At 52.9% G+C, this 56,171-nt stretch carries 58 protein-coding genes, 1 pseudogene and 1 riboswitch (1 of these 60 only partly in view); of the genes and pseudogenes, 18 read left to right on the top strand and 41 right to left on the bottom strand.

The annotated features are described in order from the left end of the window. On the bottom strand, nt 1-35 hold the 5' portion of the coding sequence (locus tag ACF8PK_RS00570; RefSeq protein ID WP_392439513.1) for an ATPase. The gene continues 640 nt to the left of window position 1, outside the view; only the first 35 of its 675 coding nucleotides appear in the window; the start codon lies at nt 33-35; its stop codon lies off the left edge, out of view. A 43-nt stretch (nt 36-78) separates the two neighbouring features. Beyond that, on the bottom strand, nt 79-1,905 hold the full coding sequence (locus tag ACF8PK_RS00565) for a TonB-dependent receptor domain-containing protein (RefSeq protein ID WP_004724478.1): 1,827 nt from the start codon (nt 1,903-1,905) through the stop codon (nt 79-81). A gap of 48 nt (nt 1,906-1,953) precedes the next feature. Then, a riboswitch (cobalamin riboswitch) is annotated at nt 1,954-2,150 on the bottom strand. Nucleotides 2,151-2,300: 150 nt separating this feature from the next. On the opposite strand from ACF8PK_RS00565, the gene trmA reads away from it, so the two are divergent. Further along, a complete protein-coding gene (gene trmA / locus ACF8PK_RS00560; protein ID WP_172561730.1) occupies nt 2,301-3,410 on the top strand; it encodes a tRNA (uridine(54)-C5)-methyltransferase TrmA in 1,110 nt (369 codons plus the stop codon). A gap of 49 nt (nt 3,411-3,459) precedes the next feature. On the opposite strand, the gene ACF8PK_RS00555 is transcribed toward trmA, so the two are convergent. Together ACF8PK_RS00555 and fabR are read right to left on the bottom strand one after the other, a co-directional pair. Continuing rightward, the gene (locus ACF8PK_RS00555; protein WP_014204266.1) at nt 3,460-3,831 is read right to left on the bottom strand and encodes a YijD family membrane protein; all 372 of its coding nucleotides are present in this window, start codon (nt 3,829-3,831) and stop codon (nt 3,460-3,462) included. After that, the gene (gene fabR / locus ACF8PK_RS00550; RefSeq protein WP_004724434.1) at nt 3,831-4,472 is read right to left on the bottom strand and encodes an HTH-type transcriptional repressor FabR; all 642 of its coding nucleotides are present in this window, start codon (nt 4,470-4,472) and stop codon (nt 3,831-3,833) included. The genes ACF8PK_RS00555 and fabR overlap by 1 nt, the downstream gene beginning before the upstream one ends. Before the next feature lie 287 nt (nt 4,473-4,759). Between fabR and sthA the strand changes: the two genes are divergently transcribed. Next, complete coding sequence (sthA, locus tag ACF8PK_RS00545) at nt 4,760-6,160, top strand: Si-specific NAD(P)(+) transhydrogenase (RefSeq protein WP_014204265.1); 1,401 nt, start codon at nt 4,760-4,762, stop codon at nt 6,158-6,160. 56 nt (nt 6,161-6,216) lie between these two features. Here sthA and dinF read toward each other — a convergent pair whose 3' ends face one another. From dinF to ACF8PK_RS00525, 4 genes are all read right to left on the bottom strand, one after another. After that, nucleotides 6,217-7,521 (bottom strand): MATE family efflux transporter DinF, encoded by a 1,305-nt coding sequence (dinF, locus tag ACF8PK_RS00540; RefSeq protein WP_392439520.1) that lies wholly within the window; start codon nt 7,519-7,521, stop codon nt 6,217-6,219. 110 nt (nt 7,522-7,631) lie between these two features. Continuing rightward, on the bottom strand, nt 7,632-8,444 hold the full coding sequence (locus tag ACF8PK_RS00535) for a class I SAM-dependent methyltransferase (RefSeq protein ID WP_392439510.1): 813 nt from the start codon (nt 8,442-8,444) through the stop codon (nt 7,632-7,634). A gap of 86 nt (nt 8,445-8,530) precedes the next feature. Continuing rightward, on the bottom strand, nt 8,531-9,157 hold the full coding sequence (gene lexA, locus ACF8PK_RS00530) for a transcriptional repressor LexA (protein WP_004724427.1): 627 nt from the start codon (nt 9,155-9,157) through the stop codon (nt 8,531-8,533). Between the two features lie 89 nt (nt 9,158-9,246). Continuing rightward, complete coding sequence (locus ACF8PK_RS00525) at nt 9,247-9,609, bottom strand: diacylglycerol kinase (protein ID WP_014204262.1); 363 nt, start codon at nt 9,607-9,609, stop codon at nt 9,247-9,249. Nucleotides 9,610-9,811: 202 nt separating this feature from the next. On the opposite strand from ACF8PK_RS00525, the gene plsB reads away from it, so the two are divergent. After that, nucleotides 9,812-12,235: a glycerol-3-phosphate 1-O-acyltransferase PlsB gene (gene plsB / locus ACF8PK_RS00520; RefSeq protein WP_392439507.1), complete on the top strand. Its 2,424-nt coding sequence runs from the start codon at nt 9,812-9,814 to the stop codon at nt 12,233-12,235. 90 nt (nt 12,236-12,325) lie between these two features. On the opposite strand, the gene ubiA is transcribed toward plsB, so the two are convergent. Both ubiA and ACF8PK_RS00510 read right to left on the bottom strand, forming a co-directional pair. Beyond that, nucleotides 12,326-13,180: a 4-hydroxybenzoate octaprenyltransferase gene (ubiA, locus tag ACF8PK_RS00515; RefSeq protein WP_004724423.1), complete on the bottom strand. Its 855-nt coding sequence runs from the start codon at nt 13,178-13,180 to the stop codon at nt 12,326-12,328. Continuing rightward, a complete protein-coding gene (locus tag ACF8PK_RS00510; protein WP_055466655.1) occupies nt 13,181-13,720 on the bottom strand; it encodes a chorismate lyase in 540 nt (179 codons plus the stop codon). It abuts the gene before it with no gap. 166 nt (nt 13,721-13,886) lie between these two features. Between ACF8PK_RS00510 and ACF8PK_RS00505 the strand changes: the two genes are divergently transcribed. Then, nucleotides 13,887-14,294, top strand: coding sequence for a flagellar basal body-associated protein FliL (locus tag ACF8PK_RS00505; RefSeq protein ID WP_014204260.1), 408 nt, complete (start codon nt 13,887-13,889; stop codon nt 14,292-14,294). A 66-nt stretch (nt 14,295-14,360) separates the two neighbouring features. On the opposite strand, the gene glpG is transcribed toward ACF8PK_RS00505, so the two are convergent. The 6 genes from glpG to ftsY form a co-directional block, all read right to left on the bottom strand. Further along, nucleotides 14,361-15,206 carry a rhomboid family intramembrane serine protease GlpG gene (gene glpG / locus ACF8PK_RS00500; RefSeq protein WP_392439503.1) on the bottom strand — a complete coding sequence of 282 codons (846 nt, stop codon included), beginning with the start codon at nt 15,204-15,206 and terminating at the stop codon, nt 14,361-14,363. Nucleotides 15,207-15,209: 3 nt separating this feature from the next. Next, nucleotides 15,210-15,530: a thiosulfate sulfurtransferase GlpE gene (gene glpE / locus ACF8PK_RS00495; RefSeq protein ID WP_055466653.1), complete on the bottom strand. Its 321-nt coding sequence runs from the start codon at nt 15,528-15,530 to the stop codon at nt 15,210-15,212. A gap of 399 nt (nt 15,531-15,929) precedes the next feature. Next, a complete protein-coding gene (rpoH, locus tag ACF8PK_RS00490; RefSeq protein WP_038150731.1) occupies nt 15,930-16,787 on the bottom strand; it encodes an RNA polymerase sigma factor RpoH in 858 nt (285 codons plus the stop codon). Between the two features lie 164 nt (nt 16,788-16,951). Beyond that, nucleotides 16,952-17,920 (bottom strand): permease-like cell division protein FtsX, encoded by a 969-nt coding sequence (ftsX, locus tag ACF8PK_RS00485; RefSeq protein ID WP_154180506.1) that lies wholly within the window; start codon nt 17,918-17,920, stop codon nt 16,952-16,954. Further along, the gene (gene ftsE, locus ACF8PK_RS00480) at nt 17,910-18,584 is read right to left on the bottom strand and encodes a cell division ATP-binding protein FtsE (protein WP_004724409.1); all 675 of its coding nucleotides are present in this window, start codon (nt 18,582-18,584) and stop codon (nt 17,910-17,912) included. The genes ftsX and ftsE overlap by 11 nt, the downstream gene beginning before the upstream one ends. A 72-nt stretch (nt 18,585-18,656) precedes the next feature. After that, nucleotides 18,657-19,868 carry a signal recognition particle-docking protein FtsY gene (gene ftsY, locus ACF8PK_RS00475; protein WP_392439499.1) on the bottom strand — a complete coding sequence of 404 codons (1,212 nt, stop codon included), beginning with the start codon at nt 19,866-19,868 and terminating at the stop codon, nt 18,657-18,659. Between the two features lie 286 nt (nt 19,869-20,154). Here ftsY and rsmD point away from each other — a divergent pair, with 286 nt between their 5' ends. Continuing rightward, nucleotides 20,155-20,754, top strand: a complete 600-nt coding sequence (rsmD, locus tag ACF8PK_RS00470) for a 16S rRNA (guanine(966)-N(2))-methyltransferase RsmD (RefSeq protein WP_004724406.1) — start codon at nt 20,155-20,157, stop codon at nt 20,752-20,754. Beyond that, nucleotides 20,751-21,017, top strand: a complete 267-nt coding sequence (locus ACF8PK_RS00465; RefSeq protein ID WP_004724405.1) for a DUF1145 domain-containing protein — start codon at nt 20,751-20,753, stop codon at nt 21,015-21,017. The genes rsmD and ACF8PK_RS00465 overlap by 4 nt, the downstream gene beginning before the upstream one ends. 24 nt (nt 21,018-21,041) lie before the next feature. On the opposite strand, the gene ACF8PK_RS00460 is transcribed toward ACF8PK_RS00465, so the two are convergent. The 4 genes from ACF8PK_RS00460 to ACF8PK_RS00445 all read right to left on the bottom strand — a co-directional run bounded on the left by ACF8PK_RS00460 (nt 21,042) and on the right by ACF8PK_RS00445 (nt 23,924). After that, nucleotides 21,042-21,629 (bottom strand): YhgN family NAAT transporter, encoded by a 588-nt coding sequence (locus ACF8PK_RS00460; RefSeq protein ID WP_004724403.1) that lies wholly within the window; start codon nt 21,627-21,629, stop codon nt 21,042-21,044. A gap of 97 nt (nt 21,630-21,726) precedes the next feature. Next, a complete protein-coding gene (locus tag ACF8PK_RS00455) occupies nt 21,727-21,963 on the bottom strand; it encodes a YecH family metal-binding protein (protein WP_004724402.1) in 237 nt (78 codons plus the stop codon). A gap of 67 nt (nt 21,964-22,030) precedes the next feature. Continuing rightward, a complete protein-coding gene (locus tag ACF8PK_RS00450; RefSeq protein WP_004724399.1) occupies nt 22,031-22,660 on the bottom strand; it encodes a lysoplasmalogenase in 630 nt (209 codons plus the stop codon). An 895-nt stretch (nt 22,661-23,555) separates the two neighbouring features. After that, nucleotides 23,556-23,924 carry a hypothetical protein gene (locus ACF8PK_RS00445; RefSeq protein WP_004724398.1) on the bottom strand — a complete coding sequence of 123 codons (369 nt, stop codon included), beginning with the start codon at nt 23,922-23,924 and terminating at the stop codon, nt 23,556-23,558. Nucleotides 23,925-24,156: 232 nt separating this feature from the next. On the opposite strand from ACF8PK_RS00445, the gene ACF8PK_RS00440 reads away from it, so the two are divergent. Next, nucleotides 24,157-24,486 (top strand): DUF2500 domain-containing protein, encoded by a 330-nt coding sequence (locus ACF8PK_RS00440; RefSeq protein WP_004724395.1) that lies wholly within the window; start codon nt 24,157-24,159, stop codon nt 24,484-24,486. Here ACF8PK_RS00440 and ACF8PK_RS00435 read toward each other — a convergent pair. Then, nucleotides 24,483-25,496 carry an acyltransferase gene (locus ACF8PK_RS00435; protein ID WP_038150728.1) on the bottom strand — a complete coding sequence of 338 codons (1,014 nt, stop codon included), beginning with the start codon at nt 25,494-25,496 and terminating at the stop codon, nt 24,483-24,485. The two genes, ACF8PK_RS00440 and ACF8PK_RS00435, sit on opposite strands and share 4 nt — an antisense overlap. Nucleotides 25,497-25,726: 230 nt before the next feature. Between ACF8PK_RS00435 and ACF8PK_RS00430 the strand changes: the two genes are divergently transcribed. Then, nucleotides 25,727-26,197 carry a Dps family protein gene (locus tag ACF8PK_RS00430; protein WP_004724392.1) on the top strand — a complete coding sequence of 157 codons (471 nt, stop codon included), beginning with the start codon at nt 25,727-25,729 and terminating at the stop codon, nt 26,195-26,197. Nucleotides 26,198-26,240: 43 nt separating this feature from the next. Here the strand turns inward: ACF8PK_RS00430 and arsJ are convergent, their stop codons facing one another. The 6 genes from arsJ to rhtB all read right to left on the bottom strand — a co-directional run bounded on the left by arsJ (nt 26,241) and on the right by rhtB (nt 31,329). Next, nucleotides 26,241-27,467 carry an organoarsenical effux MFS transporter ArsJ gene (arsJ, locus tag ACF8PK_RS00425; RefSeq protein WP_014204253.1) on the bottom strand — a complete coding sequence of 409 codons (1,227 nt, stop codon included), beginning with the start codon at nt 27,465-27,467 and terminating at the stop codon, nt 26,241-26,243. A 48-nt stretch (nt 27,468-27,515) separates the two neighbouring features. Continuing rightward, a complete protein-coding gene (locus ACF8PK_RS00420; protein WP_158141319.1) occupies nt 27,516-28,013 on the bottom strand; it encodes a cyclin-dependent kinase inhibitor 3 family protein in 498 nt (165 codons plus the stop codon). Continuing rightward, a complete protein-coding gene (locus ACF8PK_RS00415) occupies nt 28,010-29,014 on the bottom strand; it encodes an ArsJ-associated glyceraldehyde-3-phosphate dehydrogenase (protein WP_154180511.1) in 1,005 nt (334 codons plus the stop codon). Before ACF8PK_RS00415 ends, ACF8PK_RS00420 begins: the two co-directional genes overlap by 4 nt. A 10-nt stretch (nt 29,015-29,024) precedes the next feature. Continuing rightward, a complete protein-coding gene (locus ACF8PK_RS00410) occupies nt 29,025-29,360 on the bottom strand; it encodes a metalloregulator ArsR/SmtB family transcription factor (protein WP_004724386.1) in 336 nt (111 codons plus the stop codon). A gap of 91 nt (nt 29,361-29,451) precedes the next feature. Further along, complete coding sequence (locus ACF8PK_RS00405; RefSeq protein ID WP_004724383.1) at nt 29,452-30,678, bottom strand: EAL and HDOD domain-containing protein; 1,227 nt, start codon at nt 30,676-30,678, stop codon at nt 29,452-29,454. A 33-nt stretch (nt 30,679-30,711) separates the two neighbouring features. Continuing rightward, nucleotides 30,712-31,329, bottom strand: coding sequence for a homoserine/homoserine lactone efflux protein (gene rhtB, locus ACF8PK_RS00400; protein ID WP_014204250.1), 618 nt, complete (start codon nt 31,327-31,329; stop codon nt 30,712-30,714). A gap of 84 nt (nt 31,330-31,413) precedes the next feature. Here rhtB and ACF8PK_RS00395 point away from each other — a divergent pair, with 84 nt between their 5' ends. Continuing rightward, complete coding sequence (locus ACF8PK_RS00395; RefSeq protein ID WP_392439492.1) at nt 31,414-32,394, top strand: alpha/beta fold hydrolase; 981 nt, start codon at nt 31,414-31,416, stop codon at nt 32,392-32,394. 114 nt (nt 32,395-32,508) lie between these two features. Continuing rightward, on the top strand, nt 32,509-33,336 hold the full coding sequence (locus ACF8PK_RS00390; RefSeq protein WP_004724378.1) for a Cof-type HAD-IIB family hydrolase: 828 nt from the start codon (nt 32,509-32,511) through the stop codon (nt 33,334-33,336). 117 nt (nt 33,337-33,453) lie between these two features. On the opposite strand, the pseudogene ACF8PK_RS00385 reads toward ACF8PK_RS00390, so the two are convergent. Then, nucleotides 33,454-33,531, bottom strand: a pseudogene (locus ACF8PK_RS00385) (EVE domain-containing protein); the annotation flags it as partial. 41 nt (nt 33,532-33,572) lie between these two features. Here ACF8PK_RS00385 and ACF8PK_RS00380 point away from each other — a divergent pair. Together ACF8PK_RS00380 and ACF8PK_RS00375 are read left to right on the top strand one after the other, a co-directional pair. Next, complete coding sequence (locus ACF8PK_RS00380; protein ID WP_392439490.1) at nt 33,573-35,102, top strand: COG3650 family protein; 1,530 nt, start codon at nt 33,573-33,575, stop codon at nt 35,100-35,102. Beyond that, nucleotides 35,099-35,695, top strand: coding sequence for a tRNA-uridine aminocarboxypropyltransferase (locus ACF8PK_RS00375; RefSeq protein WP_392439488.1), 597 nt, complete (start codon nt 35,099-35,101; stop codon nt 35,693-35,695). The genes ACF8PK_RS00380 and ACF8PK_RS00375 overlap by 4 nt, the downstream gene beginning before the upstream one ends. A 19-nt stretch (nt 35,696-35,714) precedes the next feature. On the opposite strand, the gene ACF8PK_RS00370 is transcribed toward ACF8PK_RS00375, so the two are convergent. The 7 genes from ACF8PK_RS00370 to ACF8PK_RS00340 all read right to left on the bottom strand — a co-directional run bounded on the left by ACF8PK_RS00370 (nt 35,715) and on the right by ACF8PK_RS00340 (nt 42,985). Next, the gene (locus ACF8PK_RS00370; RefSeq protein ID WP_238770618.1) at nt 35,715-38,198 is read right to left on the bottom strand and encodes an EAL domain-containing protein; all 2,484 of its coding nucleotides are present in this window, start codon (nt 38,196-38,198) and stop codon (nt 35,715-35,717) included. Nucleotides 38,199-38,305: 107 nt separating this feature from the next. Continuing rightward, nucleotides 38,306-39,025 (bottom strand): 5-amino-6-(5-phospho-D-ribitylamino)uracil phosphatase YigB, encoded by a 720-nt coding sequence (gene yigB, locus ACF8PK_RS00365; protein WP_392439486.1) that lies wholly within the window; start codon nt 39,023-39,025, stop codon nt 38,306-38,308. A gap of 3 nt (nt 39,026-39,028) precedes the next feature. Further along, nucleotides 39,029-39,958: a tyrosine recombinase XerC gene (gene xerC, locus ACF8PK_RS00360; protein WP_004724367.1), complete on the bottom strand. Its 930-nt coding sequence runs from the start codon at nt 39,956-39,958 to the stop codon at nt 39,029-39,031. Further along, nucleotides 39,930-40,634, bottom strand: a complete 705-nt coding sequence (locus ACF8PK_RS00355; RefSeq protein WP_004724364.1) for a DUF484 family protein — start codon at nt 40,632-40,634, stop codon at nt 39,930-39,932. Before ACF8PK_RS00355 ends, xerC begins: the two co-directional genes overlap by 29 nt. 12 nt (nt 40,635-40,646) lie before the next feature. Further along, complete coding sequence (gene dapF / locus ACF8PK_RS00350; RefSeq protein ID WP_004724363.1) at nt 40,647-41,477, bottom strand: diaminopimelate epimerase; 831 nt, start codon at nt 41,475-41,477, stop codon at nt 40,647-40,649. A gap of 11 nt (nt 41,478-41,488) precedes the next feature. After that, the gene (gene lysA / locus ACF8PK_RS00345; RefSeq protein ID WP_014204244.1) at nt 41,489-42,742 is read right to left on the bottom strand and encodes a diaminopimelate decarboxylase; all 1,254 of its coding nucleotides are present in this window, start codon (nt 42,740-42,742) and stop codon (nt 41,489-41,491) included. 30 nt (nt 42,743-42,772) lie between these two features. After that, entirely contained in the window at nt 42,773-42,985 is a 213-nt protein-coding gene (locus ACF8PK_RS00340; protein ID WP_172475412.1) for a lipoprotein, read from the bottom strand. Here ACF8PK_RS00340 and cyaY point away from each other — a divergent pair. Continuing rightward, nucleotides 42,965-43,279 carry an iron donor protein CyaY gene (gene cyaY / locus ACF8PK_RS00335; protein WP_004724357.1) on the top strand — a complete coding sequence of 105 codons (315 nt, stop codon included), beginning with the start codon at nt 42,965-42,967 and terminating at the stop codon, nt 43,277-43,279. The two genes, ACF8PK_RS00340 and cyaY, sit on opposite strands and share 21 nt — an antisense overlap. Before the next feature lie 64 nt (nt 43,280-43,343). Here cyaY and ACF8PK_RS00330 read toward each other — a convergent pair whose 3' ends face one another. After that, entirely contained in the window at nt 43,344-45,872 is a 2,529-nt protein-coding gene (locus ACF8PK_RS00330; protein ID WP_038150722.1) for a class I adenylate cyclase, read from the bottom strand. Nucleotides 45,873-46,223: 351 nt separating this feature from the next. On the opposite strand from ACF8PK_RS00330, the gene hemC reads away from it, so the two are divergent. The 4 genes from hemC to ACF8PK_RS00310 are packed head-to-tail and all read left to right on the top strand — an operon-like array spanning nt 46,224 to nt 50,332. After that, nucleotides 46,224-47,162: a hydroxymethylbilane synthase gene (gene hemC / locus ACF8PK_RS00325; RefSeq protein ID WP_004724353.1), complete on the top strand. Its 939-nt coding sequence runs from the start codon at nt 46,224-46,226 to the stop codon at nt 47,160-47,162. A 3-nt stretch (nt 47,163-47,165) separates the two neighbouring features. Continuing rightward, on the top strand, nt 47,166-47,894 hold the full coding sequence (locus tag ACF8PK_RS00320; RefSeq protein ID WP_392439480.1) for a uroporphyrinogen-III synthase: 729 nt from the start codon (nt 47,166-47,168) through the stop codon (nt 47,892-47,894). An 18-nt stretch (nt 47,895-47,912) separates the two neighbouring features. Next, complete coding sequence (locus ACF8PK_RS00315) at nt 47,913-49,151, top strand: uroporphyrinogen-III C-methyltransferase (RefSeq protein WP_392439478.1); 1,239 nt, start codon at nt 47,913-47,915, stop codon at nt 49,149-49,151. Beyond that, nucleotides 49,151-50,332, top strand: coding sequence for a heme biosynthesis protein HemY (locus ACF8PK_RS00310; RefSeq protein ID WP_014204239.1), 1,182 nt, complete (start codon nt 49,151-49,153; stop codon nt 50,330-50,332). The genes ACF8PK_RS00315 and ACF8PK_RS00310 overlap by 1 nt, the downstream gene beginning before the upstream one ends. Before the next feature lie 67 nt (nt 50,333-50,399). On the opposite strand, the gene hemN is transcribed toward ACF8PK_RS00310, so the two are convergent. The 5 genes from hemN to ACF8PK_RS00285 form a co-directional block, all read right to left on the bottom strand. After that, nucleotides 50,400-51,788 carry an oxygen-independent coproporphyrinogen III oxidase gene (gene hemN, locus ACF8PK_RS00305; protein WP_004724344.1) on the bottom strand — a complete coding sequence of 463 codons (1,389 nt, stop codon included), beginning with the start codon at nt 51,786-51,788 and terminating at the stop codon, nt 50,400-50,402. Between the two features lie 139 nt (nt 51,789-51,927). Further along, nucleotides 51,928-52,416, bottom strand: a complete 489-nt coding sequence (locus ACF8PK_RS00300) for a DUF2489 domain-containing protein (RefSeq protein ID WP_038150720.1) — start codon at nt 52,414-52,416, stop codon at nt 51,928-51,930. A gap of 9 nt (nt 52,417-52,425) precedes the next feature. Next, the gene (yihI, locus tag ACF8PK_RS00295) at nt 52,426-53,001 is read right to left on the bottom strand and encodes a Der GTPase-activating protein YihI (protein ID WP_055466635.1); all 576 of its coding nucleotides are present in this window, start codon (nt 52,999-53,001) and stop codon (nt 52,426-52,428) included. After that, nucleotides 53,001-53,639, bottom strand: a complete 639-nt coding sequence (locus ACF8PK_RS00290) for a class I SAM-dependent methyltransferase (RefSeq protein WP_004724337.1) — start codon at nt 53,637-53,639, stop codon at nt 53,001-53,003. The genes yihI and ACF8PK_RS00290 overlap by 1 nt, the downstream gene beginning before the upstream one ends. Nucleotides 53,640-54,331: 692 nt before the next feature. Then, nucleotides 54,332-54,949, bottom strand: a complete 618-nt coding sequence (locus ACF8PK_RS00285) for a cytochrome c (RefSeq protein ID WP_014204237.1) — start codon at nt 54,947-54,949, stop codon at nt 54,332-54,334. Between the two features lie 146 nt (nt 54,950-55,095). Here ACF8PK_RS00285 and yihA point away from each other — a divergent pair, with 146 nt between their 5' ends. Continuing rightward, the gene (gene yihA / locus ACF8PK_RS00280; RefSeq protein WP_014204236.1) at nt 55,096-55,770 is read left to right on the top strand and encodes a ribosome biogenesis GTP-binding protein YihA/YsxC; all 675 of its coding nucleotides are present in this window, start codon (nt 55,096-55,098) and stop codon (nt 55,768-55,770) included. Nucleotides 55,771-56,171: the final 401 nt, after the last annotated feature.

The raw sequence follows: 56,171 nt of genomic DNA, 5'->3' as shown, positions 1-56,171 counted from the left end.
TTGCCGGACGACCAGCTCACAATCACTTTTTTCATCTTTGCCTCTGGATAACAAAAGCCGCCCGAAGGCGGCTTGAGGTTAGAACTGGTACGTGGCGTTCAAGTAGTAAGCTCTTTCTGGTGAACGATACCCGACAGCCGTTTCATACTGTTCATTAAATAGGTTCTCAACACGGGTACGCACGACAAAAGTGTCACTCACCCAATACCCCACCGAGGCATCCCACAAATTCGTCCCGCCGATGTAATCGTCACCTGTCGTTTCTGTTTTTGGCAGATTCAGACGTTTACCGGTGTAGGTGTACGTGGTGTTCACTTCCACATCCCCAAACTGCGCCGATGCTATCCATTTGTAGTTCTCTTTCGCACGACGCGCCAACTGAACACCATTGTCGTCCTTGTGATCTTTAAACTCTGCCACTAACGTATGGTTGATTGGACCGGTATCGAAGTTAACGTCCATTTCGAGCCCTTTAATGCGGGCGTCCACGTTGTCCGAATACCAACTGCCGCTGGTGCTTTCATACCAAATAATCAAATTGTCGACTTTGTTGTCGTACGCTGAGATGTTCCAACGGGCAAATGAATATGCCCCCGAGACACCCACTTCCATATTCCGTGACTCTTCCGCTTCGAGATCAGGTGTGGTGGTGAGGTCCGTGTAGCTTGGCGCTTTATAAGCCGTACCGTACGATGCTCGCACACGATGATACTCACCCAGTTGATAGCCGGCGGCCACCGACCACGTCGTGTGACCATCATACTTGTCATGTTTGTCATGACGCACATTGGCTTCAAGCACCCAATCGCTGATAGTGAACTTTCCAGAGCCGAAAGCCCCTTTCGTGTCTCTGCTCTCCCCTGCCAATGCATGCGCAGAACCGTAATTCAGTGCATCATCGTCAAGCGATTCACGACGTGCATCAATCCCGCCCCCCAACTGAATGTAGTCATTCAACTGATAAAGGTTGGCCCATTGAATCTGAGTGAGATCGATATTCGCTCGCGTGCTGGCGTTGTCCTTGCCTTCACTCTGGCTGTAGTCCAGATTCTCTGTTTGTTGGTAATTGAGGGTGACGAGGCTCTTGAGTTTCGTGCCTTCATAGTTCAGTTGCCCGGTAAAACTCTGGTTATCGGAATAACCGTGGTACACACTACCTGAAGAGTTGTACTCCACATCACTGTCAAACCAACTGGCGGAGACATAACCGACCCAGCGGTCATTGAAGCGATGCTCATAACCGCCCATCAGATTTTGGCTTTCATAGCCATAATCCACACCGGTCTGCGTGCTTTTAATGTCATAGCCATCGGTTTTCTCAAAACCCGCCGCCAGTTGCAGATGTCCTTGTTCATTCACATCCGCTTTCGCCACCACATCGCCTTTGCGCGCTTGATGACTCCCGATACCCACCGTCACTTGTTTCAGGTTATTGCCACGATGGGAGCGAGTAATGATGTTGATGACACCCCCCACAGCATCGGAGCCGTACATGGCAGCCCCCGGACCGCGGATCACTTCCAATCGTTCAACCAAACCGAGTGGGAAGCGGTTAATCGCCACACCACCAGCTGCGGAATCAATACGTACACCGTCAACCAAGACCAGCACATGGCTGCTGTTCGTCCCGCGCATAAACACGGACGCGCTATGACCACGGCCACCATTCTGAGCGATTTCAACACCCGGAACGCGACGCAGCACTTCTGTGAGCGAGTTTGCTTGGTACTGTTCAATTTCCTGACGGCTGATCACCGTGGTTGCGGATAAAACGGAAGTTTGTTTTTGTTCAAATCGGTTTGCGGTCACCACCACCGTTTCGTCTGCGGAAGTGTCCTGAGCGAATGAAAAAGAGGCGTAAGGAAGCAGCGACGCCACTGCCACCGCTAGAAGGGATTTATTCATTATGTTGTCCTAAATCGCGTTAATCCTACTGAGCATGGCTTCGTGCCGCTTCTTCGCTCAGCCGCTGGCAGGTCTTCGGACTTGAGAGCACTGTCTCCTACTAACTCGACTTCCCGCGATCGCAGTGTCACTGAGTGTTCGTTCTCTCTTACCGCTGCGCGTCAGTTCTGGATTCCCACCAGATTCCCTTTTCAGTCATTTAGCCATCTAGGCAGCTAAATCACACCAGCTTGGCGCTGATAGTATTGAGCAATGAGTGAATTGTCTAGCTCGGTTTGGCATAAGCTATAGTTTTACAGATCCAATTCTCATCAAATCGGGCACAAAACTGGACAAGTGCGAGGGATTGAATAAAATCTGCGCTCTTTATTTGAATGCACCCAAAAGGTAAAACCATGGCGACTCTCGATGTAAACCCAAACCACTACCAAGCGCAGCTGGATGACAAGGTCACTCGCCTGACCGACATGTTCCAGGCTTATCAGGTTCCTGAGCTGGAAGTGTTTGAGTCGCCGCAGCAACATTACCGCATGCGCGCGGAGTTTCGCGTGTGGCACGATGGCGATGACATGTACTACATCATGTTCAACCCAGAGACGCGTGAAAAATACCGTGTGGATCAGTTCCCAGCAGCAAGCCGTTTGATTAACGATCTGATGCCGCTGCTGATGGATGCCATGAAAGGTGACGACACGCTACGCCGCAAACTGTTCCAAGTGGATTTTCTTTCGACGCTCAGCGGCGAAGTGCTGGTGTCACTGCTGTACCACCGTCAGTTGGATGACGCGTGGACTGCGGCAGCGAAAAAACTCAAACAGCGCCTGAATGATGAAGGGTTCAACCTCAACCTGATTGGCCGCGCGCGGAAAATGAAAATCGTCTTGGATCGCGACTTCGTGGTGGAAAAACTACACGTCAACGGCCAACCATACATTTACCAGCAAGTAGAAAATAGCTTTACCCAACCGAACGGGAAAGTCGCGGAGAAGATGCTGGAATGGGCGGTGGATTGCACGCAAGAGAGCCAAGGCGACTTGCTAGAGCTGTACTGCGGTAACGGCAACTTCTCATTGGCCTTGGCGCAGAACTTCGACCGCGTACTGGCCACCGAACTGGCCAAGCCATCGGTGGAATCGGCGCAATACAACATCGCCGCCAATGCAATCGACAACGTGCAGATCATTCGCATGTCAGCTGAAGAATTTACTCAAGCGATGGAAGGCAAACGGGAATTCAACCGCCTCAAAGATGCAGGCGTGGATCTCAAGAGCTACAACTGCAACACCATTTTTGTCGATCCACCGCGCGCCGGCATGGACATCGACACCTGTAAGATGGTGCAAGGCTACGAACGCATTCTCTACATCTCGTGCAACCCAGAAACACTCAAAGAAAACTTGGATGTTTTGTGTGAAACCCACCGCGTCACCCGTTTTGCACTATTCGATCAGTTCCCTTACACCCACCATATGGAAGCGGGTGTGCTGCTGGAACGCAAAGCGTAAGCATAAAAAAACGAGCCTCATGGCTCGTTTTTTTTGTGTCCGTTTCCACCTACGAGGTGCGGCCCAGATACCCCAGCTTGCGACCGATCCACACCAGCAGCAACAGAGCGACTACAATCGCAAAGAAGTTCGAGCCCGAATCTGGATACTGCGCTTTGATAAACGCATTGTGACCAAACGCACCCACAAAGAAGCACGCCAAGCCCACCAAAGGAATATCCTCTGAAACGGGATGACGCAGATACTCTTGGTACAGCGCCTGCACGGACAACACCAATGCGATCAATGGAAAAATAGAAAAAGAGACCTCACTCATGGTCATCCACGACAAAATAGCGTCGCCACACATACCAGCCACCAGTGCCAGCACCAGCGTTTTACGTTCAGAACCGTGATCGGTTTTGCTGTTTTCCTTCGTCATTAATCTATTCCACCTTTGAGTCGATTACGTTCACGTTCTTTGCGATACCAGAACGCCCCCTTGGCGACCATTCGCAACTGCATGATCAGACGTTCCGATAACTCTTCCCGTGAACGTCGGTCTAAATCCAGCGCTTCTGCGCCTGAAGTAAATACCAAGATAACGGAGGCTTCCGCCTGCGTGACCGCTTCTTCGCGGTTCATACCGGTATTCACCAAGTATTCGGTCAGTTCGGCCGAAAAGTGCTGCATCTCGCGCGCCACAGCGGTCCGAAACGCCAAAGACGTTCCAGAACGTTCACGCAAGAGCAAGCGAAACACGTTGGGACTGCTTTCGATAAACTCCATGAAGGTTTCGACCGAAGTGCGAATCACGCTGCCCTCTTTGACGATGCGTTGACGCGCCTGACGCATCAGTTGACGCAGCAACAAGCCGCCTTCATCCACCATGGTTAAACCCAACTCGTCCATGTCTTTGAAATGACGATAGAACGATGTCGGGGCAATCCCCGCTTCACGGGCGACTTCCCGCAAGCTTAAATTAGAAAAACTGCGATCAGCGCTCAATTGGCTGAAGGCGGCATCAATCAGTGAACGACGCGTTTTCTCTTTTTGTTGTGCACGAATACCCGTAGATTTCATACTGCGTAAGTTCTCTGCCTGGTCCCATAATGGCCCATACTATAACGCGAATGTGAAACTTGTCTAAGTGGCAAAACGTGTCCGTTTGAGCCAGCAGACAATTTATCCTGCCGTGTGGTTCCCCGTTGCTCGCGCAGCCACCCGGCCAGTACGAGTGTGCAACACCGAATATTTCTTGCGATGACGTGATCCCCTGCACTCTCTGATGGGAACACGATTTACCGACTCGTGGAATCAGTTAAAATCTCGCTACAGCAATGTTAAGCGAAAATAACAAGGAAATCCTTATGGCACAGAACAACCACTTTGACGTCATCGTAATCGGCAGCGGCCCCGGCGGAGAAGGTGCCGCGATGGGGCTCAGCAAAGCGGGAATGAATGTCGCCATTATTGAAAAAGAGAGTGGCGTCGGCGGCGGATGCACGCACTGGGGCACCATTCCCTCCAAAGCCCTGCGTCATGCGGTCAGCCGGATTATCGAATTCAACAGCAATCCGCTATTTTGTAAGAACAACACCAGCTTGCACGCCACCTTCTCAACCATTCTGAGCCACGCCAAAACGGTGATCGACAAACAAACGCGCTTGCGCCAAGGGTTTTACGATCGCAACCAGTGCTCGCTGATTTTCGGCACCGCCAAATTTGTCGATGCCCACACCGTGGCGGTCACCAAAAGCGATAACACGATTGATCTCTACACCGCCGATAAGTTTGTGATTGCCACCGGCTCTCGCCCTTACCGCCCAAATGATGTCGACTTCAACCACGCACGCGTCTACGACAGCGACTCGATTCTCAACCTGAAACACGACCCGCGCCACATCATCATTTACGGCGCAGGCGTGATTGGCTGTGAATACGCGTCGATTTTCAGAGGCCTGGGCGTAAAAACCGACCTCATTAATACCCGCGACCGCTTGCTGGCGTTTCTGGACAACGAAATCTCCGACGCTTTGTCGTACCATTTCTGGAACAACGGCGTGATCATCCGCAACGACGAAACCTACGAGAAAATCGAAGGCACAGCAGATGGCGTCATTGTGCACCTGAAATCCGGCAAGAAGATGAAAGCCGATTGCCTGCTTTACGCCAACGGTCGAACCGGGAACACCGATAAACTCAATCTGGAAGTGGTTGGCCTGTCACCGGATTCACGCGGCCAGCTCACCGTCAACACCAACTACCAGACCGAAGTGGACCACATTTACGCCGTTGGTGATGTGATTGGTTACCCAAGCCTTGCCAGCGCGGCGTACGATCAGGGGCGCTTTACCGCGCAAGCGATCGCCAAAGGCAACGCAACCAACCAACTGATTGCCGACATTCCAACCGGCATCTACACCATTCCGGAAATCAGCTCGGTTGGTCGTACCGAGCAAGAGCTGACGGCCGCGAAAGTGCCGTACGAAGTAGGCCGCTCGTCGTTCAAACATCTGGCGCGCGCACAGATTTCCGGTAAAGACGTTGGCAGCCTGAAAATCCTGTTCCATCGCGACACCAAAGAGATTCTCGGCATTCACTGTTTTGGGGAACGCGCAGCAGAAATCATTCACATCGGTCAGGCGATCATGGAACAAAAAGGCGCAGCCAACACCATCGAGTACTTCGTGAACACGACCTTCAACTATCCGACGATGGCGGAAGCGTACCGCGTGGCCGCTTTGAACGGGTTGAACCGCTTGTTCTAACACAGCGCACAAAGCAAAAAACGCAGCTCAAGGCTGCGTTTTTTAATTGAATGCGATCAGGCGAGAAACGTCCCTTGCCGCCACTGACGCATCAGCACGACGCCCAAACTGAAACCGCGCATTGCCATAAAGCTCAGCATCGCCAACCACAACGCATGATTTCCCAAGAAGGCAAAGCCGTAGAACACCACAAAGAAGGTACTCGCAGCCACAAACATGCTGTTGCGCATTTCACGTCCTTTGGTGGCACCAATGAAAATGCCGTCCAACAAAAAGCACCACATGGACGTCAGCGGCATCGCCACCAGCCACGGTAAATACACCTGCGCCGTTTGCTGCACCGTTGGGATGTCGGTGATCAGCCGGATCAGCGCCGATCCATACCCACCAAACGCCAGCGTCAACAGCAAGCAGATCAACACACTCCAGAACGCACTGCCAATCATCGCCGCTTTCAGTTGCGCTTCATTTTTCGCGCCAATCGCTTTCCCCACCATGGCTTCCATCGCGTAGGCAAACCCGTCCATGCCATAAGAAATCATCATCAGAAAGCTCATCAAGACCGCATTGGCGGCCACGGTTTGATCGCCAAACGCCGCGCCCTGAAACGTCATAAAACTAAATGCCGCCTGCAGGCACAATGAGCGCAAAAAGATATCACGGTTAAGCGCGACAAAACGGCTGAGCCCCTGAGTAGATTCACGTAGCAAGGCCAAAGGCGAGGGCAACTGATGTTGCAGCCAATAGCGCCACACACACCATAAACCAAAACTCATGCCTGCATAATCGGCGATCACCGACGCCAATGCTGCCCCTTCGACTTTCCAGCCCAACCCGAGCACAAACAGCACATCCAACGCAATGTTGACCACGTTGGTGATGATCACCATCCACATCGGCGCACGTGAGTTTTGCGTCCCGAGTAACCAACCGAGCAACACAAAGTTCGCCAGTGATGCGGGGGCACTCCAAGCACGAATGACAAAATACTGCTGCGCGTAATGTTTCACTTCGGCACTGGCAGCGCTCAAACCAAACACCCCATCAGCAATGATGCGATGCAGCAGTAAAAAGATCACCGCAAACCCCAACGCCATCAACATACCTTGCAGCCAGACGCGCGCCAACCCCACGCGGTTGTCAGCCCCCAAGGCTTGCGCGGTTAAACCAGTGGTCGACATACGTAAAAAACCCAGCAGCCAGAAGGTCACGCTAATGACAGTGCCACCCAGCGCCACCCCGCCCAAATACCAAGCGTGCTCAAGATGCCCGATCACGGCAGCATCGACCAAGCCCAACAGCGGGATGGTGATGTTCGAGAGCACCATGGGAATCGCCAGCCACAACACCTGTCGATGCATGGCTGGATTGGAAAGCGTCTGAAAAAGAAATTGCACGGAGTCACCCTCAAGTCATTGAGAGCAAAGTGTATCGAAGATGAGCTACAACGGCTATGGTTTGCGCGGCAGGCTTACCAGCGGGCGTATACGACCACGGGGGTATAACGCTGCTTGAGGGCGCCGATTTTGCTGATGAGGCGATGCCAGAACTTCCAACGCCCGCAATGCCGATCCAGTGGAGAGTGCGTGCTCACCGAGCGCGCCCACGGCAGGCAATCCAACACCGCTTCACCCGCATGCGCAAAGCCATGTTGATACTGACCCGATCCCATGTTTTGCCCCAAACGAGTCGCTGTGCGATCGCCCGCTAGCACCAAACACGCACTGGCATTGACGAAGTTCAGCCCCAACGCGCGAATAAAACGCGACACCTGCGTGCGGTCCCCATCAAGCAGTGCGTGCTCACACACAATGAGCACCGGCGCGTATTCCGGCACCGGCAAGCGATCAAGCCAAGATAAATCGGTCACACTGCCGCAGCAGTGTTGATAACGTTCACTGCTGTGAAACAGTTTTTGACGCCACAATAAGTTTTCCGTGACATCCAATTCCAGCCAGTGACAGCGGCCATTGTCAACGCGATAAAAACGCGTATCCAGCCCCGCACCAACGTTCACAATCCAGCCATCTGGATACGCTTCCAGAAAACTGCGAACTTGTTGATCGCACAGTTGGGTCAATGTGACGTGCAGAAGTTGTTTTTGATCGATGTCGCCAGAGAGACATTCCGGCGCAAGAAGACAGCGCTGACACGCAGACGCAGCAATGGGGTCGTACACTAAACCGTTATCCACCAAGCTTTCGCGACTGCGCAACCACAACGGCTGCATCAAATTCGCAGGGATCGGATAACGTCTTGTTGAGGGGGAACGGGTTGAGCGCATTATCATCTTCCTTACATCGCACAAAGAAGATGATAATGAATATCAATTAGATTGACAAGTTATTGAGAATGACTCTCAGGGAAATCCTACATCCAGTCAGTATTGCGAATGATGCCAACCGCAATGCCTTCGATGGTCAGATCCTGACAAGTTAGATCCACTTCGATCGGTGAAAACGCTTCATTTTCAGCATGCAACAGCACTTTCGCGCCTTTGCGTTCCAAACGTTTTACGGTGACGTCATCTTCCACGCGGGCCACGACCACTTGGCCGTTGTGCACATCTTGGGTTTTGTGCACCGCCAGCAAATCACCATCCATGATGCCGATATTTTTCATACTCTCGCCATGAACGCGCAGTAGGAAATCCGCTTGTGGGCGGAACATGCCCGGATCAACCTGATAGTGCGCTTCGACATGCTCTTGAGCGAGAATCGGTTCACCCGCCGCCACACGACCAATCAGGGGCAAGCCTGCATCGTCTGCGTTGTCGTTCGCCGCTTCCACCAGAATACGAATCCCACGAGAGGCACCCGGTACGATTTCAATCACTTGTTTACGTGCCAGAGCTTTCAAATGCTCTTCCGCCGCATTGGCAGAACGGAAACCCAACTCACGTGCAATTTCAGCACGAGTGGGTGGCATTCCGGTTTCATCGATCTTGCTTCGAATCAGATCGAACACTTCTTGTTGGCGTGGCGTCAACGGCTTCATAAGTCACCTGTCTTTTTATACAGTTGCCTGTGAGTATATCCAGTATTTGGTGAAATGCAAACCAATTGCTCGTTTTTTATATCAACGGGTTAGATAAACAGAGCCTCGACCCACACGTAGCCGCAAATGGCCATGGCGACAAACACCGCCGCCGAGCCCATGTCTTTGGCGCGCCCCGCCAATTCGTGTTGCTCTGAACCAATGCGATCCACCACCGCTTCCACAGCACTGTTGAGCAGCTCCACCACCATCACCAACAGCACGGTGCCAATCATCAGCATGCGTTCTAATTGCGTGACATCCAGCCACACCGCCAATGGAATGAGCACGCAGGCGAGAATGGCTTCTTCGCGAAAAGCGGCTTCGTGTTTTAATGCCGCACACAGGCCTTGGTATGAATAGCGTGTCGCTTTGATGACGCGTTTAATTCCTTGAGGATTTTTTTGCTGCACGTGTGTTTCCCGTTCTAGACATTTCACGCAGAAATGCGCTTTGGTAATCATTAAAATTAAAAGGTTCGACCAGTTTCTGGTATGCTTGCTGCTCAAAAAAAGACACCGATTGACGTGTATCGCATTTTTCATGCTCTCTGTTTCTTATGAAAAACACGCTGCACGTCAGTTTCTGTATGTATTCTTGAGGCCTTGAACTCTTATGTCTTCTGGACACTCATTTTCGCGTTCCTTGTTGAAATTACCACTGTCTGTTCTGGTAAAAGGTACGGTCATTCCATCCAATCCGATCGATGATCTCGAGATTGATATTAACAAGCCGATCGTCTATGCACTACCCTTTCGCTCCAATGTCGACCTGTTAACGCTGCAAACGCATGCGTTACAAGCCGGCCTGCCGGATCCGTTAGAACCGCTGACCATTCATGGTCACACGCTGAAACGTTACGTGTTCATCTCGTCGCGCCCCACGCTGCTACAAGATGACAATCAGGTGCCGACCGATTCTATCGCCACATTCAGCGAAATGCTCAGCCTGCATCAAGAAGATTCGGAGTTGGATGTGCAGGTCATTCCTGCCACCGTCCTGTGGGGACGCAAACCGGGCAAAGAAGGTCGGGAACGTCCATATTTGCAAGCCTTGAATGGCCCGCAAAAAGCCAAAGCGGTCTTTGCCGCCGGACGGGACTGTTTGGTGCGCTTTAGCCCCGTGGTCTCGCTGCGTTATATGGCCGACTCGCACGGCACCGATGCCTCGATTGCCCACAAGCTGGCACGTGTGGCGCGCATTCACTTCTCACGTCAGAAGCTGGCGGCGTCTGGGCCGAACCTGCCACAACGCCACCAGTTGTTCCAGCGCTTGATGAACTCCCCAGCGATCGAAAAAGCGATTGCTGATGAAGCGGCCGCGAAGAACATCTCGCTGGAGAAAGCGCGCAAAGAAGCGCACGACATGCTTGATGAAATCGCCGCAGACTTCTCTTACTCGTTGGTGCGCAAAGGCGATCGCATTCTGGGTTGGTTGTGGAACCGCATCTATCAAGGCTTGAACATCAATAACGCCGCGACGGTGCGCCGTCTGGCACAAGATGGTCACGAGATTGTATATGTGCCCTGTCACCGCAGCCACATGGATTACCTGTTGCTGTCGTACGTGTTGTATCACGAAGGCATGGTACCCCCGCACATTGCGGCAGGCATTAACCTCAACTTCTTCCCGGCCGGACCGATTTTCCGCCGTGGTGGCGCATTCTTTATTCGTCGCAGCTTTAAAGGCAACAAACTCTATTCGACCATCTTCCGCGAGTATCTGGCAGAGCTGTTTGCCAAAGGTTACTCGGTGGAGTACTTCAGTGAAGGGGGCCGCTCACGCACAGGTCGCCTGCTGCAAGCCAAAACCGGCATGCTGGCGATGACCATTCAAGCCATGTTGCGCGGTCTCAACCGCCCGGTCACGCTGGTGCCCGTGTACATCGGCTATGAACATGTGATGGAAGTGGGTACTTACGCCAAAGAGCTGCGCGGTAAACGCAAAGAGAAAGAGAATGCCAGCCTAGTGCTGCGCACCATTCGTAAACTGCGCAACTTCGGTCAAGGCTACGTGAACTTTGGTGAGCCGATTCCATTGAACCAGTTCTTGAATGAGCAAGTGCCCGAGTGGACACAAGACATCGATGCCATGGGCGCCAGCAAACCCCAGTGGATGACACCGGTGGTGAACAAGCTCGCGACGAAGATGATGACGCACATTAACGATGCAGCGGCCGCCAATGCCATGACCCTGTGTGCGACGGCGCTTTTGGCATCGCGTCAACGCGCGCTGGCCCGTGACAATCTGGTGAAGCAGATCGATTGCTACCTGCAACTGCTGCGTAACGTGCCCTATTCCAACACCTATACCGTGCCAAGCGACAGCGCGGAAAGTTTGGTGCTGCACGCCGAATCACTGGATAAGTTTGTGGTGGAAACCGACACCATGGGCGACATCATTTCACTCGATCGCAATCAGTCGATTCTGATGACCTACTACCGCAACAACATCATTCACCTGCTAGCGCTGCCATCACTGATTGCGCAGATGCTGATCCGTCAGCAACAAATGCCGGTGGAACAGATTCAGACCTGTGTTGCGAAGGTGTACCCATTCCTCAAACAAGAGCTGTTCCTCAGCCATGATGAAACGCAACTCGATGAGGTGGTGATGCATTATCTCGCTGAGCTGCAACGCCAACAACTGGTGACGCTGGACGATGGCATTGCCACCATCAACCAAGCGCAGACTCAGGTGCTGATGCTGCTGGGTCGCACCATCTCTGAGACGCTGCAACGCTACGCGATCACACTCAACCTGTTGGTGGCCAATCCTGAGCTGGGTAAATCCGATTTGGAAAGCAAGAGCCAAGAAATTGCGCAGCGTCTGGGTCGACTGCACGGCATCAACGCCCCCGAGTTTTTCGACAAAGGCGTGTTCTCATCGATGTTTGTCACGCTCAAACAGCAAGGTTACCTCGACAGCGATGGCAACTGCCACCTCGACCAGACCAAGCACTTCTCGCGCATGCTCTACACCATGCTTTATCCTGAAGTGCGCCTGACCATTCAGGAAAGTATCTGTCAGGTGGAATAATTCCCCGCAGACACACAAAAGGCATCCCGCGGGATGCCTTTTTTCTTGCTCATACGTAAATCATGTTGATGCCAAATACCGCGGCCACGCTTAGAGGAAAGAGATAAACATCCCCAAAGCGATCGCCATCCCGACGTAGTTGTTGTTGAGGAACGCCTGAAAACACGGCATGCGGTCGCGATGGCGAATCAGATGCTGTTGATACACAAACAAACCGCTGGCCGCCAACAATCCCCAATAGTAACTGGCGCCCAGTTGGAAGCTGTACCCGAGCGCAATCAGCATCGCGATGGTCAGCAGTTGCAACACACCGATGATCAGTTTATCGAAGCGGCCAAACAGAATCGCGGTAGATTTCACCCCGATCAGCAGATCGTCATCACGGTCAACCATGGCATATTGCGTGTCGTAGGCCACCGTCCACAGCACGTTGATCACAAACAGATACCACGCCACCAGCGGCAATTCACCCGATTGCGCCGCCCACGCCATCGGAATCGACCAGCTAAACGCCAAGCCAAGAAAGAATTGTGGCAGGTGCGTATAACGCTTCATAAACGGGTAGATGAACGCCAGAATCAACCCGGCAAACGACAGTTTGATCGTCAGCGGGTTCATGGTCAACACCAAGAGAAACGACAGCAGCGACAGCAGCACAAACAGCGTAAAGGCTTCACGCGCCGTCACTTTGCCTGCAGGCAGCGGACGCTGCGCGGTCCGTTTGACGTGGCCGTCGACTTTGCGATCGGCAAAATCATTGATCACGCACCCCGCCGAACGCATGGCAAACACCCCAATCACAAACACCACCAACACGTTGAAATCCGGCATGCCTCGCGCGGCTAAAATCAACGCCCAAATGGTCGGCCACAACAGCAGCAATGAGCCAATCGGACGATCCATGCGCGTTAACTGCCAATAGGCACGGGCTTTTGCAGTATTCATCTACACTCTCTCCTTAGAGTAAATCAGTGAGTCTGGCAGAAACAGTTCTGCCACCAACATGGGTTTGTCGTTCATCCACAAGCGGGAGCGGCGTGCCATCAGCGGGCCGTGCGCGGTGTGCGCCCAGCCAACCTGCAAAGCGTCACGTTTCGCATTGTCAGAGCTGAACACCGTCAAGCCCAGCGGAATCTCGCCTTGTTGGGTGAAATCGTGGGATTGATCCTGCAGTGAAGAGCGTGGAATCAATGTGCTGCCTAACACCCAAGGCACCTCATCTCCCAATAGAACCACCTGACGTAAGAGGCAATCTTCGTGTGCCAATAGATCAATTTCATCCGCCTGAAGCGCGTCGTGACTCATCACTTGGTTACGCAACAAATTGACACGAAAATGCTGACAATGTTGTGCCATCAAATGTGATAATGAGCCCTGCTCTAACAACCAAATTTTGGCGTTTTCATCAGGATACCGGAAATGGTCTGGCTGCTGCCATGTGACCTGGCGCAAAGCCGTCAAATAAAGCGAAGTTGTTTGATTCATACTAGTATTCAATATGACGTTTGATCGTCATACAATAAGGCCCAACTGGGGAGACATCCCTGAACTTTCGAACCCTATCAAGCATTTTGTTTACAATTAGATGCGCTATTGTAACAAGACTCGGGCGTTTCGAGTATCGTGAACCGTAGAAAGAATTGACAGAAATATGCTTAAACGTTATCTAGTCCAAACAATGCTGGCTCTCGGCTTGCTTCTTCCGTGCGTGGCTCATGCCGAGGAAAACGAAGCGCCGAAGTTTGCCTATTTCACCCTAGAACCCGATCTGACCACCAACTTTTATACCAAAGGCAAAAAGCTCGGCTATATTCAGGTACGTATCGACATTATGGTGGCCAGTAGTACGGACCTGCCCTTGATTGAAACGCATCAGCCACTGATTCGTGATGCGGTGGTCGAATTGCTTGGCAAACAGACGGAAGACACCATCAAGTCGTTGGCCGGACGTGAAGATTTACGCAAAACCTTGGTCGAGCAGCTCAATAATATTCTACTGACAGAAACCGGGCGACGTGTCATCGCAGACTTACTGTTCACCAAGTACATTTATCAGTAAGCACCACGCCCCATCGGTGCGACAGCGATACAAAAAAGCGGCTCATCAGCCGCTTTTTTTAATGCGTTAGTTCTGCGCAGTTTTGGACTGAAAACGTCCGGCATCATGCAAACCGAGCACCACGCCGGTCACCAATCCGGCCAGGTGCGCCGTATTGGCAATCGCCATAAAGGGTTGCACATACCCCAACACCAACCAGACCAGCATGAAACCGATCAGCGGTTTGGGCATGCTAAGGCCCACATGTGGCGCGCGCACGCCGAGCATCCACAAGTAGCCGACCAGCGCATACACCACGCCCGACAGACCACCAAAGTTGGCCCCTTCGACCCAATATTGGCCAGCGCCCGACAGCGCAGCCGAGATCAAAAACACTTGCAGTAACTTGCCACTGCCGAGGCGCTTTTCGATGTCGCCCCCCAGTTGCCACCACCACAACAGGTTGAACACAATGTGGATCACCGAGAAATGCAGCAACGCATGCGTAAACCAGCGCCATAACTGCCATTGCTGGCCCGCGTGCGCCGGAAAGTGCAGCGCGCCAAAAATCTGATTGCCCAACCCCACATAGGCCAGCACGAAGATCACCGCGCACACCGCCATCACCAACAGGGTCAACGGGCCCGCTTTCGCGCGCACCATCGCCATCATGCTGGGCGAACGGTAATGGAATTGAGATTGACGGGATTCGGCCATCGTCCACGACGCGGCCTGATATTTAGCATCATGTGGATGGTGCAAAAACTGCTTTAATTCCGCTTCCGCTTCCACTTGGTGCTGATCGTCGACCAACCACAGCGCAAACTGATTCCCCCCTTCCGGCATCATCTGAATTTCAATCTGGCGCGAGGCCATGTAATCGATGAAGGCTTGCGCCACGCGCGGGTTATTCAGGGCAATCAGTCTAATCATAAGTCAGCTCGCTACGACAGGCAGGTTGGCACGATGCCAGGCTTCAAAACCACCATCGACACTATACACCTGTTCAAAGCCCTGGTTAACCAGGTATTGCGCCGCTCCTTGGCTGCTGATGCCGTGGTAACACATTACCAGCACCGGTTGATCAAATTCGACTTGTTCCATGAAAGAGACGATCGTGTCATTGGTCAGGTGATATGCCGTTTGGGCATGCGCCACAGCAAACGACTGCGGATCACGAATGTCGACGAGCTGGGCATTGTGTTGTTCGATGAGTGCTTGCGCACCCGCCACATCGATGTGCTGAAATTGGTCCATGTTGAGTTCTCATTTGGGCGTTGTTTTACAGCACACAGTGTAACCTATCCCACGCTGAACAAGTACACGGGCGGAGTAAGGTTATCCACCAGCGATCAAATTCTCATCATTTGTGGATAATTCTGTGGATTGCGTTGATAAAGTGGTTTGATTGAAATCGATCCACAACATCTTGTGATGATCCTGATTTAGTTGTGTGTAAAGAGAAACATATCCCCAAATAGAAAACAGCGTTCAAGCCTTGATTTACCCCGCTTGATGACAGTCAGTAAATAATTTTGTCACAGAGTTATCCACAGAAGCGACTTGACTTCGGATCGCCCCTGTCGATCAAGCATAAAAAAACCGAGATCCAGAGATCTCGGTTTTTCATCAATACGTCAGACTTACGGAGGGTGGTTAGAATTCGCCAACCGCGTCTTTCAGTTTCTTCATCGCATTCTTTTCTAGCTGACGAATACGCTCAGCAGAGACGTTGTACATTTCAGCCAACTCTTGCAGCGTGGCTTTCTGGTCGTCTAACCAACGTGAACGCACAATGTGTTGGCTACGTTCATCCAAGCTCGACAGCGCAAGCGCCAAGCGTTGGTTGGTGTGCGCTTCCCAGTTCTGGGCTTCGACGTTTTCCGCTAAATCCGATTGCTTGTCTTCCAAGTACAACACCGGCGCGGTGTACGCGTTCGGGTTGTCGTCATCGTCGTTCGACATTTCAAACGTCGCATCTTGGGCGGCCAAGCGCGATTCCATTTCACGCACTTCGGACGGTTCAACGCCCAGCTCGCGTGCCACGGTTTCGACCTCGCCGTTATTGAACCAACCCAGACGCTTTTTCGATTTACGCAGGTTGAAGAACAACTTACGTTGCGCCTTGGTGGTGGCAATTTTCACGATGCGCCAGTTACGCAGCACGTACTCGTGAATTTCTGCTTTGATCCAGTGCACCGCAAAAGACACCAGTCGTACACCCACCTCTGGGTTGAAGCGTTTCACCGCTTTCATCAAACCGATATTGCCTTCCTGCACCAGATCGGCCATTGGCAGACCGTAGCCGGAGTAACCACGAGCAACATGAACAACAAATCGAAGGTGCGACAGGATCAACCCTTTCGCGGCTTCAATATCACCTGAGTAATGTAATCGCTCAGCCATTTCACGCTCTTCTTCAGCGGTCAGCATAGGGTAGCTGTTCACTGAACGGATGTAGCTGTCTAAGCTGTCCTGTGAAACGAGAGCCATTGGATACGCTTGGTTAGTCATTCAAATCCTCATCAATCTCTGATCTGGAGTAAGTTTTAACCCATCAATCTTGAACCCAAAATGAACAGGTTTCAAGACTCGATTGGTCATTATGCACAAACTGTCGGTGGTGACAAGTCACGCCGCCACGCGGATTGAGCACTGTGGGTTAAGACCCACAACGCTTACACAGGTTCAATTTCTTTTAAATGTCGACGCGCGGAGACGCGTGCCGCAATGCAGCCTAAAAATGTGCCCAACATCAGCAGCAACAGCGATTCATCCCAGCCAAGGCCAATCAAACGAAAACGGCTGTCGTACAACTTCGCCAACTCTTCGACAGCGCCATTGAGTAGCACCGTGATGAGTGCCGTCAGCAACCATGCCGCCAACGCCCCCAACAACCCAAACCACATGCCCGAATACAAGTACGGACGCAGAATGTAGCTGTCGGTCGCACCAATCAGCTTCATGGTTTGAATTTCATCTTTATTGGCCTGCACATTAAAGCGCAGCGTGTTACCGACAATCAGAAACACCGAGGCCAGCATCAGCAGCGATAAACTCACCACCACCACACTGGCCAAGTTGCGAATCGCATCCAGCCGCGCCAGCCAATCTTCGTCGAGGCGCACATCGGTGACGTCATCTTCGCCTTGAATGGCGCGCGCAATCGCTTTGATCTGCTCTTTGTCGTCAATGCCTGGGCTAATCACCAACACCCCCGGCAGTGCGTATTCATCCAGCAAGCTGATCGCTTGGTCAAATCCGGCATACTGGCTTAAATCGTCCAGCCCTTGTTGGGGCGAAATGTAATCGACCACCGCCACATCGCTGCGACTTTCAATCTGGTCTTTGAGCACCATGATCCGCGGCTCCGGGGTGCCCTCTTTCATATACACACTGATTTGCGACGGGCTGGCCACGTTGTCGGCCACCGACGCGATATTTTTACTCAGCAAATACATGCAGGCCGGCAGAGACAATGCCATCGAAATCACCGCCAGCGTCAACACATTGCCCAGCGGGCGCTGCCACAAGGCCGAAAACGATGCCTTGGCCTGCTTGATGTGCATGGTGAGGAAACCGTCCGTTTTTGCCCGCTTGTTGTCGCGCGCTTTAGCTGGCTTCTTGGCGTTGGGTTTAATGGCCATAATCTTCGACCTCACTCAAAAATCCCTGATTCAGTTCCATGTGACGGTACTGCGGACGCGAGTTGACTAAATTGATGTCGTGCGTCGCCAGCAAAATGCTCACGCCGGCCCGGTTAAACTCTTCAAACAGGCGCAAAATGCGATTCGACAATTCTGGGTCGAGGTTTCCGGTCGGTTCGTCAGCCAGCAGCAGTGTGGGGCGATTGACCACCGCACGCGCGATGCCGACTCGCTGTTGCTCACCGCCAGAAAGTTGCGTAGGCAAACAGCGGGCTTTGTCCAGCAAACCGGTTTTATCTAGTGCCGCCGATACGCGACGTTTGATGTCGTTTTCTGAAATCGATTCGATGCGCATCGGCAACGCCACATTTTCAAATACCGTGCGATCCATCAGCAAACGATGATCTTGGAACACGATGCCGATGTTGCGGCGCAGAAAAGGAATGTCTTTGGCGGGAATTCGCGTGATGTCGTGACCATTGAAGCTGATCTTGCCATCGGTCGGACGTTCAATCGCACAAATGAGTTTCAGCAGCGTACTTTTCCCCGCCCCGGAGTGACCGCCTAAAAAGGCCATTTCGCCACGGCGCAAATGAAAGTCGACTTTTTGCAGTGCTTGGCGTCCGCCGCGGTAGGCTTTACTGACTTGTTGGAACTTGATCACGTATCCTTCCCCTGTTGACCGTTAACCCCAGCCAGGCGCAATACGATACGTCTGGCTGTGTGGCAGATTCAATTACTCGTCGCGACTAAACAGCGCGTCGATAAATTCCTGCGTTGCAAATGGACGCAGATCGTCAATGCCTTCACCGACACCGATGTAACGAATTGGAATTTGGAACTGATCGGCAATCGCAAAAATCACGCCGCCTTTGGCAGTGCCATCGAGTTTGGTCAGCGTGATCCCGGTCAGCGGCGCCACGTCACTAAACAGCTTCGCTTGGCTGATGGCATTCTGGCCGGTACCCGCATCAAGCGTCAGCATGATTTCGTGCGGCGCTGAATCGTCGATCTTCTTCATCACGCGCACGATTTTGCGCAGCTCTTCCATCAGATTCGCTTTATTTTGCAAACGGCCAGCGGTATCGGCGATCACCACGTCCACGCCACGCGCTTTTGCCGCTTCAATCGCATCGTAAATCACCGAAGCACTGTCGGCACCCGTGTGCTGCGCAATCACAGGGACGTTGTTGCGCTCGCCCCAGATTTGCAGTTGCTCGACCGCTGCGGCGCGGAAGGTATCACCGGCCGCCAGCATCACTTTCTTGCCTTCGGCTTGGAACTGTTTAGCCAGCTTACCGATGGTGGTGGTTTTACCCACACCGTTCACGCCCACCATCAGAATCACGAATGGCGTTTTGCTGCTATCGATCACCAGCGGCTGCTCAACTGTCGACAGAATCTCGGCCATCTCGTCTTTGAGCACACCATACAAGGCTTCGCCGTCACGCAGTTGCTGACGTGATGATTTTTCGGTCAGGCTGGCAATGATTTTGAGCGTGGTGTCCATCCCGACATCGGCCACCAACAGTTGTTCTTCCAACTCTTCAAACAGGTCGTCGTCAATTTTTTTGCCTTTAAACAGGCCAAAGAAACCGGCACCGATGTTGGCTTTGGTGCGGCTTAGGCTACGTTTCAGGCGCGCAAAAAAGCTTTCGGTGGGTTTTTCTTGTTCTTGCACACGTTCCGGCTGCGTGGCGGCTGGTATTGCTTCGTCAACCGCGACCTCGGTTGCAACGTCTGTTTCTGCTTCTGCTTCTGCTTCTGCTTCTGCTTCTGCTTCTGCTTCTGCTTCTGCTTCTGCTAAGGCAGTCTCGGGTTCCGCGACAGGCTCTTCAACCGGGTTCTGTTGTTCATCTTGTTCTGTATCGGTTGTTGGTTTCTGGCTCTGTTCTTCATCACCAAAGCCAAGCCATGACAGTAAGCCACGCTTCTTCTTTTCCGTCATCTGGGGATATCCTGGATTGATTTAACTCACACACCGAAGCCGATTGCGCCCTGCACGCCGTTGAGCAAGCGAGGGATGAACCATAAGGCCACATCAACGGGACTTGGGTGTGTCTTCTTTTCTTAAAGAATTATCGCTTTTGCACAAAGAATAATGACAAAGCAGTGAAAACTTTTACGCTTGCTTGATACACTTTGCCATAATTTTGAATGCCAAACTTCTGTTCGCCCGGCGAAAAGGCGCACAGACTGGCTATAGTAACACTTAATTAGCGGTCAAAAAATCTATGCTAAGACGTCGTCAGCAAAACCCATCACAAAAACGCGCACCCAGCGGTCAGGTTCGCATCATCAGCGGCCTATGGCGAGGACGCAAACTGCCCGTGCACGATGCCGAAGGCTTGCGCCCAACCACCGATCGCGTCAAAGAAACGCTGTTTAACTGGCTCGCCCAAGACATCCCGCACGCCAAGTGCCTCGACCTATTTGCCGGCTCTGGCGGTTTAGGTTTTGAAGCGGCGTCGCGTCAGGCCGAGAAGGTCACCATGCTGGAGATGAACCCGCAAGCCTTTGCGCAGCTCAAAACCAACATCGCCGCGCTCAAAGCCAGCACCATTGAAGCCATCAACACCGATACACTCGCCTACCTCAACCAACCGGGCCAAGGCTACGATGTGGTGTTTATCGACCCGCCGTTCCGTCAAGGTTTGTTACAACAAACGGTGCAGTTATTGGAGCAAAACGGGTGGCTTGCGCCCAACGCCATGATTTATATTGAGAGCGAAAAAGAACTGCCCCTGACTGAGCTACCAGAACACTGGCAACTGTATCGTGAGAAAATTGCGGGTCAGGTGTGTTACCGACTGTTTGAAAGGACATCCGAATGAAAATTCTGCTGGCGTTAGCCAAAGCTGCCATCGCGTTCGTCTGGTTGATACTGCTGATCAACATCGTGATGCCATTTCCGGGCAAAGCGGCAATCGCGCTGTACATCATGACCGCCTTCCTGTTTTTTATGCACGGTTTGCAGATGCTGATCTTCGTTGGCGCGTTTGGTGACAAAATCAAAATGAGTGGCTGGGAGAAATGGTCCATTTTGATTTTTGGTATCTTTGCGTTGCTCGATATTCGCCGCAAACACATGATGTAAAAAAACCGCCGAATGGCGGTTTTTTTACATCCCTACGTAACTCTTAATGCCGTTGAGCAGCATCTGCGTCGACATCATCACCAACAGCAGTCCCATCAGGCGCTCGACCGCTTTAAGGCCGCGCTCGCCGAGCACTTTGTGGAAGAAGCCATAGAACATCAAAATCAGGAACGTGCCCGCCCAAGCGAGAATCACCGCCGCCGACAGCTCCAGTAAATTGTCTGGGTATTGCGTGGACAAGAGCAGCAACGCGGCAATCACAGACGGACCGGCGATCATCGGAATCGCCATCGGCACGATAAACGGTTCTTCCCCCGCGGCAAGGCCGGTGATGCTGCCAGCGCTGGGGAAAATCATCTTGATGGCGATAATAAACAGAATGATACCGCCGGAAATGCTTAAGGTTTCTGGCTGCACATGCAGGAAGCTGAGTATCGATTGACCGGCAAACAGAAACAGCATCAGAATCACCAGCGCAAAACAGAGCTCGCGAACCAACACTTTACGACGACGTTTGGGATCCAAGTGTTTCAGAATGGACAACACCACGGGCAAGTTGCCCAGCGGGTCCATGATCAGAAACAGCATGGTCGCAGCCGATAAAATCTCCATAACACCTCAATACCACAGCAAAAATTTTGCGCAGTATATCAGCGTCACTTATGGATTTCGATGTGTATTACGGTGAAAAATGCGCCGTTTCCGGCCATTAATGTTGGCACACACGCGCTTGGTTGAGATGCCAGAGACCGTCCTCAATCACCACTTTGCGTTTGTCTTGGAAGAAGGTCAGCAAGCTGTCCAAATCCAACCCGCTGAGTTTGCAGGTATGGAAACGTGCGTTAGCACCAAATTCGCGGCATACCACGTCACGCAGCGCGCTTTCGGTCATTGGGGTTTGTTTGATCAGGTGGAGGACTTGATGAGCATGAATGTCCGGTGTCATGAGCGTTCTCGCTTGGGTAGAAAAAATCAACTGTACCCAACGGAGTGCCGCTTGGCTTTGACGTAGCTCAGGGCAACAGCACAACCGAGGCCACAATCAGCCCTTGCGCCAACAAATAGCTGCCAGAAATCAGGTACTGACCCAACGGCAAGGGGTGCCGATAGTCATGGATGGCCAGCAGCAACGCCGACAACATCAACACCAAGCTGCCCACAAACCCAGCCAGTGAAGCATCGGAAGGCAGCTTCAACCACACTTCCCCCGCCGCCCAAGCCATCTGCAACAGCATGATGCCCATGATCGTCACCGGAAAAATCAGCGTATCGAGCTGCGGCAGCAGCAGAAAAAAGGCCACAATGCTGGTGGCAATCAGCAATGCAGGTAGCCACCAGACGATGGCCCCGGAGATTTGTACCCAGAACGCTTTGCTGTAAAACAGCTGCGACAGCAAAAAGGCGCCAAAACAGAGTTTCGGCCGCCATTGCAATAGGTGCAGCGCATCGGCCAGCAACGCCGCGCACAAGCCCACAGCGACCCACACGACCGGCGCTGAAGCAGCCGCAGCATGTGTCACGGTGATATAGAGAAGCAGGGCTAAACTCGTCACTTTAAACACTAACGCGTGCGTGAGTTTGTTGTTTTCAAACGCAGAAATGCTGATAAGTCCCGATACCGCGACAGAAATCCAGCTCCACATGCCTCTACCTCTTTAGAAATCTGCCGCCAGTGTAGGCATGTGACATTCGATGTCCAGAACCAAGCGGCAAAAGTTGGATCTTGATTGCGATTCAACCGCAAACTGTGGGGCTGTTTAAAACTATCACCCATCATGGCCTGTTTACCTTTTCATCAACAAACCCAGAAAAAACCCGCCAGCCTAACCACACGATAAAAAACAACGTTTTCAATAACAAAACCCAAAGAAAACCGCATGAAACACAACGTCACACACCAAATAATTGAAAACCAAAATAAATACAAATCAAAAAGTTAAATAAAAACAACCACTCAAATCACGCCAGCCACCCTGCAATGCAAAAACAAAACCATTGAGGAAGTTTACACTCAGAAACAACTGGACCAACCACCAAAAGGTGAGATTAATTCTCATCTATAAAAATAATTTTCTTAAAAAATGAGAATTCACCTAAAAATCACCTCCCTCACACCGCTAACTAGCAAAAACCGGACAAAAGGAATCATGAAACATCAAGTTAACCTTTATAAAAGCAATAAATTCAATACTTTATAAAACATAAAGATTATTTTAAACTCACAATGATTAATTGATAAACGCACCAAAACCACACATTTAACTCACCATTTTAGGGCTGATAGCCAGATATAGAATGCTATTTTTAACCATTTTAGAAAGATGGTCTTGATCAAGCCGTTAAACTAGTGCTATTCTAAATTCACTGAAGGAAACAAATTTAAAGGAGCAGTGTTATGATTTCTTCATCTCAGAAACAAGGACTAGTAATGATCGCAGTAATCGTTGGTTTGATGACACTGCCGATGATGTACTAAGCATCTGTTAAACAACAAAAAAGGACGCCAAGGCGTCCTTTTTTTCATACTCAATATTGTACTTACTGCAGATGTTGCGATAACTCTTCCCAATGAATGTAATACACCACCATCGCCGCCAAGGTCATCAGCAGCATTAACATCACCGCCACTCGCCAAATAAATCGGCCACTGCGTGGGGTTAGCTCTTTTTCACACTCCAAACAGACCGCCAGAAAGGCTTTTCGATCGTCTAATTGGTAGTGCTCCTGTTGCGTGACATCCCCACCAATGCTGGCGACATAGCGCAGCTTGGCTAACACATCATGCGGCAGACGATCAGCACAGCTGTTGATCAGCGCTTCAAGTGAGTCCCCTTGGGCGTGATATTGCATGCGTAGCAATGTCTCTAGCCTGCGCGTTTGCATCATTACTTGTTCACTATCGGACATGACCGCCTCCCTTGCTCATCCACTCAGTTTTTGTCGTTCTTGTTAACAGAGTCTTACTCCATAGATAGGGGTGAGAAAAGCTCACTTCTAGCTTAGCCTTCAATCCTAGTATGAAAGTGTGATACCTGCCGAAAAACTCATCTCTATTACTGTGCATCACGCGGGTTATTTCGTCAAAGTGCTCGTAAAATCAGATTATTAGAATGTCATTGCTACCAAAAAGGAGGCGTGAATGCCGGGTGTATTTTGGATTGCGTTAGGCGGATTGATTGCCGTCGGGCTGTGGTTGTTTTCTCGTTTCTATCGTCGGCACATACACGGGGAGAACGCGCCGGAGCGCCACGTGCAAGTCACCGTGTTAGACAAGCAAAGCATTGATATCCCTCACCCATTACCGGGACAAGATGACCGAGAATACTGGGTTTACGTCCAAAAAGGTCAATGGGGGCCAAAACGGGAGTTTCAGGTTGGCATTCACTATTTCCACGCGCTGAATCCCGGCGACCGCGGCACACTCACCTACCGCGGCACCGACTTTATTCATTTTGCCCTGCAACGTTAGGGCAATAACCAACGGGTTTTCGCGCTGCGTGAGACCAACCAGCTCACACCCAACGACGCCGCACCGCTCAACACGATCCACATAGGGATCACCCACCCCGGGTGTCCCTGATGCCAACCGTAGGCTTTCATCGGCCACAAGAAGATGGGGTGCAGTAGGTAAATCCCCAAGCTGTGCTGACTGATGAACGCCACCACCGTTTGCGCTCGTGGCGACAGATGATCAGCCCACGCACGGCAGAGAATAAACACCATGCTGGCTGCCAAAATGGTATTGAGCGTTTTGTACGACAACCAGCGCTCGACGATGTAGCTCTGATATTGCAGGCTCACCGAAACCACCGAAGTCACCGTGACGTACAATGCACCGCCCCCTAGCAACAGCGCTGCCATCACCACCCAGCGATTGTTGGGCACTTTCTGATACAGCAAATAGCCGAGCAACAGGTAACCACTGTAGAGCCACAGTTCCAGATTCCACACGCCATCGATGTAAAACAGGAACAGCGTCGCGGTCAGCATCCACACCGCCACCCACGCACAAATCGCCAGTGTATCGACCCGTTTCACCAGCCACTGGAACAGCGGAATGACAAAATAAAGCGGAATGAAGTAATAGAAAAAGCCCAGATGGTAATAGGTTTCGTGCTGCGGGCTGTGTTTGAGTGTCTCAAGCGCGATTTGGCCATCAAACCCGCTCGCACTCCACCCAGAGAGATACGCATAGAACAGCGACCAAATCATGAAAGGCACCAGCACCTTGCCTAAGCGACGTCGCAGATAATAATGGAGATCAAAAGGACGCGGGTCGCTCAGCATCAACGCACCGGAAATCAGAATAAACACAGGCACCGCCCAGCGACTGAGGCCATTGACAGTGACTGCGGTCAGCCACTCCGACAAAGGAATCGTGCCCAATTCCTGCCGATAGGGCGCCAACACATGAATGCCGATCACGGCCACCGCCGCGACACAGCGCAACATATCAAAAAAGATTATTCGTTTCGTCATCACTCACGCTCATCAAACACCGAAACCTCACTATAGAACGATTGGTAGCCAAAGTGTAAACCAGCGGTCAACGATGGGTTAACTCGCGCAAACTTTTTGATTTTGATAGCTAATACCTATTACAGCGATGCACACAATCGAATATAGGTCTACAAAGTACAGGGTTATTATACTTGCAACGATTTCACAGAAATCCATTTAATTTTTCGATTACTAAGAAGGTGAGTGTTATGACTACTAATCTAATCGGCCTGGACCGCAACCAAAGCCAACAACTTGCTCAGTCACTCAACCGCCTACTGGCCAACTACCAGGTGTTCTACATGAACACTCGCGGTTACCATTGGAATATCAAAGGTAAAGAGTTCTTTGAGCTACACGCAAAATTTGAAGAGATCTACACCGATCTGCAACTCAAAATCGATGAACTGGCTGAACGTATTCTGACCTTGGGCCACCAACCACTGCACAGTTTTAGCAGCTACTTGGAAAGCACCGAGATCAAAGAGCACACCAACGCGACCGACGGTCAGAGCACCATGAACGGTTTGGTGAACGGGTTTAGCGCCCTGATCACGCAGCAACGTACCATTGCAGAACTTGCCGGTGAAGCGGGCGACGAAGGCACCGCAGCGCTCATGAGCGACTATATTCGTGAACAAGAAAAACTGGTGTGGATGCTGAATGCATGGCTGCAATAAGCCATTCCGCGTCACATTGCCCCCCATCAAGCAACAAGCCCGTTTAACGGGCTTGTGATGACAGTTTCGGTAATCCGAGCGAAATAAGGCTGGTCAGCATGAGGAAGCCCAAAGACACCCAGAGACATGCGGCCAGCCCCCCCACCTGAAATAGATAACCTGATAAGATCGTCCCGATTAAACGCCCCATCGCGTTGGCCATGTAGTAAAACCCCACATCGAGCGACACGCCATCGCCCTTGGCATAACTGACGATCAAATACGAATGCAGGGATGAGTTGACCGCAAACACCGCGCCAAACAGCATCAAGCCCATGGTAATGACCCATTGTGGGTGCCAGTTCAGCGTGACACCGATCGCCACCCCCGCCGTCACCACACTCAGCATCACCGCCCAGCGCAATGCCGCATGACCATCCGGCAATTTACCCTGCGCTTTGCCCGTCATGCGCGGCGCAAAACCTTGCACCACGCCATAACCAATGACCCACAGCGCCAAAAAGCCGCCCACCCAGATGTGATCCCAGCCAAACACCGTGCCGAGATAAACCGGCAGTGCAACCACAAACCACACATCGCGCGCGCCAAACAAAAACAGACGCGCCGCCGAGAGAATGTTCACCGACCGCGATTTGGAGAATATTTCCGAGAACTTAGGCTTGGCTTTGGCTTTGCCAAGGTCAGCACTCAGCCAACACAAACTGCCGATGAGCACCAGCACCAGCACTGCCGCCATGCACGCCACCGCAAGCTGAAAACCGAGTGCCGTCAGCAACACGCCACCCAAAAAGAATCCCGCACCTTTGAGGGCGTTTTTCGAGCCGGTTAAAATGGCGACCCAGCGATACAGCGCGCCCTGTTGTTCATCTGGCACCAGTGTTTTAATTGCGCTTTTGGCACTCATCTTATTGAGGTCTTTGGCGATGCCGGACAGCGCCTGCGCCGCCATCACCCAAGGAATGGTCAGCCACACGCTGGGCAGCGCCAGCATTCCCAACGCAACGATTTGCATCGCCAGCCCGACGTTCATGGTGCGATTGAGCCCCAATCGCGCGCCCAGCCAGCCCCCAATGAGGTTGGTGACCACGCCAAAGAACTCGTAAAACAGAAACAGCGAGGCGATCGCCAGCGTGTCGTAACCGAGCTGATGGAAATAGAGCACCACCAGCATGCGCAGCGCACCATCCGTCAGCGTGAAGTTCCAGTAGTTGAACGTCACCAGCATGTACTGACGGATCGAGTGGTCTAATTTGGCATAAGTTTTCAACATATTCCGATCCAACATGAGCTTTGGGATCATGATGATCCCAAAGCTCGATTAGCTGATCACACCCGCAACGTGTTCGATGTAACAGCGCTGCTCCGCTTTAGTAAACGCGCCCGGACGCAGAGCCTGAATGCGTTCAATACACTGATCCAGCGGCCAGCCGAGGTCGAGTAACACATGCCCGGCCAGCAAACCGGTACGACCCGATCCCCCCATGCAGTGGATCGCCACTTTGTCGCCGCGTTTGAGCACACTGCGCAGTTGCGGGCTGACGGTGGGCCAGTGCTCCGTAAACAGCGCATCCGGCACACTGTCGTCTTCAATCGGCAGATGAATCCACATCATGCCCAGCGCTTGGGCGGTATAACCGAGTTGCTCGACCTGCTTGGCGGCCATCTCGTCACGCGTGATCGCGCTGACAATCACATGCACGCCTTGCGCTTTCAGTTGCGTCAAGCTGTCAAACAAGCTGACCTCTTTGGTACCCGGGCACGGCATCAGCACCAACGCCGCTTGCTCGACCGGCAGTTCCCATGTCGGATGCATCATTTCGCCAGCCCCACCTTACGCACCAGTTCAGCGGTGCGAGTCGCGTAACCCATTTCGTTGTCGTACCACGCATAGATTTTCACCATGCGCGTGCCCACCACCATGGTCGACAGCGCATCAACGATAGTCGAGCGTGGGTCACCGCGGTAATCAATCGACACCAGCGGTTTTTCTTCGAAACCGAGGATCCCTTGCAGCTCACCTTGCGCGGCTTCTTTCAGCAGCGCATTGACTTCTTCGGCGGTGGTATCGCGTTTCACATCAAAAATGATGTCGGTCAGCGACGCATTCGCCAGCGGTACACGCACCGCGTGACCGTTAATCTTGCCTGCCAGTTCTGGGAAAATTTCCACAATCGCCGTCGCGCTGCCGGTGGTGGTTGGGATCAGGCTCATGCCGCACGCTCGGGCACGGCGCAAATCTTTGTGCGGCGCATCCAAAATGGTTTGTGTGTTGGTCAAATCGTGAATGGTGGTGAACGACGACTGCTCAATGCCGAGTTTTTCGTGAATCACTTTCACCACGGGGGCAATGCAGTTGGTGGTGCACGAAGCCGCCGTAACGATGCGATGCTGCGCGGGGTCGAAAATGTGGTCGTTCACCCCAACCACGATGTTGGCAATGCCCGGCTCTTTGACCGGTGCCGACACCACCACTCGCTTGACGCCCTGCGCCAGATACTGGTTCAAGAACGCTGTTTTGCGATGCACGCCCGTGGCTTCAATCACCACATCGCACCCTGACCAATCCACCGCGCTGATGTCACGCTCCTGACTGGTGGTGATGCGCGCGTCACCAATCAGCATGGTGTTGCCTTGCGCTTCCACCGCATGATGCCAACGCCCTTGCACCGAATCGAACGCCAGTAGATGCGCCAGTGTTGCCGTATCACCCGCCACATCATTGATGTGCACAAATTCGATGTCTGGCCAGTCAAACGCTGCACGCATTGCCAAACGGCCAATGCGGCCAAATCCATTGATTCCGACTTTAATGGTCATGTTTTTCTCCTTAACAGCACGGGCGATCGGCCATGGTCGCCAGTCGCTGACTGTCGACGCCGTATTGTTGTTGCAAACAGTTGGATTGTTTTAATCCATCGATGATTTTATTCAGCCAGCCCGGGAGCTGGTCTGACACTTGGTAATACACCCATTGCCCCTGGCGCTCGTCCACCAGCACACCGCTTTGGCGCAACTGCGCCAGATGGCGTGACACTTTCGGTTGGCTCTCTTGCAGCGCGTGCGTCAGTTCGCACACGCACAGGCGCTTTTCGCGCGCAATCAGCAGCAGGCAGCGCATACGCGTTTCATCCGCCAGCAGCTTGAAAAATTGGTGAGGTAGCATTGGCATCTCCAATATATTCACATATCCATATATCTTAATTACAAAAAAGCACGCGTCAATGCGCGTGCTTTCACTGTCATAAAAGTTTCATCTACAGCAGGCGATTCACATCCTGACTCCAGCGTTGAGCGGCTGCGAGATGGTTGGTGACCTCGTTGACCTGCAACCCCAGTTGCAAGCAGCAGTTTTCCACCCCTTGCCAATCAGCATGCTCAAAACACTCTTCCAGATTGAGCAATTCGCCAAACGGTCCGATGCGCTGATTGAGCGCATCTTTGATCGCTTTGGTCAGCGGCAACTGTTCCACCAACTCGCCGAGTGACGTGTCCAACAAGGCATCGAGCACCGAAAACAGGCCAATGATGAAGGCCTGATCTTTAAACTCGACAAACGGGCGACGCGATGCCATCAACTGACAGAACTGCGCCCGCTGCAACGACAAGTTGTACAGCTCTTTGGGCTTTTTGACCGAGATGTAAGACGCCACCGCCAGCGAGACAAAGATTTTCAGCCGATCTTGCCCAAGATACACCAAGGCTTGGCGAAATGAAGAGATAGGCACCGCGAGGCGATCCGACATGCTGTTGACAAAGCGCAGCAGCTTGTACGACAGCGCGATGTCTTGCGCCACAATGTGTTCAATGCGCTCAAAATCAACGTCGGGACGGCACACTTCCTGAAACAGTTGCATCGCCAGCACGTGTTCCGGGCTGATGTAGCGCTGTTTGATGATTTGCGGCTTGCTGAAGAAGTAGCCTTGAAAGAAGGTAAACCCGGCGCGGCGTGTCTGATCAAACTGCGCTTCGGTTTCGACCCGTTCCGCCAAAAAGCGGCGACGACTGCCGTGATCGAGGCGTTGACGAACGAATTCGCACGCTTCATCCACCCCCAGCGCCATGATGTCGAGTTTGACAATGTGCACGTACGGCAGGAATCGCTCCCACTCCGGCGCATAAACAAAGTCATCCAGCGCGATCAAGTAACCACGCGCGCCAAGCTCGCGCACCGCTTCAAGCAGTTCATCGGTCGGCGAACAGGTTTCCAGCACCTCCACCACGATCTGCTCTCTGGGCAGTGTCAGCGGCAAGCGGCGCAATAAGCTTTTGTACGGAAAATTAATAAAACAGCGTGAACGGGCAATCGACGGGTTGGTGCCGACGGCCAGAAAATTTTCGACAATCAGTCGATATGTCGCACGATCAGAGTCCATGTGCTCAGGAAACGCATTCTCTTCCCCATCACGAAACAGCAGTTCATATCCTAATGTCTGCCGCTTCGCGTTTAAGATGGGTTGTCGTGCTACATAAGTGGTATACATGTCACCCTCAAACGCATTCGGCGCCGGTGATGATTAGGCTTTGGCCGCTGCCAGCAGCGCACCACAGCCCATAAACATGGTGCCGAATACTCGATTAATTTTACGCATAATGCGATCGGAGCGAATAAAACGCCCCATCTGTGACGCCAACGAGGTGTAGCCCAACATCACAAAGGCATCTATGGTAACGGTTGTGATGCCCAGCACCAAGAGCTGAGTGAGCTGATCCCCTGTTGGATCAAGAAACTGTGGAAATAAAGCCACCAAAAACACAATCGACTTCGGATTGGTCAGATTAATCAACACCGCTTTACGCAGCAACGTGCCTGCGCGCTGGTTTTGCGTGGCACTCTCCGCCATCAAACTGCTGCGATCGCGCCATTTTTGAATACCGAGCCACACCAGATACACGGCGCCCACCCATTTGATCAGTGTAAACGCCAGTGCCGATTGTGCCACCAAGGCGCCAATGCCCGCGCCCACCAACACAATGTGAATCGCCAAACCAATTTGCAGCCCCGCAATGGCGGCCAGCGACTTGCGCGTGCCGTAACTCAAACCATTACTGATTGAATTGACGGTGCCGGATCCCGGCGCCAAGCTAAACACAATCGCCGTCGCCACATAAGCCAACCAAACATGCGTATCCATTGCAATTCCTCCCAACTCGCTTATTCTAGCGACCTTAGACAACTAATTTGATACTCACCCATTGTGATGAGTCGAGCCCGTGTTATGACCTCACCTTATACTCAAGAGTCCAACTTTGAGCAAGCAATCCAGCATCAGATTGCCGATTTGTGGCGCACGCGTGATGAAGGGGTTTATCGTGCGTTCGACAAGACCCAACTCTATTGGTGCTCATTAACCAAGCCGGAACACCGCAAAGCCATTGTGGTGGTCAACGGTCGCATCGAATCCGCTTGGAAGTATCAAGAACTGTTTTACGATCTGTTTCAGCAAGGATACGACATTTATGCCTACGACCATCGCGGTCAGGGCTTGTCTGACCGCTTGATTGACGAACGAGAAATGGGTTATGTCGGCGAATTCCACGATTACGTTCAAGACCTCGCCGGCTTGCTCGACATGTGGGATCTCAGCCGCTATCCACAGCGTTTTCTTTTGGGCCATTCGATGGGCGGCGCGATCGCCACCCGCTTGGTGCAAACCCATCCGCAACATGGGTTTCACGCCATGGCGCTCAGCGCACCGATGTTTGGCGTGCACATGGCGTGGCAACTGCGTCCGGTGGCACTACCGCTGTCACAAATGCTCACGGCCATTTACCACAAACCGACTTACGCGCCGGGCTACAGCGCGTATTATCCCAAGCCGTTTGAAATCAACCCGCTCACCCATAGCGAAGTACGCTACCGCTGGTTCCGCGACCTGTACGAAGCCAAACCAGAACTGAAACTGGGCGGCCCCAGCACACGCTGGGTGTGGCAAGGGTTGATGGGTGCCAAACAGTGCATTTTGCTGACGCGCCAAGTGCGGCTGCCCACTTTGGTGATTCAGGCTGAAGCCGACACCATCGTCAGCAACCAAGCGCAAACCCGGTTTGTGACCAAACTGGCACGCACCAACCCGCACAGTGAGATCGAGGTGGTGCTGGGCGCGCGGCATGAACTGCTGTTTGAACAAGATCAGTATCGCAATCAAGCGCTGGACGCCGTCCTCAGCCACTTTGCGCACGCCAGCGAGGCTAAATAGAGGAAATTTTGCTGTGGTAGGTTTACCCTCTTTTTCCTCTTTCGCTTCACGTACACTAACCGCTCAGAAACGCGCGAGCATCGCCGCTATTTCACCTGTGACTAAGAGGGTTTTATGACCACTGAACGTAACGCATCGCCATACCGTATTGTGGCTTCCGATCTTGACGGCACGCTGCTGGCACCGAATCATCAACTGAGTCCGTTTGCCAAACAGACGCTGCACGATCTGCATCAGAAAGGCTACACGTTCATTTTTGCCACCGGACGCCACCACGTCGACGTGGCGGGCATTCGTGAAATTGCGGGCATTCCGGCTTATATGATCACGTCCAATGGCGCGCGCGTGCACGACCAAAACGGCCGTGAAATGTACAGCAAAAACGTGCCACCTCAGCTCGTGCAAGCGATCATCGATGTGGTCAAACACGAACCGGACATTTACGTGCACCTGTACCGCAATGACGAATGGTTGCTCAACCGTGAAGATGAAGTACTGCGTAACTTCCATGAAGAATCCGGCTTTAGCTACCACCTGTTTGATGTGAATGCGGCCCCGACCGACGGCGTTGCCAAAGTGTTTTTCAGCAATGAAAGTCACGACCACGAGCAACTGGTGCACTACGAAACCCTCATCAACCAACACTTTGGCGATCAGGTGAACGTGGCGTTCTCCACCCCATGGTGTTTAGAAGTGATGTGTGCCGGCGTATCCAAAGGCGATGCGCTGCAAGCCGTGGCAGAATCGCTCGGCCTGACACTCGACAACTGCATCGCGTTTGGTGATGGCATGAACGATGTGGAAATGCTATCGATGGCAGGCAAAGGCCTCATCATGGGCACAGCGCACGAGAAAGTGATGCACGCCCTGCCTAACAACGAAGTGATCGGCAGCAACGCCGATGATGCCGTGCCGCACTACCTGCAAACGCACCTGATTTAATCACGCGCTTCTTTGCATCGCGTCCCAAGGCAGCCTCGGCTGCCTTTTTGCGCGCTCAGGCACAAGGCGCACGCCCTAATGCGCCTTGCCAATAACGAAATCATCAACGTTCACCGCCCAACAGGAAACCTTTTGTGTTCGCCGCGTGTCAATAGAGATGGTGTCTGGTTCTGTTTTGAACAGCCAATATGCCATAATGAAACCCGTTTAATGTTCTGTCACGAGGAAGAGATCCCATGAAGGCGCTGAGAACCCCAGCCGCAATCCTGACCGCCCTTGCCCTCCAAGCGTGCTCCAGCACACCCGGCCCTCAGCCCACCCCCGCTGAACCGCCGAAAGCCAGCTTGGACCAACCGGCCTCCATTCAACCCCAACCGTTTGTGGTGCGTGGTCAGGTCGTGATCGGCCCGGAAGTGCGCTCGCTCACCCCGTGTGGCAGCAATCAACAACTGCTGCTTGACCTGTCACCCACGCAGGTCAAACAAGCCACCGATTTAGCCCATTCGCCCTATCAAATCATGTACGGCGAAGTGATTGGGCATCTGGCGCCGCCCAGCAAGACAGGCTACAACGGCGATTACGCCGCGCGCTTTGTGGTCGACCAAGTGAACATGCTCAGTGCTGAAAACCCACAGCGCTGCAACTTAGCGGCCACGCCAACGCGCGCATTTGGCACCGAACCCTTCTGGTCGATGAACTACACCGCCGATGGCCTGACATTCCAGCCGCTTGGCGGCCCGAAACAGACGTTCGCGATTGACAGCAGCCGGTTGTCGGCCAACCAGCGGGTTTATCGTTTCGAAGATGGCGAACTGACCCTGACACGCGAAGCGTGCGCGGATGGCATGAGCGACACGCTGTATGGCTGGCGCTCTGAACTGAGCCTCAAAGGCGGTGACTACCAAGGTTGTGCGACCTTGGGCAACAGCGATCCAACGCTGGAGTGGGTTGGCACTTACTTTGCCAGTTCCACCCAAACTACAGGCTTTAGCGTGACCTTAAACCTCGATGCCGATCATATGGCGACCACCCGCTACCACTACAGCAGCGGCGAAGCCGACATTGTCGAACGCGGCTACTGGCAGCAGCTCAATCCGCGTCAAATTCAAGTGGTGATGACCCAACATCAGCAGCAGTATTTGGTGTCGGAACGCGTCTTCACGCGCGAGGGCAGCACGCTCAGCGCCGAGAAAGAGAAAGTCGGCGACGTGGTTTACCCCATTGCCAACGGCGGGCTGGTGCTATTTTCTGCCCGACAAGCCAGTTCCCCCGCCGCAAGCCCTGCGCCGCTGAGCGATCACCAGATCGTCTCGCGGGACGACTACGAAGAAGATGTCGATCAAGCGCTGCGTCGCTACTTTGCATTGCATCACACCGCGCCGGACAACACGCAGTATCGCTGGTTGAAATACGATCTCACCGGTGACAACCAACCAGAACTGCTGGTGCAGTTGGATTGGTGTGGTTCCGGGGGCTGCACGCTGTTGGTATTCCAGCAGCAGAATCAGGAGTGGCGTTTTAACAGCCGCATTACTTTGGTGCGGACCCCCTTTCAACTCGGTAAGCACAACACGCATGGATGGCAGGATCTGATGCTGCCGGTGAGTGGCGGCGGCGCACAAGCTGCGACGCACCGCTTGCAATACAACGGCATCAGCTATCCGGTCAATCCGAGTGTGGCCGACGTGGCGCAAAGCGAGGAGATCAGCGGCGTGACCTTATTTGCCGATGGCCTCTCCCCCAAACAAGCGGGCGTGAAACTGTGACACCTTGCCCACACTGCTTGCTGGTTCACCAATGTGTGTGCCAACAGGTGCCCCAGCTGACCAGTGCGCTGCAACTCTCGTTGCTGATGCACGACAACGAACGGTCGCGTGACACCAACACGGGGCGCTGGCTGACGGCCGCCCTGCCCGATTGCCAAGCGTTCAGTTGGAGCCGCGTCGAACCCAACGCAGCGCTCAAGGCACGCATCGCCGATCCAAGCCATTACTCCGTGTTGGTCTATCCGGGCGAGCCGAGTCTTCATGTGGAAGACGCACTGGCGCAAGCACGCGCGTTGCATCGGAAGCCGCATTTTATTTTGCTCGACGGCACCTGGCAGGAAGCAAAGAAAATGGAACGCAAAAGCCCGTGGCTTAAGGATTTACCCCGAGTCGCCCTCAGTTCGCAACAGCTGTCGCAATACCGCCTGCGACGCAATCAAAGCGACGGGCACCTGTGTACCTTGGAAGTGGGATGTGAACTGCTGCGCGCTCTCGATGAGGCGCCGCAGGCCGATGCCTTGGCGGCGTTTTTTGCGCAGTTTATGGCCATCTTTCAGGCCGATAAGAGTGGCCATCGCTGGCCACATCCTTGATCGTGCGCGGCCGCACGCCTCAACCGAGCCGTTGCGGCGCGCCCAAATGAAAACCTTGTAGGTAATCGACCCCCATCGCTTCACTGATGCGACGCACCTCATCGTTATGCACAAACTCCGCCACGGTTTTGGCATTCAGTACTTGGCACAGTTGCACCAACTGCTGTGCAATGCGGCGCTGTTTGATGTCTTGGTCGATGTTGCGGATCAGGCTGCCATCGAGCTTGATCACCTGCGGTTCCAGTTTGACGATTTCATCAATGTTGGAATATCCCGAGCCAAAGTCATCGACGATGATGCTCGCGCCCAGCGAGCGGAAGTGGTTACACACTTCAATCATGTGGCCGTAGTCTTTGATCTGCTCCGTTTCCAACACTTCCAGCCCCACGCGGCTTGGGTCGGGTAACGATTTGATCGCCTCTTCCAAGTTGAGCAGCGTGCGCTCACTCATGAAATCTTGTGGCGCGAGGTTAATCGAAAACGCTTCATGGCGATCGCGCATCAAGTCAAAGGTGCGGTTGATCATTTGGCGACTGAGGCGCGTGTAGAGATGGGTGCCTTCGATGATGGGCAAAAAACGCCCCGGCAGAATAATTTCGCCGTCGTCATCGATGCGCACCAAGCACTCCAACGACGCCAGTTCATGACTGTGCGCTTTGTAGATCGGCTGCGCGTACACCAAAACGTTGTTATCCAACACCGCGCGGCTCACGCACGACAACCATCCCAATCGTTCCTGACGCATCTGCTCTTGCGCGCGCAATTGGCTGGCGTTACAGAAATGACGGTTGTGTTGATGCGCGTGGCGGCGTGCTTCGATGGCACGCAGCAGCAAATCATCCGGGTCTTTGTCCGGGAAATCACGTCGACTGACCAAACCGGCACACAGCGACACCGACACGTAATCCACTTCCGGCAGCCCAAACGGCTCGAAATTGACGTGTTCCAACTGATCAACAAACTGCGAGAATGTCAGGTGAATAAATGCTTCATCCGCCTCACTGCGAAACAGCGTCGCCCATTCGCCCACCCCGATGGCAAACAGCTCACTGCGGCCGGGCAAATGTTGCTGCAAATAGTGCTGAAAATGGGCGCTGAGATCTTGCAGCAGGCGATCCCCCACCTGATACCCGTACTTTTCATTGATTTGGTTAAAGTTGGTTAACTTGAGCGCCAGCAGATGATGACTTCCCGCCATGCGCAGCAGTTTCTCGCGCAGCACCACGCGGTTGGGTAATCCGGTACGCGGGTCGACGCGATAACTGGCGGTCAGCATGCTGGCTTGGCTTTGAATCTTATAAGCCAGATTGTGGTTCATCTCGTCCAAGTCGCTCAGCGAGTTGCGAATCAAACTAAACAGCGGCGCAATCACATCATGGCGACCCAGTGAGAAAGGTTCAGCGCGGCGCTCAACCGTGTCCCCTTCGCGCAGTGCCAAGTAGGTCATGCTGTGATGCAGCGAACGTTGCAGCGTGCCATCGTGCCACAGCTCCCCCATGCAATAACAGCCTTGGGTTGGCGCGACCGATTGCAGCGGTAACAGCTCTTGGTTCTCTTCAATAAATTCCAAGCGGGACGTGCAGTTGTAGACAAAAATCTGCTCTGGCTGAAATGCACGCAGCTGCTCGGCGCCAAAATAGACCTGTTCTAAGGTCAGGGACGGATGGTCAAAGCAGAAACGCACTTCGTCGCCCACCGACAGCGCTTGATTCAGCACAATCCCCGGTTCATCTTCATACATCGGTACGTAGACATCTTGCTGCTGCAAATCGCCCTTGATGAGCGGAAAGTTGTGCAGCATCTCAAACGGCACATGCTGCCCATCGCCGAGGTAGCGGTTGTACACCTCTTGCACGGGCATGTCATCGAGACGATACAGCGTCTTGCCGTCGGTCTTGGTGACGCGGAAATGGCGCCCAATCGGGTTCCACTCTGTATACGCCGCATTGCTGGCGTGCAATGTGTCACCGTGCAATGCCACCGCCACCATCGCATCGCGATAGGTTTGCGTCCCCAACAGCACCCAACGGCCGTCGTCACCATCTGAGGCGGCACCCCCTGCCACCGGCACATTCGGCGCCAAATGGTTGAACGCACCAATGCGTTCAGAGCGCTCCATACTCAGGTACTCGGCAAAACAGAGTATCGCTTGGGTATTGGGCTGCAGCGCCAGCGCGGTGACCAGTGTTTGAGTGTCTCGCACCGGGTTGTTGCTAAAACGGCTGACCGCCGCGCTCACCGTGGCCTCCGCAAACTGCGTCATCAGCAGCAAAGTGCCTTGATGATGAATGTCTCCGTTGTGAATGATCTGCCCGGTGCTCAGCCCCACCAACTGCGCGTCGGGATAGCGCTGAACGATCTGTTCGGCAAACGGGGTAATGTCTTGAGCGGGCAGGCTGGAGAACACCTGAATGAGTGTCTGGCCCTGCGCAGAAAACTCGAAAGCCGACAGGGCATGGTGTAGCGATTGATGTGCTGGGATAAAAAGAGAGGATGTAAACATGTAATCCAACTAACTCATCATGAGTGACTGGCGATCCAACGAACTGATTACCTTAAAACATACTGACTAAGAAGTTAATTGTTGTGAATGGAAATCACAACGTTGATTCACAGAATCAGTTGATTAAGTTGAGATAGCGTCTCTATTTCAACGTCCGGCAGCAGTTTCATCTGCGGCGTTGCACGTAGGGTGAGACCTTGATCGTTGTACCAGCAGGCTTGAAAACCGCACTGTTTGGCGCCTTGCACATCCGTCACCGGGTGGTCACCCACGTGTAAAATGGCCTGCGCCGGCAACGCCAGAAAAGCGCGCGCTTTATCAAACATATCGGGATACGGTTTAGCATGGCCATCCGGCCCGGCTTTGAAAACACGTTGAAAATAACGGCTGAGGCCAATTTTTTCGACATCGACATTGCCGTTGGTGATCGCCACCAGCGGCACCTTCGTCGCCAAATGGCTCATCACGCGGTGGGTTTCTTCAGGCACATCAACGCAGCTGCGCAGCTGCGTCATTTGGTCGATGGTGTCATTCGCTGCTTGCTCGGCTTGGAGCGGCGCATAGCCGAGCGCCAGCAACCCTTGGCGAATCTGCTCATACCGCCACAAGGTGACATCGTGCGGCAACCATGGGTTGTCTTGCGCGATGCGCAGCTTGAGAGCCTTCCACCACGCCATCGGCTGCGTCGCCGCGACTGGGTGTTCCCGATGCAACCATGCCGCCACTTGCTGCTCCACATGACGAATCACCGGGCGGTTATCGTACAGGGTATCATCCAAATCAAAGGTGAGGGCTTGAATGGGCGGCAAGTTGCGGTAAATCAGCATCGGTTACTCCTTGGCTTTTTTGTGCGCACGCGGATGCGCTTGGTCATACACTTCCGCCAAATGTTGAAAATCCAAATGGGTATAAATTTGCGTGGTGGAGATGTTCTCGTGTCCGAGCAGCTCTTGCACCGCGCGCAGGTTGTTGCTCGATTCCAACATGTGGGTGGCAAACGAGTGGCGTAATTTGTGCGGGCTGATGTGGCTGGCCACCGACTGCTTGTGGCCCCATTCCGCCATACGTTTTTGCACGTTGCGGTGCGAGATACGCGCGCCCAGTTGAGAGATAAACAGCGCGGGTTCGTCGCCTTTGAGCAGCGAACTACGCACCTTGAGCCATTTCCCGACCCACTCTTTGGCTTGGCCGGCAAACGGCGCTTTACGCTCTTTGTTACCTTTACCGATAACGCGAATTTCGCCGGCGCTGAGGCTCACATCGCGCACATTGATCGCCACCAGCTCAGCCAAACGCAGGCCCGCGCCGTACATCAGTTCCATCATGGCGCGATCACGAATCGACAGGGGGTCGTCTTCGTTCACTTCCAGCAACTGCGCCATTTCGTCCACATCGAGGTTTTTCGGCAGCGGGCGTTTCTTGCGCGGCGCCGACACCCCTTTGGCTGGGTTGGCATTCAGCTCGCCACGCAGGATCAGAAAATCAAAAAAGCTGCGCAGCGACGACAAGCGAGTCGCCAAACTGCTGGCTTTCATGCCGTCGCGCATGCCTTTACTCGCCAATTGGCGCACCCAACCGGCATCCACTTGCTGCCATTGATTGAGCCCCATGTGGTTGAGGTGCTGCGCCATGGTGGTGAGCTGCTGTTTGTAGTTGCGCTGCGTGTGTAAGCTCAGCCCCTTTTCACTGCGCAAATACTCGTAAAAGCGCTCCAGAGGCCGACCTAAACTGTCAGGCAGAGGGGTGGCTGAGTCGATCATGTTCGTTCACCTGCCAAGGTAGAATCTCAATTAGATGCGACAACACCAGCGCCAGATGACGCAAAAACAGCGTATCCATGCATGGCTGGAAGTGGCCGCCATCGTCACTGGCAAACGCCAGCACGCCCTGCGGGTTGCGTTTGACCAGCGGCAAAATCACGTACGATCCCATCTCCGGTGCCAGATGATCTTCACCGAACAGATGATGGCGATCCACCTGACGCAAACGGCCGAGATAGGCGCTTTTGCCATTGAAATGATTGGTTGAAAATCGTTGCCACTGCTCTTTGCTCAGGGCATAACGAGGGTGGTCGTGACCCAAAAGGCGCACATACGCGGTTAAGCCAAGCAACTGCGCTTTGGCTTCAATCGCGCGGCACACTTCGGTCAGCGTGGCACATTGCAGGATCTGCTCTTGCAAGTCCATGAATTCATGAAAGGTGCGATCGTTGTTGGCGGCCAGAGACATCAAGGTGGTGATCTCTTCTTCCAACTCATCGATTCGCTGGCGCTGACGCGCCATTTGAATGTGCACCAGTGACACCGACCCCATCTCCTGATGCGGCAGTGCCAACCGGTCCACCAGATCCGGACGGTGAGAAAAGAAGTCCGGATGGTCTTTGAGATACTCTGCGACCACTTCGGCCGTCAGCGCATCAGCTTCCAGTTGCGACACAACAAATCCTTATTAGCAAGAGAGCTGGCCGTCAAAGACGTGCGTCGCAGGGCCAGTCATGTACAGCGGTTTACCCGGACCTTGCCAGCTGATTTCTAAATCGCCGCCCGGCAGATGCACCGTGACGGTATCATCAAGCAACCCTTGCACCACGCCCACAGCCACTGCGCCACACGCGCCGCTGCCACAGGCCTGAGTTTCACCCGCGCCGCGTTCGTACACACGCAAGTTCACTTCATTGCGATTGAGCACCTGCATAAAGCCCGCATTCACGCGCTCCGGGAAACGCTCGTGTGATTCCAACAGCGGTCCCAGCGTCTCGACATTGGCAGTCGTTACGTCATCCACCACCGTCACCACGTGCGGATTCCCCATGCTCACCGCGCCACAGAACAGGGTTTGCTCTTCCACACGCATGATGTAGGTTTTTTCCGCTTGCTTGGCACGGAATGGGATTTTGCTCGGCTCAAATTCCGGCACACCCATGTTGACGGTAATCTGATCATCGTCTTCGACAATCAGCACCATTTTGCCTTTCTTGGTGCTGACGCTGATGCTGTATTTGTTGGTCAGGCCTTTCATGCGCACAAAGCGGGCAAAACAGCGCGCGCCGTTGCCACACTGTTCTACTTCGCTGCCATCGGCGTTGAAGATGCGGTAATGAAAGTCGGTCTCTGGATCGTAAGGCGCTTCAACCACCAACAGTTGGTCAAAGCCCACCCCGGTATGACGATCCGCCATACGGCGGATCAACTCAGGGGAAAAGAAAACGTTCTGGGTAATGCAGTCCACGACCATGAAGTCATTACCCAAACCGTGCATTTTAGAAAAATGGAAATGCATAAGTCGTCACTTTACTCCGGCAGAAGGCTCTCAAGGGCCCACAGGCTCGACAGCTCTTCGCGTTGGCGCACCACGTGGGTGGTTTCACCATCGACAATCACTTCCGCCGCACGCGTGCGCGTGTTGTAGTTCGACGACATCGCAAACCCATACGCACCAGCAGAACGCACTGCCAGCAAATCCCCTTGCTGAAGCACCAGCGAACGGTCTTTGCCTAAGAAGTCACCCGTTTCACACACAGGTCCCACTAAATCATAGGTCAATGCAGCGCCTTCGCGCGGCGACACTGGCACAATATCTTGCCACGCTTGGTACAACGCCGGACGCATCAGGTCATTCATCGCGGCATCAATGATGGCGAAGTTTTTGTGTTCGGTGTGTTTGAGGTACTCAACACGAGTCAGCAGCACGCCAGCGTTAGCCGCAATGGCACGACCCGGTTCAAAAATCAGTTCCAACTCTTGATGATTCGCCAGACGCGACAACAGCGCTTTGGCGTATTCAGAAGGTTGGGGTGGCAATTCATCACGATACACCACGCCCAGACCGCCCCCCACATCCAGATGTTTGATGTGGATGCCTTCCGCTTTCAGGTTGTCAATCAGCGCCAACAAACGATCGGTTGCGTCGATAAATGGTTCAATCGCCGTCAGTTGCGAGCCGATGTGGCAGTCGATGCCATGAATTGAAATGTGATCGAGGCGTTGCGCCAAACGGTACACATCCGGCGCACGATCAAACGCGATACCAAATTTGTTGTCGCGCAGGCCAGTCGAAATATAAGGGTGCGTTTTGGCGTCGACATCCGGATTGATGCGCAGTGAAATTGGGGCTTTGACACCCATCTCGCCCGCCACTTGGTTCAGGCGCTCCAGCTCAGATTCCGACTCCACGTTGAAGCACTTGATCTTCAGCGCCAAGGCGCGTTTCATCTCGGCAGCGGTTTTACCCACGCCGGAGAACACTACTTTCGCCGGGTCACCGCCCGCAGCGACGACACGTTCCAGCTCACCCGCTGACACAATATCAAAGCCCGATCCCAAACGCGCCAGTGTGTTGAGCACCCCGAGGTTCGAGTTCGCTTTCACCGCATAACAAACCAGGTGGGGATGATCGCCGACCGATTTGTCAAACGCGTGCCAGTGACGCTCCAGCGTCGCACGGGAATAGACATACAGCGGCGTGCCATAATCCTCAGCCAATTGAGCCAGTGATACGTTTTCCGCCCAAAGTTGGCCATCATCCTGATAATTGAAGTAATCCAAAATACTTTCCCTTAATATAATTGTTTGAATTTACTGATTTTGTTCACTCTGTTGAGCGTCATCAGGCATGTACAGCGGGCCTGTTTGACCGCAGCCTGCCAAAGTGAGAACGGACAACAAAAACAGTGCGGTGATGGACTTTTTCATTTTGCATATCGTGATTATTGAATCAATGCCCCCTATAATCGCACCACAATCAGGAAAAGCAATAGGATAGACAGGATGAACGAGACTGAATTTCATCAACTGGTCGACAGCCAGATGCAAATCATTGAAGAAGCCATTGATGATTCCGGCGCGGACATCGATTTCGAAACCTCCGGCAATGTGATGACGCTGGAATTTGATGATGGCAGCCAGATCATCATCAACCGCCAAGAGCCGATGAAAGAGATTTGGTTGGCATCGAAATCCGGCGGCTTCCACTTTCAGTGGAAAGCGCAGCAGTGGATCTGCTCAAAAACCGGCATCGAGCTGTTTGAGATGGTGAAGCAAGAGTGTGAAAAACACGCAGGGGAACACATCGATTGGGCCTAATCGCCGCCGACAAAAAAGAGCACCTTGGGTGCTCTTTTTTTGAGGCAATGATCGCGGGTTTGTCTTACGCGTTTACCGCTTTGGATGGCTTGGAATAGACCGCGGAATCATTGCGGTAAGGCGCCACGTAACTGTCGCCCTCTTCCGGATGGATGATTTGATAGTACTGCGGCAAGTTGAAGTTAATCAGCTTCGACGCCAGTTGGTTGTCATCACGCACCGACGTATAGAAGCTGTTGACGCTGGCAATCATCTCATCTTTTTCGCCGCTGAACTGGTGGTAGACTTCCACGCGGTTGGTTTCATCCAGCACGTAAATGTTGAAGCCTTTTTCGGTGTCTTCAAAGAAGAACTGCACCAACCCTTCACTGGCAAAGCCATCTACCACATCCGGCAGTTGATAATCCTGCTCGCGATCCAGCATCAGCAGCGGTGAGCCTTTGAGTTTGTTGGTTGAAATACTGCGGTAGAAGTCGACCGAGTTTTCCAAACGCTGCACCGAGACCCCACGACGTTCAAAGAACAAACCGTACATTTGCGACCCGATACGCAGCGCTTTAAAGCGGCGACGTTTCTCTTGTTCCACCGGTTTGAGGCGCAAATCAATGCACTCAGCCAGCAGTTGATACACCAAGTTGCGCATCACACCACGCAGGTTTTTGCTGTAGCAGAACACGTCGACCGATTCCGGCGGCAACGCGTCTTGGTGCATTTTACCCAACACGGTTTTCAGCGCATCCAGCATCGCGGTTTCGCCTTCAAAGTGCAGCGTCCGCACTTCTTGCCACGAGTTGCGATAGACCAAATCGACACTGCCGACCAGGCAACGCTGCTCCGCGCCGAAACTGAAGATATCGACATTCTTGACGTCAACTTTGAGCGATTTGCCACTCAGTTCGGTCGTCGGGTCGTTTTCAAAGTTGATGAACATCGCCAGTTGGCTGATTTCACACGGACTCGCCAGCGCCGACATGGTCGGACGACGTTTGTGCAGCGAGAAGGTGTTGCGCAGGTCGCTCACCATTTGATAGAACTTGTCGATGTCGAGATGCGCTTCACGCACCACCGAATGCAGGCGCGTCGATTCGGTGATCAGGCCGTTGAAAAACGCCCACGCCACCAGTTTACTCAGGTATTCGTTGTGCTCGAGATACGGCTGACCCAAAATGCGATGCGCCACCAGCGGCTGCTTATACAGATACCAGCCCGCCTTGTTGGTGCGGCCCGGACACACTTCGATGAAGGTCAGGTCGGGTTCATGCAAGTCAGGAGAAATCTGCGGATTGAGCAGGGTGACTTTCCCCGGCAGCACTTCAAACGCCGCGTAGAGTTTACGCGCCAGAATCGAGATATCTTGTGGGCTGATCGCCGAGGTAATGTCGTTGCGACGCGCAAACTGAATCAGGTTACGGTAGCTGACCATCAACGCATCCAGCAACGCATGGTGTACGCCTTTGACTTGCTCGACTTTCCAGTTACGGCGGTTGTCGAGTTCCTCAATCACATCCGGCCCCCAGTGCCAGGTTTTGATCATGTCGTTTAGCGCTTCACGGCGCCAAGCCACCGATCCCACCCCCGGTTCACGGGAGAGTTTTTCATGGGTTTTGAGGTAGAAACAACGACGCACCAAATCAAGACGCGCATGATCGCCAATGCGTTCCAGATAACAGGTCACCTTGGCCAGCATCAGATAATAGGCGTCCATGCTGTAGAGATCGGGCTCATGCGCAAAGAAACGACGCTTGGTATCGATACTGAGCAGTTGTGTGTGCGGGTACTCCCACGAATACGCTTCCAGCAGCGTCGCTTTCAGCACTGACTTATAAGGCGAGTCGATACTCTTGTACAACTGCCATAAGTTGGCACCGAAATACTCTTCGGCCGGAATCCGATTGAGACGACCAAAGTCGATCCATTCACTGCAGTCAATGTACGCATTGGCACATAACTGTTTCACGTATTCGTCGTAGCACTCTTCCATCTCCGGTGGCACGATTTGCCACAGCAGACGTTTGCCCGCCAAACGCACTGCCGAGCGATAAAACTCATCCAGCAGTAACAAATGCTGAGACGAACCACAGTTTTCCCCAGTCATTTCATCCGACTGATTATGGCGAAAACGCTGTTCATCCATGATGAAGAAGTTCGCTTCCACCCCTTGGCTTTTCGCCCAGTCGGTGATCAGCAGGCACTTATTCCCCAATGTTTCACGTGAATCACAATCCATATCGGCATCCACACACACCCAGATATCGAGATCGCTCGACGTGCTCTGACCAATCGATGAGGTACTGCCCATGGTGTACAAACCAAGAATGGCCGGACGCGGCGCAGTCTCCAACGCTTGACCGATCGCCAGCTCCGTGTCGTCGACCATCAGTTGCTGAATGTCATTCAGTTCGAAATGGTGTACGCCATACGGCACATCGTCGGCAAAATAGCCGGGAATGAGGGGATGATTGTAATGAAACAGTGCGGGAATGAGATGAAAAACACGCTGACCTTGCAAATCCATAAGCGCCAGCGCTCGCTCTGTGCGTTGCCGGTTCAGCTTATCCAGTCTCTGTATTAAGGTCGTTGTGTAAGCCTGCAAGGTGGATTCCTTGGTTGAAACATAAATGCGCGTTTTGGTTGTGTTTTATGCGAATGCGTCAACAAAACGTGATCAATTTAACACTTTAATTCCTATTGGTAAAGCGATCTGCTCACCATGTCACACCAAAGTCGTAGTGCCACAAGGCTTGAATTCACGACCGTTCCTAGTGTCGACGCTAACGGTTGCTTTGTAATAATAGCGCAGTTTACAAACGAGAACCTAGTCACACAATTTTGCGCGATCGGTGTGAATTGTCTATCAAACCAGCATCCCAGTGATCTTGGAGTAAGACCTTCCCCAGCCTTAATGATAGGATGAAGCCATTATTGACTGTCTAACGGGATTATCATGACCTCTACCACCCCCATTCGAATTGCCACTCGTCAAAGTCCACTCGCTTTATGGCAAGCGCATTTTGTCAAAGACGCGCTGCAAGCGGCTCATCCGGGGCTCGAAGTGGAACTGGTCACCATGGTGACCCGAGGTGACGTGATTCTTGATACGCCGCTGGCCAAAGTGGGCGGCAAAGGTCTGTTCGTCAAAGAACTCGAAGTGGCGATGCTAGAAGGCCGCGCGGACTTGGCGGTGCACTCGATGAAAGACGTGCCGGTCGATTTTCCCGAAGGCCTTGGCTTGGTGACCATCTGTGAACGCGAAGACCCGCGTGATGCGTTTGTCTCCAACACCTATGCGTCACTGGATGAGCTGCCACACGGCGCCATCGTCGGCACCTGTAGCCTGCGTCGTCAATGCCAACTCAAAGAAGCGCGTCCGGATCTGGTGATCAAAGAGCTACGTGGCAACGTCGGAACCCGTTTGGGCAAACTGGATGCCGGTGAATATGATGCCATCATTCTCGCCGCTGCGGGGCTCAAACGTCTTCAACTAGAACAGCGCATTCGCAGCCTGATTGAACCCGAGCAGTCACTACCTGCTGTCGGCCAAGGCGCGGTAGGCATTGAGTGTCGTTTGGATGATGCGCGCCTGCGCGCGTTGCTGGCACCGCTGAGCGATGCCGACACCACCGATCGCGTGTTGTGTGAACGAGCCATGAACCTCACACTGGAAGGCGGTTGCCAAGTGCCGATTGGCAGCTATGCGCTGCTCGACGGCGACGATTTGTGGCTGCGTGCGCTGGTCGGTGAGCCGGACGGTTCCCACATTGTGCGTGGCGAAATCCGTGGCCCACGTCAGGATGCCGAACGTCTGGGGGTCGAGCTGGCCAATCAACTGCTGGCCGATGGCGCGCGCGACATTCTGACCAAGTTGTACGCCGAGCACGAGTAAGCCATGGCCGTCTTGGTGACGCGCCCCGAGGCGCAGGGACAAGCGTTGTGTCAGCAGTTGGCACAATGTGGGATTCATGCCCTCCACCACCCATTGATCACCTTAGAGGCAGGCGCCGACCTGCCTCAGCTGCTGCCCGCCCTGCACCAATGTGATCTGCTGATCGCCGTGAGTCAGCATGCCGTGACATTTACCCACCAGTTTTTGCAATCTGAGCGATCTTGCTGGCCAACTTCCGCCATTTACCTTGCCGTTGGTCAAAAAACTGCACACGTTTTAAGCAAACTTTCTGCACAACCAGTACACTACCCGGACATCAGCGACAGCGAACATTTATTGGCACTGCCAGCCCTGCACGCGGTGCAGGGAAAATCAGTCATCATTTTGCGTGGCAACGGCGGGCGCGAGCTGATTTTCGACACATTGGTCGCACGTGGCGCGCACGTCAGTTACCGCGAAGTGTACCAACGCGTGGATTTACCATTTGCCAGTGAGGCCTGCGTCGCCACATGGCAACAAGCGGGCGTGGATACGCTGGTGATCACCAGCAGCCACCAGCTGATGTTTTTTGTTTCACAACTGACCGCAACCAGCCTGAGCTGGGCGCTTGGTCTGAAATTACTGGTACCCAGTGATCGAATCGCCCACGATGCCAAAGCCTTGGGATTTCAAACCATCGTGACCACAGGAAGTGCGGCGAACCCAGATTTAGTGGCGGCTCTCCAGCCCTAACACACAGGACTCTTAGCAATGACAAGCAATAAAAATAATCCTCAGCAGGAACCTGAACAACAATCAAAAACTGCCCTCGCTGCCGAGACAACCTCCCCCGATGCCAAAGCCAAAGCGGCGTCCACCGACAAAGCCGCTGCCGGGCAAAGCAGCACGGCAACATCGGCCAAACCACAGCGCCCCGCCGAGCCTGCACCAGTATTTGAAGAGAAACAGGGCAAACGAGGCGTCAAGCTTGGCACCATCGCGATCGTTCTGGCGGTGCTGTTTGGCGGCGGTTTAACACTGCATAGCCAGCAGCAACAAGCGGGCTACCAAGCGCAGATTCAAGCCCTGCGCACCGAGCTTGAGCAAACGCGCAGCAACATCAACGCCCAGCTCGATGCCACCAAACAAGACGCTGTCGACAAAGCCACTGAACTGACTCACCGCGCAGAAGTGGTACTGACGCAGCAACAAAAGAGCATTGAAAGCCTGCAACTGGCCGTGGCAGATATCAAAGGTCGTCGTCCCAACGACTGGCTATTGGCCGAAGCAGATTACTTGGTCAAACTGGCAGGACGTAAACTCTTTCTCGAACACGATGTCGACAGCGCGACGCTGTTGATGGAGAGCGCGGACCAACGCATCGCCGCCTTGAACGATCCGAGCCTGACACCACTGCGCAAAGCAATGGCCAATGACATCACGACACTGAAAGCAATTCCACGACTGGATCGCGATGGCTTGGTACTGCGCCTGACCAGCCTGCAACAGCAAGTCGATACCCTGCCGCTGGCGAACGCCATTTTGCCGGACGCGCCACAGGAAACCGAACAAGCGGTTTCAGAAAATATCAACAACTGGCAACAGAACCTGATGACGTCGCTGAAAGATTTCGCCAACAACTTCATCACGTTCCGCACGCGCGATGGCAACGTGGTGCCGCTGCTGTCACCGCAGCAGCATTTCTATCTCAAAGAAAACCTCAAAGCCAAGCTGGAAACCGCGATTAAGTCGGTGTACACCGAGCAGCAGGAAATCTACACCGTGTCACTCACCACCGCTGATCAGTGGTCGAAATCATTCTTCAATCAAAGTGACAACCGCGTGAAAGCCTTCAATCAGACGCTGGAACAACTGGCGAAACAGCAGGTGCAGGTTGAGTATCCGGTCAAACTGGGCACGCAAAAGCAACTGGCGGATGTGATCACCGATCGTCTGCGTCGCTCGGTCAGCTCGATGACAGTCAGTTCGATGACAACGGAGGCTAACTGATGGTTCGTGTCCTATTTCTATTTGTCGTCTTGGGGCTCGGCTTGTTTGCCGGCACCCAATATGCGGGTCAGCAAGGCTACGTGCTGATCTCGGTCGCCAGCCATACCATTGAAATGAGTGTCACCACGTTGGTGATCTTCATCATCGGCGCACTGGCTGGCTTATTCGCACTGGAATATCTGCTGAAAAAACTGATGTACGCCAGCTCCAATACCTGGAACTGGTTCAGTGTACGCAAACTGCGCCGCTCGCGTCGTTACACCAACGAAGCGATCATCAAATTGCTCGAAGGGGACTGGAAACAGGCGGAGAAGAAAGTCACGCGCTGGGCCAATCATCATGACATGCCGCTGCTGTGTTATCTGGTGGCCTCAGAAGCCGCCAACGGCATGGGCGATCGCGCCAAACGCGACCGCTATTTGGCGCTGGCTGCGCAGCAAGAAAACGCCACATTGGCGGTGGAACTGACGCGCGCCAAACAGCAACTGAGCGATGGCGAGTTGCAAGCGGCATTGAGTACGCTGAGCGCACTGCAAGCCGATCACCCCAACAATACCATTGTGCTCAACCTGCTCAAGCAAACTTACACCCAACTGAAACAGTGGCAGCCGCTGCTCGATCTGCTGCCTAAATTGGTCAAAGCCAAACGCATGACGCAGGATGAAGCCGATCAACTGGCCTTGGTTGCTCACCAAGGGGTGATGGACACCATCGCCAGTCAGAAAGGCAGCGAAGGATTGATTGCTCACTGGAACAGCCTGCCGCGTAAACTCAAAGCGGAATCACAACTCGAACTGAACCTGATCCGCCAGCTGATTGTGCGCAAGGCTGATTACGAAGCGTTCACGCTGATCAAAGAGAGTTTGAAAAAACGCCCATCGCCAGCGCTATACGCCTTATTGCCAGAGCTCAACATCAGCGATCGCCATCCAGCGATTGTCCTGTTGAAAGATGCGCTCAACCGCGATGGCAACAATGCCGAGGCGCACAGCGCATTGGGTCAGCTCTATCTGCGTGAGCAGCAATGGGCCGATGCGCAGCAGCATCTGGAAAAAGCCTTGTCCTTGCGCTCAAGCGTGTCCGATTACGCTTACCTAGCCGATGCATTAGAAAAGCAGAACCTGACCAAAGCCGCTCACGACGTGACGCGCAAAGCCTTGTCGCTGCTCGAATCTGCGTAGATTCAAACGCGCAGCGAACAACAAAAAAGCCAGCAGAGATGCTGGCTTTTTTCATGCTAAGTCGCGCTTAAATCACGCGAGAGAACTGCTGCTGACGCGCGCGATCGCGCAGGTATTTGTCAAAGCACATACAGATGTTGCGGATCAGCAAGCGGCCACGCAACGTGACGCGAATGTGATGCTCATCGACTGTCACCAGTTCATCGTCGACAAACGTTTGTAGCAACGCCAAATCTTGGCGGAAGTAATCATTAAAGCGCACGCGGAACTGGCGCTCAATCGCTCGCTTATCAAGTTGGAAATTGCAAATCAGCTGTTTAATCACTTCGCGGCGCAGCAAGTCATCGCTATCCAGCGACACCCCTTTCCACAACGCGTGACGCATTTCGTTGACCTGAGCGTAGTATTTTTTCAGCTCTTTTTGGTTCTGCGCGTAGGCATCGCCAATCATCGAAATCGCCGACACACCAAAACCGACTAAGTCACACTCGCCTTGCGTGGTGTAGCCTTGGAAGTTGCGATGCAGCACACCATTGCGTTGCGCCACCGCCAGTTCATCATCCGGTAAGGCAAAGTGATCCATACCGATAAACTGATAACCGGCATCCGTCAGCGTGTTGATGGTGTATTGCAGAATCGCCATTTTCTCTTCTGGCGCCGGCAGGTCTTCGTCTTTGATTTTACGTTGTGCGGCAAACAGCTGCGGCATGTGCGCGTAGTTAAACACCGACAGACGCCCCGGTTTCATCGCCAGCACCTGTGCCAGCGTTTGACTGAAGGTTTCCAGTGTTTGTTTTGGCAGGCCGTAAATCAGGTCAAGGTTGGTGGAACGGAACCCTAAGGCTTTTCCGCGCGCGACCAAATCGATAATAAACTGCTCGTCTTGCTCGCGGTTCACCAGCTTCTGCACTTCTTTATCGAAATCCTGCACGCCGATGCTCAGGCGGTTAAAACCTTCGCTACGCAGGTGATCCAGCACGTCGAGCTGAATCTCACGCGGGTCAACTTCGATGCTGATTTCGGCATCCGCGTCGAACTGGAACTCTTCACGCAGCAGCGTCATCAGACGGCTGATCTGCTTGTTGGTCAGAAAGGTCGGTGTACCGCCGCCAAAATGCAGTTGCGTCACATGACGCCCCACCAGCAGCGATGCGCGCTGACGGATTTCATGCTCCAGAATATCCAAGTATTCGTCGGCTTTGTGCGAATGACGGGTGATGACTTTGTTGCAGCCACAGTAGTAGCACAGCTTGTGACAGAACGGAATGTGAATGTAGAGCGATAACGGTCGCTCAGGGTACTGAGTACACGCCATATCGTAGTCCGCAATGGTGAACGCTTCATGAAACTCCACAGCGGTCGGATAGGAAGTGTAACGCGGCCCCGAGTAGTTGTACTTGTCTAAAATGGCTTGATCCCAAACGATCTGCTGACTGGGTACGACGTGCGACGACATAGTAACTCTTTCCGTTTTCAATCTTTTGACGGGCTATTTTGCCACACGACGTTGACACGTCGGGTGGCAAAAATAGGATTTGCGAACAAAATGTTCGAAACTGCTAGCGTGATCACTCACTCAAAAGAGGGAGTATCACTTATACCATTTGGATGGCAATTTGGTTGTTCAGTGGCTGAACACGTTTTTGCAGCGCTTTTAACTCTTCGACGATGGCGTCGTTGAGGCGGGATTCTGCTTTCAGGCGAATCAGGTTGTGTTGCATACGCTCCTTCTTCACCATCTGCTGGCGGGCGTCACCACGCGGCATGTCTTTGACAATGTGGTACAACTCGGCGGTTGCTGGGTAGTCACGATCAAAATCCACGCGGTCTTCGCCCTGAACGTAATCCATGATGCAGTAGACGCGGATGCTGATTTCCGACAAATCACACTGCCCTTGAATCCCGGCCAAGCACAGAATGTTGACGTTTTCGAAAATGTTCGCATTGCGTTTTTCGATCGCCAACGCCTGGTGCTGCTGCTGCAGCTCCTTTTGCTTTTTCAGTTGCAACAAAAGGTAACCCGCGTAGGCCGCTAAGCCCAGAATAATCACAGCTCCAGCTATCGCTAATAGGGTTACATTCATTGTGGCACCTTATCCTTTGTAATCGTTCAGATCGAGATTTTCAAACTGAGACAACAGATCGTCATCGGTTTTTGCCTTCGCTTTCGTTGCTTTGGCTTGTGGCTGTGGCGCGATGGCTTCCGCTTCTTCGGCTTCTTCCATCTCTTCTGCGTCTTCAAACAGACCCAGTTGATTCATCAGCACTTCAATGCGATCCAGTTTCTCATCCACATATTTTTGCAGACCAGCACCCAGTTTTTCACCGTTGTCGATGCGATCCAACAACACGTTCAATTGCGCGTCATTTTCCAGCATCGCCAGCTCTTTTTCAGCAGAGAGACGACGCTCTTGCTTGTTGAGTTTCTTCGGCGCATCCACGATCAATGGAATGGGCTTTTTGCTGCCAAGGCGCGGGTCACGTTGCTGCGCACCGTTGCGTACCGCCGCTTCCGCACCTTCTGAATGACGGCTACCCGTTTTCAGACCTTTGTGTTTTTTCGCTTTTTTACGCAGGCGTCCTTCCAGCTCACCAGAAGTACGGTTGTGTTTGCGTGCAAAAACCAGATCACCATTGATGCCGGTTTTGGATTTCTTTTGTCGAGACATTACTGGGGCTTCCTCAGTAAAATTACATCATTGCCTATAAATTCAAGTTCGAGCTGATCCCGCTCTGCCAGATATTCAAACGTGTGGCGACTGAAAAAGATCACGTGAGTGAGATCGTTTTTGTAGTGCCATGTCGCAAATGCGTCCACGTCTTTGACCATTTTGGTCATCAGACCAATCCAGCCACCCGGCTTAACTAAATTTAACCATTGCTGCCACACTCGGTGTGGATCGTGCAGATGCTCAATCACTTCCGTGGCAGTCATAAAATCGTAAGTGGTTGTCAGCGCTTGGGCATTCGGATGATAGAAAATATCATACAACGCCACCTGATGGCCGGCTTCTTCCAGCATCAGCGACAACGTCGGGCCCGGGCCACAACCAAAATCTAACCCTTGTGAATGCGGTGCGATTCTTTCAAGCATAGGCGTACACACACGAGATAAAAAGCGGCGATAGCCGGCATCATTGGGGTCATTCTCGTGTAGGTCGTAAAACGCTTTTTCGCGTTGCGCATTCAGTCGATGTTCAGGATTAACGAACACCAGTTGGCAAGGCTGACATTGCAGATAAGCACGATGCGCGTCTTCATAGTACGCATGCGTATCGTCACTGTGACATAAAGGGCAAGTGTGCATTCTGACATCCTTCCAACGGGGGATGCGAAACATACCAGAAACTGGCTGGAGAGTGGAGCGTGATCGTACAAAATCTCAGCAATTTTGCAAAAAAAGCTCCTAAAGATAAAAAAAGCGATAGGTTGCCCTATCGCTTTCTAAGTGGTCACAGAACGTGACAAAACTGGGTTGCGTTCAATCAACGCACCAAGAGTCCCTTTGTTTTTCGAGCTTTCCTTGCCAAAAGTGTGGTTTGACATCGTCCTGATGAGTTTTGGCTATCCGTTGTTACGTCCTGTAGCTGGGCGACTCCGTCGCCTGAATCCGTGTCACTGTCTTCACCTTGAGACCAGTTGACCATCCCTATCCCGACTCCCATCCTGGAAACCGTTATCCCTGTCCTGTTGCCAGATTCCTTCCGGCTCCTTGGAGACCTGCCTAGTCTGAACTCCTCGTCAGCCTCATGCCGACATGAACAACTTTACGCCAACCACGGCAACGCACAACGGACCAAACGCACATTTTTGCGCCTTTTTGAACAACGTAAAATCAAGTTATTTATTTTCAGTAGCTTACAAAGCTATCCTCAGCATCGTGATGCGCAACTATGGCGAATGTCTTACACAAAACAGGGCAATCTGACGCAGAAATAGAAACAGCCCCGACACGCGGGGCTGTTTCTTACCACTTATGCTCGAACACGTGTAGGGCTATTAGTGCAGGCCGCCAACGTATTTAGACAGAATTTCGATATCAGCATCGGTCAATTTCTTCGCTACATCACGCATCATCGCGTTCATGTCGTTGCCGCGGTTTTCGTCACGGAATTTCTGTAGCTGCGCTTTGATGTAGTCCGCATGCTGACCTGAGATTTTAGGGAACCCAGACAGTTCGGTACCGTTACCACGCGGGCCATGACACGCCGTACACGCCGTCAGACCACGCGCCGCATCACCAGCGTTGTACAGAACTTTCCCTTTCGCTACCACGTCTTCCGGTGTAGAGTTCGGCGAAATCGGCAGTGAAGCGAAGTACGCAGCCACATCGGCCATGTCTTCTTCACTGAGTGGCATCGCCATGGCACTCATGACCGGATCGTAACGGCCTTGTTTGCCACCGCTCGACATGCCAAGCTTGAGATCTTTCAGCTGCTTCTCAATATACTTAGCGTGCTGACCAGCCAGCTTCGGGTAAGTTGTAATTTGACTGTTGCCATCCGCACCATGGCAGGCAACACACGTTTGGGATTTTGCTTTACCAGCTTCAATGCTGCCTTGGGCCCATACAGAGCAGCTGGCTAAAAGACTTAAGATTAGCGCTAATTTCTTCATGACATTCCATTTATAATTATCAAGCTTCCAGTACCACGGGGTACCACTCATGGTACAATAAGCGACCTTATGCCGAGCACGGTTATTTTACACAATTTCACAAAAAAGTAATCAATCGACTACACAAAGTCGAGATGGAGTTAACAGTGAGCGTAAAAATTCATTATCAAAACACGCATTTCATCACCAGTGCGCCAGACATTCGCCATCTTCCCACTGATGAAGGTATCGAAATCGCGTTTGCAGGACGCTCAAATGCTGGAAAGTCGAGTTCTCTCAATCGGTTAACAAACCAGAAGAACTTGGCCAAGACCAGTAAAACTCCTGGCCGTACTCAGCTCATCAACCTATTTAAGGTGACTGAAGGCTGCCACATTGTCGATCTACCAGGGTACGGTTTCGCCCAGGTACCGCTGGAAATGAAAAAGAAGTGGCAAAAGTCACTGGGTGAATACCTGCAAAAACGTACCTGCCTGAAAGGCTTGGTGGTGTTGATGGATATTCGTCACCCGATGAAAGATCTCGACCAACAATTAGTCGTGTGGGCCGTGGAATGTGGCATTCCCGTTCAAGTGCTGCTGACCAAAGCCGACAAACTCAAAAGCGGCGCTCGTAAAGCGCAAGTGTTAAAAATTCGTGAAGCGGCGCTTGCATTTGGCGGCGATGTACAGGTGGACGCATTCTCGTCTCACAATGGCATTGGCGTGGATGTACTGCGCAACAAACTCGACAGCTGGTTTGCGCCGATGGTGGCACAGTTGGCCGCAGAAGCTGACATTGAACACACCCCAGAAGAGCACGGCGGCGAGCAAGACGCTTAATCCGCTTCGCGCTCACTGCATCAGCCTCGCCTTTCGGCGGGGCTTTTTATTACGTTCTGAATCGATGACTTGCAACATCGCTGGCTTGCGAACCTAACGCATGGGTGACTGGCGTAAAAGCCGAGCACTCTGCCATAGCGATGGGCAGCTGCCATGCGGCTGATATGACTCGATTGACTGACGTGAGAAACAACCGGCGTGAGAAACAAAAAGCCCCACCATCCTGGTGGGGCAACGGGAGAGAAATAGGAGGTAATTATTGTTATGTGGTTAGGATTCCTGAATCCCGATCAGATTACAAGTTGCGCCGATCACGATTTTTGTCCCGCCGCTTTTGCGCATAACTTCACATCTTACTTAGTTATTTCAATACATTAGAGAAATACGCACGCATTAATCTG

The sequence above is a fragment of the Vibrio sp. CJQ_6 genome, assembly GCF_043106745.1.
Taxonomy (GTDB): Bacteria; Pseudomonadota; Gammaproteobacteria; order Enterobacterales; family Vibrionaceae; genus Vibrio; species Vibrio furnissii.
This window is presented reverse-complemented; position numbering and strand designations above follow the sequence as displayed.

Coding starts and splice junctions, on each gene's coding strand:
- ACF8PK_RS00565 (WP_004724478.1), bottom strand. CDS start 1,905: ATGAATAAATCCCTTCTAGCGGTGGCAGTGGCGTCGCTGCTTCCTTAC.
- trmA (WP_172561730.1), top strand. CDS start 2,301: ATGGCGACTCTCGATGTAAACCCAAACCACTACCAAGCGCAGCTGGAT.
- ACF8PK_RS00555 (WP_014204266.1), bottom strand. CDS start 3,831: ATGACGAAGGAAAACAGCAAAACCGATCACGGTTCTGAACGTAAAACG.
- fabR (WP_004724434.1), bottom strand. CDS start 4,472: ATGAAATCTACGGGTATTCGTGCACAACAAAAAGAGAAAACGCGTCGT.
- sthA (WP_014204265.1), top strand. CDS start 4,760: ATGGCACAGAACAACCACTTTGACGTCATCGTAATCGGCAGCGGCCCC.
- dinF (WP_392439520.1), bottom strand. CDS start 7,521: ATGCATCGACAGGTGTTGTGGCTGGCGATTCCCATGGTGCTCTCGAAC.
- ACF8PK_RS00535 (WP_392439510.1), bottom strand. CDS start 8,444: ATGCGCTCAACCCGTTCCCCCTCAACAAGACGTTATCCGATCCCTGCG.
- lexA (WP_004724427.1), bottom strand. CDS start 9,157: ATGAAGCCGTTGACGCCACGCCAACAAGAAGTGTTCGATCTGATTCGA.
- plsB (WP_392439507.1), top strand. CDS start 9,812: ATGTCTTCTGGACACTCATTTTCGCGTTCCTTGTTGAAATTACCACTG.
- ubiA (WP_004724423.1), bottom strand. CDS start 13,180: ATGAATACTGCAAAAGCCCGTGCCTATTGGCAGTTAACGCGCATGGAT.
- ACF8PK_RS00510 (WP_055466655.1), bottom strand. CDS start 13,720: ATGAATCAAACAACTTCGCTTTATTTGACGGCTTTGCGCCAGGTCACA.
- ACF8PK_RS00505 (WP_014204260.1), top strand. CDS start 13,887: ATGCTTAAACGTTATCTAGTCCAAACAATGCTGGCTCTCGGCTTGCTT.
- glpG (WP_392439503.1), bottom strand. CDS start 15,206: ATGATTAGACTGATTGCCCTGAATAACCCGCGCGTGGCGCAAGCCTTC.
- glpE (WP_055466653.1), bottom strand. CDS start 15,530: ATGGACCAATTTCAGCACATCGATGTGGCGGGTGCGCAAGCACTCATC.
- rpoH (WP_038150731.1), bottom strand. CDS start 16,787: ATGACTAACCAAGCGTATCCAATGGCTCTCGTTTCACAGGACAGCTTA.
- ftsX (WP_154180506.1), bottom strand. CDS start 17,920: ATGGCCATTAAACCCAACGCCAAGAAGCCAGCTAAAGCGCGCGACAAC.
- ftsY (WP_392439499.1), bottom strand. CDS start 19,868: ATGACGGAAAAGAAGAAGCGTGGCTTACTGTCATGGCTTGGCTTTGGT.
- rsmD (WP_004724406.1), top strand. CDS start 20,155: ATGCTAAGACGTCGTCAGCAAAACCCATCACAAAAACGCGCACCCAGC.
- ACF8PK_RS00465 (WP_004724405.1), top strand. CDS start 20,751: ATGAAAATTCTGCTGGCGTTAGCCAAAGCTGCCATCGCGTTCGTCTGG.
- ACF8PK_RS00460 (WP_004724403.1), bottom strand. CDS start 21,629: ATGGAGATTTTATCGGCTGCGACCATGCTGTTTCTGATCATGGACCCG.
- ACF8PK_RS00455 (WP_004724402.1), bottom strand. CDS start 21,963: ATGACACCGGACATTCATGCTCATCAAGTCCTCCACCTGATCAAACAA.
- ACF8PK_RS00450 (WP_004724399.1), bottom strand. CDS start 22,660: ATGTGGAGCTGGATTTCTGTCGCGGTATCGGGACTTATCAGCATTTCT.
- ACF8PK_RS00445 (WP_004724398.1), bottom strand. CDS start 23,924: ATGTCCGATAGTGAACAAGTAATGATGCAAACGCGCAGGCTAGAGACA.
- ACF8PK_RS00440 (WP_004724395.1), top strand. CDS start 24,157: ATGCCGGGTGTATTTTGGATTGCGTTAGGCGGATTGATTGCCGTCGGG.
- ACF8PK_RS00435 (WP_038150728.1), bottom strand. CDS start 25,496: ATGACGAAACGAATAATCTTTTTTGATATGTTGCGCTGTGTCGCGGCG.
- ACF8PK_RS00430 (WP_004724392.1), top strand. CDS start 25,727: ATGACTACTAATCTAATCGGCCTGGACCGCAACCAAAGCCAACAACTT.
- arsJ (WP_014204253.1), bottom strand. CDS start 27,467: ATGTTGAAAACTTATGCCAAATTAGACCACTCGATCCGTCAGTACATG.
- ACF8PK_RS00420 (WP_158141319.1), bottom strand. CDS start 28,013: ATGATGCATCCGACATGGGAACTGCCGGTCGAGCAAGCGGCGTTGGTG.
- ACF8PK_RS00415 (WP_154180511.1), bottom strand. CDS start 29,014: ATGACCATTAAAGTCGGAATCAATGGATTTGGCCGCATTGGCCGTTTG.
- ACF8PK_RS00410 (WP_004724386.1), bottom strand. CDS start 29,360: ATGCTACCTCACCAATTTTTCAAGCTGCTGGCGGATGAAACGCGTATG.
- ACF8PK_RS00405 (WP_004724383.1), bottom strand. CDS start 30,678: ATGTATACCACTTATGTAGCACGACAACCCATCTTAAACGCGAAGCGG.
- rhtB (WP_014204250.1), bottom strand. CDS start 31,329: ATGGATACGCATGTTTGGTTGGCTTATGTGGCGACGGCGATTGTGTTT.
- ACF8PK_RS00395 (WP_392439492.1), top strand. CDS start 31,414: ATGACCTCACCTTATACTCAAGAGTCCAACTTTGAGCAAGCAATCCAG.
- ACF8PK_RS00390 (WP_004724378.1), top strand. CDS start 32,509: ATGACCACTGAACGTAACGCATCGCCATACCGTATTGTGGCTTCCGAT.
- ACF8PK_RS00380 (WP_392439490.1), top strand. CDS start 33,573: ATGAAGGCGCTGAGAACCCCAGCCGCAATCCTGACCGCCCTTGCCCTC.
- ACF8PK_RS00370 (WP_238770618.1), bottom strand. CDS start 38,198: ATGTTTACATCCTCTCTTTTTATCCCAGCACATCAATCGCTACACCAT.
- yigB (WP_392439486.1), bottom strand. CDS start 39,025: ATGCTGATTTACCGCAACTTGCCGCCCATTCAAGCCCTCACCTTTGAT.
- xerC (WP_004724367.1), bottom strand. CDS start 39,958: ATGATCGACTCAGCCACCCCTCTGCCTGACAGTTTAGGTCGGCCTCTG.
- dapF (WP_004724363.1), bottom strand. CDS start 41,477: ATGCATTTCCATTTTTCTAAAATGCACGGTTTGGGTAATGACTTCATG.
- cyaY (WP_004724357.1), top strand. CDS start 42,965: ATGAACGAGACTGAATTTCATCAACTGGTCGACAGCCAGATGCAAATC.
- ACF8PK_RS00340 (WP_172475412.1), bottom strand. CDS start 42,985: ATGAAATTCAGTCTCGTTCATCCTGTCTATCCTATTGCTTTTCCTGAT.
- hemC (WP_004724353.1), top strand. CDS start 46,224: ATGACCTCTACCACCCCCATTCGAATTGCCACTCGTCAAAGTCCACTC.
- ACF8PK_RS00320 (WP_392439480.1), top strand. CDS start 47,166: ATGGCCGTCTTGGTGACGCGCCCCGAGGCGCAGGGACAAGCGTTGTGT.
- ACF8PK_RS00315 (WP_392439478.1), top strand. CDS start 47,913: ATGACAAGCAATAAAAATAATCCTCAGCAGGAACCTGAACAACAATCA.
- ACF8PK_RS00310 (WP_014204239.1), top strand. CDS start 49,151: ATGGTTCGTGTCCTATTTCTATTTGTCGTCTTGGGGCTCGGCTTGTTT.
- hemN (WP_004724344.1), bottom strand. CDS start 51,788: ATGTCGTCGCACGTCGTACCCAGTCAGCAGATCGTTTGGGATCAAGCC.
- ACF8PK_RS00300 (WP_038150720.1), bottom strand. CDS start 52,416: ATGAATGTAACCCTATTAGCGATAGCTGGAGCTGTGATTATTCTGGGC.
- yihI (WP_055466635.1), bottom strand. CDS start 53,001: ATGTCTCGACAAAAGAAATCCAAAACCGGCATCAATGGTGATCTGGTT.
- ACF8PK_RS00290 (WP_004724337.1), bottom strand. CDS start 53,639: ATGCACACTTGCCCTTTATGTCACAGTGACGATACGCATGCGTACTAT.
- ACF8PK_RS00285 (WP_014204237.1), bottom strand. CDS start 54,949: ATGAAGAAATTAGCGCTAATCTTAAGTCTTTTAGCCAGCTGCTCTGTA.